Source organism: Actinoplanes auranticolor (genome assembly GCF_018332655.1).
Classification (GTDB): domain Bacteria; phylum Actinomycetota; class Actinomycetes; order Mycobacteriales; family Micromonosporaceae; genus Actinoplanes; species Actinoplanes auranticolor.
In genome coordinates this window covers 55,699-111,813 of the sequence record NZ_BOQL01000030.1, presented here as the reverse complement: position 1 = coordinate 111,813, position 56,115 = coordinate 55,699, and the positions used below count along the sequence as shown (strand labels likewise).

The window sequence follows — 56,115 nt, the reverse complement described above, 5'->3', positions numbered from 1 at the left end:
CGGTATCAACGACCTCGTGGAAACAACCTTCTTGCTCTTCCCGGGCCGCCACCACGTCCTTACCCGCTTCCAGGCCGAGTACCTGCAGCGGTGGCCGGATGTGACCATTGTCTGGGCGGTGACGTCGGCGAACCACGAGAACACGAAACGTAATCCGGTGCCGTACCACCGCCGCGAGGCGGCCATCGAGCGTTTCAGCGTGCTGACCGGCCTGCGCTCGGTGGTCGTGCCGGTGTTCGACACCGCGCCGACCGAGCGCTTCGCCGAGGTGACGCTGAAGAACATCACGGTGGCGACCGGCCTGGAGCTGACCCCGGCGAACACGGTGGTGGCGTGCTCCACGCCGGCCGTCGCAGCGCTCTACACGGCGCTGGGTTTCGCCATCGCCGGCGTGGAGGCGGAGAGCACACCGGAACCGGCCCGCCCGTGGGACGTCCTGCTGCGGCTGGCCGCCGGCGACGAGAGCTGGCAGGACCTGGCCCATCCGGCCACCGTCGACGTCTTCGACCGCTACCAGCTGGTGGAGAGCGTGCGCACGGTGGTCAACGACCCGGTGGTGGGCGCGGAGGGCGGGCTCACCGCGACCCGCAACTACCGCACCTACGTCGAGGCGTTCGCCGACAGCGCGGCCCGCAAGTGGCAGCAGGTCCACCGGCACGTACGGCCGGGCCGGATCGTCGACATCGGCTGCGGCGCGGGCGCGGTGCTGGAGCTGGCCGACCGCGACCCGGCGCTGCGCGAGAGCGACCTGATCGGCGTGGAGATCGCCCGGCACCTGTTCGAGGAGTGCGTGCACAAGAAGGCCCAGGGGGTCTTCGACAACGCCAACGTGTTCTTCTACCGCCGCAACGTGCTGGGCGGCGCGATCTTCCCGGAGCGTTCGATCGACACGACGCTCACGTTCGCGCTGACCCACGAGATCTGGTCCTACGGCGACCGCTGGGAGTCGCTGCGGCGGTTCGCCCAGGCCATCTACGACCACACCGCGCCGGGCGGCGTGTGGATCAACAGCGACGTCTGCGGCCCGGACGGCCGCGACCGCCGGGTCCGCCTGACCCTGGACGCCACCGACGGCGCCAACCCGGCGGCCGCCCGCGAGGACCTGGCCGGGCTGTCCCCCGAGGAGGTCGCGGCGTACGTGGGCGGCCTGTCGACCCGGGCCCGCCTGGACCAGTTCGCCGTCGACTTCCGCTTCCCGTTCACGTACGCCCCGGCCGGCGACGCGGTCGAGCTCACCCTGGGCGCCGCGATGGACTACCTGACCCGCAAGGACTACGCCGACAACTGGCTGTCGGAGACCCACGAGCAGTTCTGCGGACTGGAGTACGCGGACTGGAAGTCGCTGCTGGCCGACGTCGGCTTCGAGGTCGACCCGGCCTCGGGCACCTCCCGCAACGACTGGATCATCGACAACCGCATCGCCCCGGTGGCGTCGCTGGCCGCACCCGACGGTACGCCGCTGGACTGGCCGGTCACCCACGTCCTGCTGGTCGCCCGGCGACCGCTCAACACCTGATCAGTGGTGAGACACCTGATCAGTCGGTGAGGATCGGGCGCAGGGTGTCGAGGACGGCCGGGTCCTCGATGGTCGAGGGGACCGGCTCCGGGGTGCCGTCGGCCACCACCCGCCAGAACGCGCCCGCGTCCGGGGTGCCGACCGGCTTGCCCTCGTACAGCACGGTGGTGGCGCCGGTGAGCAGGGGTGCGTACACGATGTACGAGTGGCCGACGACCCAGCCCACGTCGGACGCGGCCCAGAAGACGTCGCCCGGGCCGGCCACGATCACCTTGGGCCGGGCGTCTTGATGCGCGCCGCGAGCTCCGGCGCGCCGGAGCCGCCGAAGACGACGGAGTGGATCGCGCCGAGACGGGCGCAGGCCAGCATGGCGATGACCGCCTCCGGGACCATGGCCATGTAGACGACCACGCGGTCGACCGGGCCGACGCCGAGCCGCCGCAGGGCGCCCGCGAACAGCGCCACCTCGTCGCGCAGCTCCCGGTACGTGTACGTGCGCAGTGTCCTGGTCACCGGGCTGTCGTGGATCAGGGCGGCCTGATCGCCCCGCCCGCCGGCCACGTGCCGGTCCAGGGCGTTGTGGCAGGTGTTGAGCCGAGCGCCGGGGAACCACCGAGTGTCGAAGATCCGGTCCGGTGGGGTGTCCCAGTCGATGGCCCGGGCGGCGTCGCGCCTGAAGCCCTCGGGGTCGCGGAGACTGCGCTCGTACGCCTGCCGGTAGTCACCCATGCAGCCAGGGTGACCACCGGCAGGCGGTCAGTCCGGAGCGGATCAGCGCTGCACGAACACCGCCGTGGTGCGGGCCGGCACCGTGAAGGTGCCGGTGGCCCGGTCGAACGACGCCGCCTCGCGCTGCAGCGGGTGCAGGCCGACGGCTGCGCCCTCGAGCGCCGGGACGGTCTGGGTCGCCGCCGCCGGGGTGGCGTTGAAGATCACCGTGACCGACTTCCAGCGGCGGTCCAGGCCGCGCCCGTCGAGCTGCATGGTGATCACGCCGGGTGTCTCGGCGGTGCCGGAGAGCGGGAACGACAGGCGCTTCTGGACCTCGGCCGCCGTCGGCAGCCCGAAGACCGGCGACGACTTGCGGATCGCGAGCAGCTCCCGGTAGCGGGCGTCGGCCAGGTTCACCGCGTCGCAGCCGGGGACCAGCTTCGGGTCGGCCAGCAGCGGCTTCGCGTACGGCCACTTGGCCTCGTTGTCGGCCGCCGAGGGCAGGCCGCGGCCGAAGCCGTTGCCCTTCGCGCAGTCCCAGCTGATCTGGTTGAACCAGTCGCCGGAGTTGAACGAGTTACGGTCCAGCGACTTCGAGCGCAGCCGTTCGCTGCCCGCGGTGACGAAGCCGGGGCCCTGGCCGAGGGCGGTCGTGGCCAGCGCCACCGACTGCGATCTGGCCCGGTCCAGCGCCGAGGTCCGCTGCGGCAGCTTGTACGCCAGCGCGTCGAACAGGATCTCGTTGTCGTGCGCGTCCACGTAGGTGATCGCCTCGCCCGGCGCCGCGGTGTAGCCGGCCGGCGAGCCGTTGTAGTCGACCTGCGCGCCGGTCACCGGCGTACCGGCCGAGGAGGTGAATCGGTAGCCGGCCAGGTTGCCGCTGAGCCCGACCTTGATCAGATCCTGGTAGTGCAGCAGCCGGGCCTTCTGCTCGGCGGCGGTGCCGTTGGCCGGGTCGCCGTTCGGGTCGGTGAACAGCCCGGAGCCGAAGCCCTGGATGCGCGGGTTCTCGTCGAACGGGCCGCCACCACGGACGCCGTCGCGGAGCCGGTCGTTGAACGTGGCCACGCCCGTACCGGCCATGTTCTTCTGGGTGGCCTGCACGAAGCGGGCGTCGCCCGCCACCTCGCCGAAGTCCCAGCCCTCGCCGTACAGGTAGATGCTCTTGCCGTCGACGCCGTCGCGGGCGACGGTCAGCTTGTCGAGGGCGGCCCGCACGGCCAGGATGTTGGCCTTCGGGTGGTGGCCCATCAGGTCGAAGCGGAAACCGTCGACCTTGTACGCCCGGGCCCAGGTCACCAGCGAGTCGACGACGAGCTTGCCCATCATGGTGTGCTCGGGCGCGGTGTTGGCGCAGCAGGTGGAGTCGGCCACCGTGCCGTCCTCCAGCAGCCGCTGGTAGTAGCCGGGCACGATCTGGTCGAGCACCGAGTGCGGGTCGGTACCGGCCGCCGAGGTGTGGTTGTAGACCACGTCCAGGACCACCCGCAGGCCGCCGCGGTTGAGCCCGGCGACCATCTCGCGGAACTCCCGGGTGCGCGCGTCCGGGTCGACGGCGTAGCCGCCCTCGGGGGTCGTGTAGTGCAGCGGGTCGTAACCCCAGTTGTAGCCGTCCTTCGCCGCCACCGCGGCCACGCACTTCTGCTGCTCGGCGGAGTCCGGCGGCAGCGCGGCCAGGTCGCAGGCGGGCTGCTGCTGGTCGGCGCGCTTCTCCGGGATGGTGGCGAAGTCGAAGGCCGGCAGCAGGTGCACGTGCGTGGTGCCGGCCGCGGCGAGTGCCCGCAGCTGCTTCATCCCGGCGGTGCCCGGGTCGGTGAAGGCCCGGTAGGTGCCGCGCGCGGCGGCCGGGACGGTGGTGTCGGCGATGGAGAAGTCCCGGACGGACAGCTCGGAGATCTGCACCTTGCCCGGGGTGGCGGCGGGCTTGCGCAGCCCGGCCCAGCCGGCCGGGGTCTGCGCCGGGTCGCCGAGGTCGGCGATCCGGGTGTGCGTGGAGTCCGGCGACAGGGCCACGGAGTACGGGTCGGTGACCGAGGCGGTGACGACCTTGTCGGCCGCGGGCTGCCAGGCGGTGACCCGGTACCGGTAGTACTTGCCCTTCCAGTCCTTCGCGCCCCGGACCGACCACACGCCGGTGCCGGCGTCCCGGGTCATCGCGACCGTCCGCGCGGTCGCCGCCGGGGTGTCGAAGAGCTCCAGCGACACCGTCCGGGCGGTCGGGGCCCAGACGGCGAGGCTGGGCCGCCCGCCGGAGAACGTCGCGCCGAGCTCGGCCCGCGCCGCCTGGGCGTACACGTCGTCGAGGGCGCCGGCGGTCTGCACGCCGGTCGCGGAGAGCAGCTTGCCCTCGGCGTCGCGTTCGGTCACCGCGACCTGGCCGCGCAGCACGTCCCGGATCTTCGAGACGTCACTGAGCCGGAACGCCGGGTACTGCCACAGGTGCGGGTCAGCGACGCGCTGGGCCTCGGTGAGCCCGTTGCGGCGCGCGTCGAGCCGGATGGTGCCGTGGGCGCCGGTGAGCTCGCCGTCCACGATGCTCATACCGCCCTCGGCGGCGTGAACCAGGTCGTACACGCGGCCGTCGGTGCCGGCCCCGACCGGCTCCAGCGAGGAGCCGGTGCCGGTCTTCCAGGCGATCGTCCGCTGGTCGATCCAGACGGCGTTCGACTCGGTCAGGTCCGCGACGCCGCCGCCGGCTCGGCGGACCACGGGCAGCAGCCGATCCGGTACGCCGGACAGCAGCCACACCTCCCGCCCGGCCTCGGCGAGGTCGAGCCGCTGGTCGCCGGGCAGGTCCTTGGTGTCGCCCTTGTGGATGATGTAGTTCAGCCCGGTCGCCCCGGCGGCCAGCGGCACCCGGAACGTCACGCCGAACGCGTCGGTCGCGGCGGGCGGCAGCGGCGCGGACCACTCGGTCGGGTTCGCGGCGCCGTCCCACACGTGCAGACCCCAGCCGGAGTAGTCGCCGTCGGCGCGCCGGTAGTGCACGACCGCGGTGTTCTGGTCCTGCTCGACGGCCGGGCCGGTGGTGGTGACCGTGGGATCCCCCTGTTTCAGCCAGACCTCGGGTGTCTTCGTCGGGTCCAGGAAACGGTCGGCGCCGACGTCCTTGACGCCGTTCTTGTCGACCACGATGAAGCCGACGTTCTTGGCGCCCGGCTTGAGCTTGACCCAGGCGAACCGGCCGTACGCGTCCACCCCGTCGAAGGGCTGCCCGGCGGGCCAGGTGGTCGGCGTCTCGACGTCGCCGAAGGCGTACAGGCTCCAGTCGTCGTAGTCGCCGGCCGGCCGCTGGTAGTGCACGATCGCGTAGTCCGGTCCGGCCGTCACGGGCGGCGTGCCGACCTTGATCCGGGTGTTCGTCACCGCGAGACGCCCGCGGCTGTCACGGACCACCGCCTTGTACTTCACCGGGGTGCCGCCGGCCAGTCCGGTCAGATCGTGGAAGACCCGGTACGGCGCCCGGTCAGCGGTGCCGAGCAACTTCCACGGACCGGAGCCGACCTGCGCGGCGAAGGTGACCGTGGACAGCGGGTCGCCGGTGGTCGTGGCGGTCAGCTCGGTGCGGGTCGGCACCAGGGCGTCGGCCTTGGGCGCCGTGAACGTCACGGTGGGAGCGGCGGACGCCTGGGCGATCGGCTTCGCGGCCCGGTAGACGACCGAGGACAGCGCCGGGACGGTGACGGTCAGCTTGCCGTCGGCGCCGGTGACCGCCGTACCGGTGGCGCCGTAGATGCCGGCGAACGAGCCGGCGGGGGTCCAGGTGTCGAGGGTGACGGTCTGCGCGGTGGTGGCGTTGTTGACCGCGACCACGTACTCGGTGCGCGACTTGCGGTCGATGCGGGAGCTGGCGAAGACGCCGGGGCCGTCGGCCGCGTACCGGGTGACCTGTAGACCGTCCCGCAGGGCGGGGTGGGCCTTCCGCAGCGCGGCGAGCGAGCCGATGGCCCGGTACAGCGGGTGGCCGGTCTCGTAGTTGGCGACCGCGTGGGTGCGGTCGGTGCCGATCAGGTCGTCGTCGAGATAGTCCGCCGACCGGTTGGCGAACATGTCCTGCCGGGCGTCCTTGTCGCCGCCCGGGCCGGTGAAGCCCTGCTCGTCGCCGGAGTAGACGACCGGCTGGCCGCGGCCGAGGAACATCAGCTCGTGGGCGAGCCGGTCGCGGCGCAGCTGGACGGCGGGGTCCTTCTCGGCGGCGGCGACGAACGAGCCGATCCGGCCCATGTCGTGGTTGCCGAGGAAGGTCGGCAGCCGGTCGGCGCCGGTGTCGCGGGCGGTGTAGAGGTCGTCGGCGGCGTACAGGTCGGACAGAGCTCTGGCCGAGCCACCGTCGGCGGCGAACGACTTCGCCGCGGCCTGGAAGGAGAAGTCCAGGGTCGCGGGCAGGCCGCCGCGGCGCACGTACGTCGACTGGACCTCCTGGTCGGCGCTGTAGACCTCGCCGAACATGAAGAAGTCGCGCTTGCCGGCCTGGCGGGCGGCCCGGTCGATGCCCTGGCTGAACTGCGGCCAGAAGTCCAGGCCGGTGTGCTTGACGGTGTCCAGGCGGTACCCGTCGATGCCGGTCCTGGCGATCCAGTCGCCGTAGATCTTCGTCATGCCCCGGACCACCTCGGGGCGCTCGGTGAACAGGTCGTCGAGGCCGAAGAAGTCGCCGTACTCGCTGTTCTCGCCGACGAAGGTGGAGTCGCCGCGGTTGTGGTACATCGTCGGGTCGTTGAGCCAGGCCGGCTTCTTGACGGTCACGTCCTGGCCGTCGAGCACGGGCGTGTACGGGAACGATTCCTTGTCGAGCTTCGGGAAGGCGCGGCTGCCGTCGGCGTAGTTGCGGTCCTCGAACTCGCGTCCCTGCGCGTCGGCGTACGGGGACGTGGCCTTGTCGATGTAGTCGTACTTGTTCTCGGCGTACTTGATGACGTCGGCGGTGTGGTTGACGATGATGTCCAGGTAGATCTTCATGCCCCGCCGGTGCGCGAGGTCGACCAGCCGCTGCAGGTCGGCGTTCGTGCCGAAGTGCGGGTCCACCTGGGTGAAATCGGTGATCCAGTAGCCGTGGTAGCCGGCCGAGATGTCGTCGCCACTGCCCTGCACCGGCCGGTTCTTGAAGACCGGGGCGAGCCAGATGGCGGTGGTGCCCAGGCCCTGGATGTAGTCCAGCCGGTCGATGATCCCCTGCAGGTCACCACCGTGGTAGAAGCCCTTGTCGGCCGGGTCGAAGCCGGTCGCGAGCCGGTCACCGGGCAGCCTGCCGGTGTCGTTGGACTTGTTCCCGTTGGCGAAGCGGTCCGGCAGCACGAAGTAGAACTGCTCGGCGGGCTCCGGCTCGGTGTCGAAACCCCAGCTTGCCAGGGCGGCGGCCGACGGCTCGGCGGGACGGGCGGCGGAAGCGGGGACGACTGCGGCAATACTCAGCAGCACGCCCAGGATGAGGGACCCGACGAACGTCAGACGCCGTCCGGGCTGGAGGGTTTCCACATTGAGGCCTTCCGATGGCGGGGCGACGACGCACGCTAACCCCCGGCGCACGGACCTTGCAAGACTTTGCAGAAGTTGTCAGGCAATTACAGCGTCTCGGCGGGGAAACATTGTGGACATGAACGACGTCGTCTATCAAATCTACCCGCGCTCCTACGCCGACGCCGGCGGCGACGGCGTCGGTGACCTGCCCGGCATCACCGCACGGCTGGACCACGTCGCCGGACTCGGCGCCGGGGCGGTCTGGCTGACGCCCTTTCAGCGCTCACCGCAGGCCGACCACGGCTACGACGTCAGCGACTACACCGACGTCGACCCCCTCTTCGGCGACCTCGCCGCGTTCGACGCCCTGCTGGCGCGCGCCCACGAGCTCGGCCTGCGCGTGATCATCGACGTAGTGCCCAACCACTGCTCTGCCGCGCATCCTCTGTTCCGAGCCGCGCTGGCCGCCACGCCCGGCAGCCCGGCCCGCGCACGGTTCCACTTCGCCGACGGCCGCGGACCGGGCGGCACCGAGCCCCCGAACAACTGGCCCAGCGTCTTCGGCGGACCGGCCTGGACCCGCATCACCGAACCCGACGGCCGCCCCGGGCAGTGGTACCTGCACCTGTACGCGCCGGAGCAGCCCGACTGGAACTGGCGCGACCCACGGACCGCGCCGTTCTTCGCCGACGTGCTGCGCTTCTGGTTCGACCGCGGCGTCGACGGCCTGCGCATCGACGTGGCCCACGGCCTGTTCAAGGCCCCGGGCCTGCCCGACCTGCCCGCCGGCGTGATCCCCGAACCGGGGCGGCTGCGCGGCAACCCCCTCGCCTGTGATCAGGAGGAGGTGCACCACGTCTACCGGCAGTGGCGGCGCCTGGCCGACTCGTACGACCCACCCCGGCAACTGATCGGCGAGGTCAACCTGACCCCGGACCGCGCGGCCCGGTACGTCCGTCCGGATGAGCTACACCAGGCGTTCGCGTTCGCCTTCGTGACGGCGCCGTGGGACCCGCATGCCTGGCTGGCCGCCGGCACCGACCTGCTGGCGCACGCGGCGGGCACGGCCCCGGTGACCTGGGTGGCCGAGAACCACGACGTGGTGCGCGCCCCGACGCGCTACGGCACCACGGCCCGCGCCCGCGCCGCGATCCTCGCTGTGCTGGCCCTGCCCGGCTCCGCCTATCTCTACCAGGGGCAGGAGTTGGGGCTGCCCGAGGTCGACGTGCCGGTGGCGGCAAGGCAGGACCCGGCCTGGATCCGGGCCGGCTTCTCCCGTGACGGCTGCCGCGTGCCCGTGCCGTGGTCGCTCGACCCGGCGGGTGCGTACGGCTTCTCCCCGGCCGGCGCTCAGCCGCCGTGGCTGCCGGTCCCGGTGGGGTGGGGTGATCTGTCGGTCGAGGCTCAAGAGGCCGATCCGGGGTCCACTCTGCAGCTGACGCGGCGGGCGGTGGAGTTGCGGCGCTTCCTGCCGGCCGAGGACACCGTCCGGTGGTCGGTGCGGGAGGACGGGCTGCTGCTGGCCCGGCGCGGGTGCGGGGTCACGCTCGCCGTGGCCATGGGGGAGGGTGATGCGCGGCTGCCGGAGGGGGACGTGCTGCTGGCCAGTGGCCCGATCGCGGGGGACGGCCTGCTCCCCCGCGACACCGCGGCCTGGCTTCGCACCTCGCGGTAAGACGAGTCAGGACTGCGGATTTCGCGGTCTCTGCAGCATGTCGATGTAGAGATTCTGGTACCTGTCCAGGACAGGCTCGATGTCAGTGGCGCTTTCTTCGAGGATGTCGAGGACCCGGCGGTAGCTCTCCACATCCCTGCGGCTTCGAGAGGTCAGACCGGTGTTGTAGAGGTCGACAACGACGAGCTTGTCGTCGATCACCGTGAATCCGTGCTGGAGTGGCAGCCCGGCCGGCGCGCCGTCGAGGATGACGGCGATCTTCACATTCGAATGCCGGGCGGCCGTTTCGCGCAGGTGGGCGATCTGGGCCAGCATCTCGACAGGCGAAAAGATCCGGCGCTTCAGCGCGGCTTCACCCAGCAGGAACTGGAACGACTTGGAGTGGTCGGCGAGGACCTCCTGCCGTTTGACCCGAGCCGAGACCGCAGCCAGTACCGCCGACTCGGTGAGGTCGTCTCCGACGTGCGGGATGCTCCGAAACGACTCGAAGACCGCCTTGGCATAGCCACTGGTCTGGAGTGGACCGGGCACCAGAGCCGGTTCGAAGGACCGCACAGTGGTCGCTGCGGATTCCCAGTCGGCCAACGTCTTCTGTTGGGCGACTCGCCCCATCGAAGCTGGGCGCCAATCGGTCATCTTGTCGTGTGAACGTTCGGCGCGATCCATCAGCGCCCGGGCCTGCTGCTCATCCAACCCGAGGGCACGGGCGATGATGCCTACGTCCCGCGGGTCAGGCACACTCTGTCCGCGCTCGATGCGCGAGATCTTGGGTTGACTCATCTTGACCTGCGCGGCCAACTGAGCACCGGTCAACCCCTTGGCCCGGCGCATGCGCGCCAAGGCTGCGCCCACTGCCTCACCCTCAGCCTCGGGGGTGCCGGACGTCGTTGGCATCCTGGGCACCCCCTCCGCTGCGGGTCGTGGATGTGATTGGTTCAAGAAAGATTACGAGCGGCCTCGGTCAGAAGAGCGAGCGGGATCTCTACCAAGATCTCCCCGTCGGGCAGTTCGACGCCGGCGCGTTCGGCCGATACGGCGTAACCCTGCACCACCAAGGTGCCGGACTCACTCGCATAGACCGTCGGACAAGAACCTGCGGTACACAGGTTCGCTACGGGCCGTAGCGGAGCGAACGTCGACTGCCGAGCATCGGGCTGGTCGCCGCCAGCGTCCAGGAAGGTTTTATTCACCAGCGGATAGTAATCGAGTTAACGGGTTTCAGAAGCAGAACGACACACTCAAGTGGACGACCAGCAGTTTTACTCACTAAAGTCTTGCAAGTTGTCCACAAGAGTCATAGCAGGGAGCCGCCTGCCAGCCTGCTACCTAGCAAATTATACAGATGGATTTCGCGTTTGGTGAATGAAAGTGGAAATTCACCCGCCTTGAATAGATGCTAAGAGTAGTCGCTTCGACACTCTTGGTGGTTGCCATGATCGACAGGTCTGCACCGATTCCCCCGCTCCCGTCCGGGCCACCGGCTTCTCCCCACCGGCCGAGCGTGCCGCGCTGGGTATGGGTGGTGCTCATGCTGCTCACCGCGGGGATCATCGGGGGCGTCGCCGGACTGCTGTCGCACGCGGCCGGAAACAACATCCCCGCCGCCATACTCACCGGCGGCGGGGCCTTCGCCGGCACCGTTGCCCTCCTCCTGGCGATCGCCCACTACGCCGGCGCGGAGTGACAGCGGATCAGCTCGCCGCGGGTTCCTGCTCGCGTTCGACCTGCTGGTTCCATTCGCGCTTGGTCGACTGCCAGCCGTCCTCGTTCAGGCCGCGCCGCCAGTAGCCCGAGATGGACAGCTGCGTCATCGGCAGGCCGCGCTCCACCCGCAGCAGGGCGCGCAGATCCTTGACGAACGTCGCCTCGCCGTGGACGAACGCGTGCACCTCACCCGGCGGGAAGGTGAGAGCACGGACCGCCTCGACCAGCGCCTCGCCCACCGGCCGGCCGTCGCGGTGCAGCCAGGTGATCTCGGCGTCCGCCGGGGTCTCCAGCTTCTGCTCCTCGGCCGCGTCCGCCACCTCGATGAACGCCCGCACCGGCGCCCCGGACGGCATGCCCTCCAGCGCCGCCGAGATCGCCGGCAGGGCGCTCTCGTCGCCGGCCAGCAGGTGCCAGCCGGCGGCCGGGTTCGGCGTGTAGCCGCCGCCCGGGCCCATGAAGCGGACCGGGTCGCCGACCTGCGCCGCGACGGCCCACGGGCCGGCGACGCCCTCGTCGCCGTGCACGACGAAGTCGAGCCACAGCTCGGGGACTTCGGGACGCCAGCGGCGCACCGTGTACGTGCGGACCAGCGGCTGCTGCTCGCGGGGCAGCGTCTCGCGGATCACGGCGAGGTCGAACGGTTCCGGGTACGCGACCCCGGGCCGCGGGAACAGGATCTTGACGTAGTGGTCGGTGTACGCGCCGGCGCTGAGCCCGCTCAGGCCGGCCCCGCCCACCACGATGCGGACCATGTGCGGCGTGAGCTGCTCGACCCGGGTGACTTCCCCGATCGTGGCCGCCCGGACAGGCCTGTTCGCCATGACAACACTTCCCCACTGAGGTCTCGGTCCGGGTAAGGCTACCCTTACGAACCGACCGGCCGGTGCTGTCCGGTGGTGAGACGCTCGTCGCGCGACAGCGCCAGCGGCAGCAGCGCCACCAGGACCAGCACCGCGCCGAGCGGCAGCAGGTCCAGGTTGACGCCGATCGCGGCGAAGCCCACCAGCACCAGCACCGGGCTCCAGACCGGCAGGCGGCGGGCCAGGACCAGCCGGACCAGCAGGATCAGCAGCCCGATCTGGAACAGCGCCGGACCGATCAGCTCCAGCGCGTCCGGCAGCGGCGCGGCCGAGCGGAAGTCCGCCGAGAGGTCCCCGGTGATGACCCAGAGGAAGCAGACGGCGCCGAACAGGGTGGCGACCGTGGCCGCCTCGACCAGCACCCGTGGCGCCGTCGCGGCGGGACGGTCCAGGCCGCGCAGCGCGACGGCCAGTACGGCGAACAGCACGATGGCGGCGAAGAAGGCGACGTGGCCGACGTCCCAGGCCGGGCCGTTGTGCCGGTCGCCGTCGAGGCCGTCGACCACCCGCAGCAGCCCGTAGACGACCATGAGCGCCGGCGCGCCGAGGGCACAGATCCTGACGAGTCTCGGCATGGGTTTCAGCCTGCCGCCGGGCGCCCCGGGCTCACATCGGGGAATGACCCCGACACGACCCGGAGAGTCGTGGGAAGGTGTCCGCAAAGGAGGGTGCTGATGCCCGGGGACCGTACGTTCGTCATCGCCGGCGCCGGACTGGCCGGTGCGAGAGCCGCCGAGACCCTGCGCGCGGAAGGCTTCACCGGCCGGGTCGCGCTCATCGGCAGCGAGCCCGAGATCCCGTACGAGCGGCCGCCGTTGTCCAAGGGCCTGCTGCTCGGCACGGCCCAGCGGGACGACGCCTACGTGCACGACCGGGACTGGTACGCCGGGCACGACGTGGACCTGCGGACCGCCACCACGATCAGCGCCATCGACGCGGAGAAGCACCGGGTCCGCCTCTCCGACGGTGACGACCTCGCGTACGACAAACTGCTGCTGGCCACCGGCGCCTCGCCGCGGACCCTGAGTGTGCCCGGCACCGGCCTCGGCAACGTGTTCTCGCTGCGTACCCTGGCCGACTCGGACCGGATCGCCGGGGCCGTGAACGGCGCCACCCACCTCGTGGTCGTCGGATCCGGCTGGATCGGCCTGGAGGTCGCCGCGGCGGCGCGCCTGCGCGGCGCCACCGTGACCGTGGTGACGCCGGCCGAGCTGCCGCTGCGGGCGGTGCTCGGCGACCGCCTGGCGGAAGTCTTCCTCGGCCTGCACCGCGAGCACGGTGTCGACTTCCGATTCGGCGCGCGGGTGCAGGAGCTGCGCGGCGGGCCGGACGTGGCCCAGGTCGTGCTGGCCGGCGGTGCGACCGTCAACGCCGATGTCGTGCTGGTGGCCATCGGCGTCACGCCGAACACCGGCCTGGCCGACCAGGCCCGGCTTCCGGTCGACAACGGCGTGCTCGTCGACCGGCAGCTACGCACCGCCGATCCGGACATCTTCGCGGCCGGAGACGTCGCCAACGTCGACCATCCCCTGCTGCGGTCCCGGATCCGCGTCGAGCACTGGGACACGGCCCGGCACTCCGGGCCGGTCGCCGCCCGGGCGATGCTGGGCCGCGACGCCGAGTGGGACCGGCTGCCGTACTTCTTCACCGACCAGTACGACCTGGGCATGGAGTACGCCGGCTGGGTGCCGCCCGGGACGGAGGCCCAGGTGGTGATCCGCGGTGACGAGCGCGGGCGGGAGTTCATCGCCTTCCGGACCGTCGACGGCCGGGTCGCCGCCGGGATGAACGTCAACGTGTGGGACGTGACCGAGCAGATCCAGGAGCTGGTCCGGGCCGGGCTGCGGGGACGTACCGTCGATCCGGTCCGGCTGGCCGACCCGGACGTCGCGCTGACGGAGGTGTTCGCATGAGTGAGGCCCTGGACCGGCTGCGCCGCTGGGAGGAGTCCGGCGCGACCTGGCGGGTGCTGGTCCGCACCCCGGACTCGGTGGAGATCGCGCTGCTCTCCTGCGACGCGGGTGAGGAGATGGACCGGCTGCGCACCGCCGACCCGGCAGTACTGGAGCACGTCGACGCCCGGCCGCAGCAGGAGTAACGCCCGGGCTGGACGTCGTTTGCGAAGATCGGGCGATGTCGCGTCCGCCGTCCGAGGTGCGGGAGCGCCCGGCGGCGGTTGCCCCCCGTGCGGGCGTTCCGCGGTGGGTGCGTCTCGCCGCGATCGGTGTCGCGGTCGTCGTGCTGGCGGCGATCGGTCTGCGCGGGCGGCTGCCGGACCCGCGTGAGTTCCTGGCCGCCCTGGCCGGTGCGGACTATGGCTGGATCGCGCTCGCGGCTGCCCTGCAGGTCGTCTCGCTCGCGGCGTTCGCGTTCCAGCAGCAGCACCTGCTGGCCAACCTGGGGGTCCGGCTGCGGGTGCGGCGGATCATGGCCATCACGCTGGCCCGGTCGGCGCTGTCGATCAGCCTGCCCGCCGGGGCCGCGGTGTCCACCGCCTACGCGATCCGGGAGTACCAGAAGGCCGGGGTGTCCCGGCGGGTCGGCGCCGCGTCCGCGGTCGTGTCCGGGCTGGCCTCCATCGGCGGCCTCACCCTGCTCTACGTGGCCGGTGGCGCCGGGGTCGTGGCGCGCGACCCGCAGGCGTACCTGAGCTGGCGCCCGCTCGTGGTGGTCGCCGCGATCGCCGCGCTCACCACGGCCGGTGTCGTGCTCGGGCGCCGGTACGCGGCCCGGCCGGAGCGCGCTCCCGCCGGCGCGGGCCCGCTGCGGGGCAGCCGGGCCGGGCGGCGCGTCGCCCGGCTGCTGAGCTCGGCCCGCGGCGCCTGGCGGGCCGGCGCCGGGCTGCGGGTGCGCGACTGGGCGACGGCCCTGCTGTACGCGGCGGTGAACTGGCTGACCGATCTGCTCTGCCTGGCCGCGGCGGCCCGGGCGCTGGGCCTGCCGGTGGGCGTGACCACGCTGGCCGGAATCTACCTCGGTGTGCAGATCGTGCGGCAGGTGCCGCTGACCCCGGGCGGGGTCGGCGTGGTCGAGACCGCGCTCGTCGCCGGGCTCACCGCGACCGGGGCGACCGCGATCAGCGCGGCCGCCGCCGTGCTGGTCTACCGGCTGCTCTCCTGCTGGCTGATCATCCCGGCCGGGGGTGCCGCGGCCCTCGCGCTGCGCCGGGCGACCACGGTGCCGGTGCGATAGGCCCGGCGATCGCCACGGAAACAGTGATCGCGGGTCTTGTCTGCTGCGGATTCGGTGAAAAGATGTCTCCGCGAGGCGTGATATCTCTGCGGGAGGCCCGATGAGCACCACCAAGCGCGTGCTGAGCAACTTCATCGACGGGGCGGCGGCCGAACCGGCCGACGGCCGGTACGAGGACCTGATCGACCCGTCCACGGGTGAGGTCTTCGCGGCCGCGCCGGTGTCCGGGCCGGCCGACGTCGACCGGGCGATGCGGGCGGCGGCGACCGCGTTCGACAAGTGGCGCGACACCACACCGAGCGACCGGCAGCGGGCGTTGCTGCGGTTCGCCGACGCGGTGGAGGCCCGGGCCGACGAGCTGGTGGCCGCCGAGTCGCAGAACACCGGCAAGCCGCTCGGACTGACCGCCAGCGAGGAGCTGCCGCCGGCCGTCGACCAGATCCGCTTCTTCGCCGGCGCCGCCCGGCTGCTCGAGGGCCGCTCCGCCGGGGAGTATCTGACCGGCTACGAAAGCTATGTGCGGCGCGAGCCGGTGGGCGTGTGCGCCCAGGTCACGCCGTGGAACTACCCGCTGATGATGGCGGTGTGGAAGTTCGCCCCGGCTCTCGCCGCGGGCAACACGGTGGTGCTCAAGCCCGCGGACACCACGCCGGTCACCACGGTCATGCTGGCCGAGATCGCCGCCGAGTTCCTGCCGCCGGGCGTGTTCAACGTCGTGGTCGGTGACCGTGACACCGGGCGGGCGCTGGTCGCGCATCCGACGCCGCGGATGGTGTCGATCACCGGATCGGTGCGGGCCGGCATGGAGGTGGCCTCGGCCGCCTCGGCCGACCTCAAGCGCACCCACCTCGAGCTGGGCGGCAAGGCGCCGGTGGTGATCTTCGACGACGCCGACATCGAGGCGGCGGCCGCAGCCATCGCCGAGGCGGGCTACTTCAACGCCGGTCAGGACTGCACCGCCGCGACCCGGGTGCTGGCCGCGCCCGGCGTCTACACCGACTTCGTGGCCGCCCTGGCCGAGCAGGCCCGCGGCACCCGCACCGGCGCGCCGGACGACGAGGACGTGCTCTACGGCCCGCTGAACAACGCCCGGCAGCTGGACCGGGTGGGCGGCTTCATCGACCGGCTGCCCGACCATGCCGGACTGGAGGCCGGCGGCGCCCGGGTCGGCGAGCGCGGCTACTTCTACTCCCCCACGGTCGTCTCCGGCCTGAAGCAGACCGACGAGATCATCCAGGACGAGGTGTTCGGGCCGGTCATCTCCGTGCAGCGCTTCACCGACGAGGACGAGGCGGTGGCCTGGGCCAACGGCGTCGAGTACGGCCTGGCCTCGTCGGTGTGGACCCGCGACCACGGCCGGGCGATGCGGATGACCCGGCGGCTGGACTTCGGCTGCGTCTGGGTCAACTGCCACATCCCGCTGGTCGCGGAGATGCCGCACGGCGGCTTCAAGCACTCCGGGCACGGCAAGGACCTCTCCGTGTACGGCCTGGAGGACTACACCAGGATCAAGCACGTGATGCACAGTCTCGAGGGCTGAGCCATGGGTTCGGAGGAGCTACACAAGCGCCGCCACGCCGCCGTCGCGCGGGGTGTCACCTCGATGGTGTCGTCCTACGTGGACCATGCGGCCGGTGGGAGCCTGCACGACGTCGACGGCCGGGAGTGGATCGACTTCGGCTCCGGCATCGCGGTGACCAGCGTCGGCAACGCGGCGCCGCGGGTGGTCGCCGCCGTCCGCGAGCAGGTCGAGCGGTTCACCCACACCTGCTTCATGGTGACGCCGTACGAGTCGTACGTGGCGGTGTGCGAGCAGCTGGCCGCTTTGACCCCGGGACGGTTCGACAAGCGGGCGGCGCTGTTCAACTCCGGCGCCGAGGCGGTGGAGAACGCGGTCAAGGTGGCCCGGCACGCGACCGGCCGGCAGGCGGTGGTGGTGTTCGACCACGCGTATCACGGGCGGACCAACCTGACGATGGCGCTGACCGCGAAGTCGATGCCGTACAAGCACCGGTTCGGGCCGTTCGCGCCGGAGGTCTACCGGGCCCCGATGTCGTACCCGTTGCGCGACTGCGGCCTGTCCGGGCCGGACGCGGCGGCCCGGGCCATCGACGTGATCTCCAAGCAGGTCGGGGCGGCCAACGTGGCCGCGGTGCTGATCGAGCCGATCCAGGGTGAGGGCGGTTTCGTGGTGCCCGCACCGGGCTTCCTGCCGGCTCTGGCCGCCTGGCCCCGCGAGGCCGGGGCGGTGTTCATCGCCGACGAGGTGCAGACCGGCTTCTGCCGCACCGGCTCCTGGTTCGCCTGCGCCGACGAGGGGGTGGAGCCGGACCTGGTGACCACGGCCAAGGGCATGGCCGGCGGGCTGCCGCTGGCCGGCGTGGTCGGGCGGGCCGAGCTGATGGACGCGGTGCACCCGGGCGGGCTGGGCGGCACGTACGGCGGCAACCCGATCGCCTGCGCCGCCGCGCTGGCCACCGTCGAGACCATGCAGGAGCTCGATCTCAACGCCGCCGCCAAGCGGATCGAGGCGCAGTTCATGCTGCGCCTGACCGCCCTCGCGATGAGCGACCCGGGCATCGCCGAGGTGCGCGGGCGGGGCGCGATGCTGGCGATCGAGCTGGTCAAGCCGGGCTCGCTGGAACCGGACCCGCTGCGCACGGCGGCGGTGGCGCGGGCCTGTCACGGTGCCGGGCTGCTGGTGCTGACCTGCGGCACCTACGCCAACGTGCTGCGTTTCCTGCCGCCGCTGGTCATCTCCGAGGAGCAGATCGCGCGGGGCCTGGACATCCTGGCGGAGTCACTGCTCGCGCAGCTGCCAGGGTGAGCCGTAGGCGGTGAGCAGGTCGAGGAAGGGGACGGCGTCGAAGGCCTCCGGGCCCAGGACGCCGGTCCCCTGCCAGGCGCCGGTGGCGAGCAGTTCGAGGGCGACGATCGGGTTGACGGCGGTCTGCCAGACGACGGCCTGGGAGCCGTACTCGCGCATGGACCAGGCGTTGTCGACGACGTGGTAGAGGTACACCGAGCGGGGCCGGCCGTCCAGGCCCGTGCCGGTGACCAGGGTGCCCGCGCAGGTGCTGCCGGTCATCCGGTCGCCGAGCCCGGCCGGGTCGGGCAGGCAGGCCGCCACCACGTCGCGCGGTGACACCGAGACGCCGCCGACGCGCACCGGCGCCGTACGGTCCAGGCCCAGCTTGTGCAGGGTCTTGAGCACGTCGATGAACTCCTTGCCCAGCCCGTACTTGAAGGTCACCCGCTGGGCGTCGACCCAGCGCGGGATGAGCAGCACCTCCTCGTGCTCGACGTGCACGCATTCCACCTCGCCGATGCCGCCGGGGAAGTCGAAGATCTCCGGCTCGCTCAGCGGCTCGGTAGTGAACCAGCCGCGGCCGGCCTCCCAGATCACCGGCGGGTTGAGGCACTCCTCGATGGTCGTCCAGACCGAGAACGAGGGGGCGAAGTCGTAGCCGGCCACGACGAGGTTGCCGCCGTCGCGGATGCCGATCTCGTCGATGCGGGAGAAGAGGTGGTCGGCCGCGTACCGGGCGAAGACGTCGGACAGGCCGGGCTCCACGCCCATGCCGACCAGCGCCAGCCGCCCGGCGTCGAGCCAGCGGCCGGCCGCGGCGAATTGCTCGTCGCCGAGCTTGACACCGGTCCGGCTGAACGGCTCCTCGGCGTGCGGGCGTGACAGCGACATCGCCATGTCGAGGTAGTGGGCGCCGGCCTGGTACGCACCGTCGAAGATCGGCATGACGAACCGCGGGTCGACCGCGTTCAGCACGTGGGTGATGGCGTGCTCGCGGCAGAGCTCGGCCACCGCCGCGGCCGAGGAGGCGTCTACCTGGGCGGCGAGGAACCCTTCGTGCCCGGCCACCGCGGCGCGGGCCCGTTGCGGGTCGTAGTCGGCGACCACGAAGGCTTCGTAGAAGTCGCGGCGGGCAGCGATCCCGACGGCGGCCGCGCCGACCCCTCCGGCCCCGACGAGCAGTACGCGCATGGCATGCCTCTCCACAAAAGGTGCGCTCGTCACATGAAAACGTGTGCCGATCACGGTATCGCGACGGAAACACTTGTCAATGGGCCGAGATTCTGCGATAAACGCAGCAGCAGGGTTCGTCCCCCACCCCCGGGAAGCCACCTCATGACAGTCACCGCACCGCCCCGGCGGCCGCTCCACAGAGCACGGTCCGCCCCGCCACGGATTCGCGGGAGTGTCCGGAATGCGCCGACGGATTCCGTTGCCATCCGCCGCACTGCACGCCAGAATCGCTGCGTGACGGACCTGGCGCTGGACGACGTGAACAAGCAGATCATCGAGCACCTGCAGCGGGACGGACGGATGTCCTACGCCGGGCTGGCGAAGATCATCGGGCTGTCCGAGGCAGCCGTGCGCCAGCGCGTGCAGCGCCTGCTGGACGGCGGGATGATGCAGATCGTCGCGGTGACCGACCCGCTGATGCTGGGCTTCGCCCGGCAGGCCATGGTCGGCGTCAAGTGCGTCGGTGACATGCGCGCCATCGCCGAGCAGCTGGCCGCCATCCCCGAGGTCGACTACGTGGTGATCTGCGCCGGCGGCTACGACCTGCTGGTCGAGCTCGTCTGCACCGACGACGAGCACCTGCTGACGCTGCTCAACGAAGCCATCCGCGCGGTGCCCGGCGTCACCGGCACCGAGACGTTCATGTACCTGAAGCTGGCCAAACAGACCTACGCATGGGGGACACGATGACCGAGGATCTGTCCGGGTCCGCCCGGGACCACCTGTGGATGCACTTCACCCGGATGTCGTCGTACACCGGGGCGCAGGCCAGCGAGGTGCCGGTGATCGTGCGCGGCTCCGGGCCGTACATCTGGGACCAGAACGGCAAGCGCTACCTGGACGGGCTCTCCGGGCTGTTCGTGGTGCAGGCCGGGCACGGCCGCGGCGAGCTGGCCGACGCCGCCGCGAAGCAGGCGTCCGAGCTGGCCTACTTCCCGCTGTGGTCCTACGCGCACCCGACCGCCGTCGAGCTGTCCGAACGGCTGGCCGGGCTGGCCCCCGGCGACCTCAACCGGGTCTTCTTCACCACCGGCGGATCCGAGGCGGTGGAGAGCGCGTGGAAACTGGCCCGCAGCTACTTCAAGCTGACCGGCAAGCCGATGAAGACCAAGGCCATCTCGCGGTCCATCGCCTACCACGGCACCACCATGGGCGCGCTGTCGCTGACCGGGCTGCCGCTGATCAAGCAGGAGTTCGAGCCGCTGGTGCCGGGCGCGATCAAGGTGCCCAACACCAACTACTACCGCCGCCCGGACGAGTCGATGAGCGAGGAGCAGTTCGGCATCTGGGCCGCCGACCGCATCGCCGAGGCCATCGAGTTCGAGGGCCCGGACACCGTGGCCTGCGTGTTCCTCGAACCGGTGCAGAACGCCGGCGGCTGTTTCCCGCCGCCGGCCGGCTACTTCCAGCGGGTCCGCGAGATCTGCGACCGCTACGACGTGCTGCTCGTCTCCGACGAGGTGATCTGCGCGTTCGGCCGGCTCGGTGAGTACTTCGGCGCGAACCGGTTCGGCTACACCCCCGACATCATCACCTGTGCCAAGGGCCTGACCTCCGGGTACGTGCCGCTGGGGGCGATGATCGCGTCCGAGCGCCTGGTCGCGCCGTTCCTGCAGGGCGCGAACTCGTTCTCGCACGGCGTCACCTTCGGCGGGCACCCGGTCGCCTCCGCGGTCGCGCTGGCCAACCTCGACATCTTCGAGCGCGAGGACCTCAACGGCCACGTCCGGGCCAATTCGGCGCTGTTCCGGTCCTATCTGGAGCGGCTCAACGACCTGCCGATCGTCGGTGACGTCCGCGGCGACGGCTATTTCTTCGGCATCGAGCTGGTCAAGGACAAGGCGACCAAGGAGACGTTCGACGCCGACGAGTCCGAGCGGCTGCTGCGCGGCTTCCTGTCCCGGGCACTGTTCGAGGCCGGCCTGTACTGCCGCGCCGACGACCGGGGCGATCCGGTCATCCAGCTCGCTCCTCCGCTGATCTGCGAGGAGGAGCACTTCGCCGAGATCGAGCACGCCCTGCGCGGAGTGCTGACCGAGGCGTGGGCCCGGCTCTGAGTCCACCCGCGGCGGAAAACCCATGCAAGGACGTTCCATGAGCGCCTCATACTGGCTGGCCGCCCTAGGGGAGCCCGCGGCGGCGCGGCCCTCGTTGCCGGGCGACCGAGAGGTGGACGTCGCCATCGTCGGCGCCGGGTATACGGGGTTGTGGACGGCGTACTACCTGGCCCGGGCCGACCCGTCGCTGCGGATCGCGGTCATCGAGGCGCAGTACGCGGGCTTCGGCGCCTCCGGCCGTAACGGTGGCTGGTGTTCCGGGCTGTTCCCCGTCGGCGTGGGTGCGCTGGCCCGGCAGCACGGCCGGGAGCAGGCGGTGGCCATGCACCGGGCGCTGGCCGAGACGGTGGACGAGGTGGGCCGCACCGCCGCGGCCGAGGGCATCGACTGCTCCTACGCCAAGGGCGGCACGGTCGCGCTCGCCCGGTCCGCCGCCCAGCTGCGCCGGGCCGAAGCCGAGGCGGCCGAGGCGCAGGAGTACGGCCTGGACGTGACCCTCCTTGACGCCGCCGCGGCGCGGGAGAAGTGCGGCGCCTCCGGCGTGCTCGGCGGCACGTTCAGCCCGGACTGCGCCTCGGTGCAGCCGGCGGCCCTGGTCCGCGGGCTGGCCGCGGCGGTCGAACGCCACGGCGTCGCGATCTACGAGGGCACCAGGGCGCTGCGGCTGTCGCGCGGCGCGGTGCTGACCGACCACGGCACGGTACGCGCGGACGTGGTGGTCCGGGCATTGGAGGGCTACACGGCCGCGCTGGCCGGGCACCGCCGCACCCTGGCCCCGGTGTACTCGCTGATGATCGCCACCGAGCCGCTGCCCGCCGCGGCCTGGGAACGCATCGGCCTGGCCCGGCGCGAGACGTTCACCGACCACCGGCACCTCATCGTCTACGGCCAGCGGACCGCCGACGACCGGCTGGCGTTCGGCGGACGGGGGGCGCCGTACCACTTCGGCTCGCGGGTGCGCCCGGCGTACGACCGGGAGCCCGGCGTCTTCGCGGCGCTGCGCAAGGCCCTGACCGAGCTGTTCGGCATCGACCCGCCGATCGCGTACCGCTGGGGCGGGCCGCTCGCCATCCCCCGCGACTGGATGCCGTCGGTCGGTCTCGCCGACGGCCTGGCCTGGGCCGGCGGCTACGTCGGCGACGGCGTCGCCGCGGCCAACCTGGCCGGGCGCACCCTGGCCGACCTGATCACCGGTACGGACACCGAGCGCACCCGGCTGCCGTGGACCGGGCACCGCTCCCGCGCCTGGGAGCCGGAGCCCCTGCGCTGGCTCGGCATCAACGCCGCCCTGCGCGGGACAGCCCTGCGCGACGCCTGGGAAATCGCCCGGAGATAAGGGTCCCGATCGCCGCGACCCGGCCGATGGGCTGGCCCGACAGTCAGCGACGACGACAGGGGTTCACCATGGCAGTGGAGGCCATCGGCTCGACGGGGTCCAGCACGCCCAGCGCCCGCACCGAGTTCCAGCGCATCCAGCTGAAGCTGGCCGAGGACCTGGCGGCGAAGGCGGCCGAGAAGGTCGCGGCCAAGGACAAGGCGGTCCTCACCCGGACCGAGGAGGAGTCCCTGCAGGAACGTCAGACGACCAGCAAGACCCTGGACATCGGGCAGCTCGGCAGCGCGCTCAACCTGATCATCTGACGCCGCGGCGGCGACCCTTGTATTGACACAACTGAGGCCGCCTGGCACGCTCCCCCTTGTATCAAGTGCATGACACAAAGGGGGACGGGTGCACGTCATCGCCACGGTGGTCCTGGTGTTGCTGCTGCTCGGCACCGCCGCCCTCGCGCTGGCCCGGGTCCACTGGCCCCTCACCGCGCCGGCCCCGGCCGCCCGCCGCCCCGACCCCGCCGCGAAGTGGCGCCTGGCCGGCATCCTCGCCGGGGCCACCGGGGCTGCCATCGCCGTCGCCGCCCAGACTCCGGAGCTGGGCCGCGGCATCCTGCTGGCGGCGCCGGTCTTCAGCATCGGCGTGTTCGCCGGGGCGCTGACCGGCGAGGCGACCCGCGGCCTGCCGGCGGGCCAGGTGCGCCGGGCCGGGCTCCGAGTGCGCCGCACGCTCGACTACGTCCCGCGCCTGCTGGGCGCAGGCGTCGCGGCGTCCATCGTGGCGCTGTTCGCGGTGGCCACCCTCACGACCGTGACCGCCTCGGCGGACTCCGGAGGCCGGCAGCTGGTCTGCCCGGGCAATGTGCGGGAGCCGTGGCCGGGCTCGTACTACACCGTTCCGGCCCTGTCAGCCGTCGTGGCCGGGCTCGTGCTGGCGGCGTTCACGCTGCACCGGGTGGTCCGCCGCCCGCAGGCCGCCGAGCTCGCCGCCACCGACGACGCGCTGCGACGGCGTTCCGCCGAGGTCGTCACCGCCGCGACCGGCGTGCTGGTGCTCATACCCCTGACCGGCATCGCCCTGACCGCGGCGCTCGCGCTGCGAACCAGGTCGGAGTGCTCCGCCCAGTGGTGGGACGGCGCGGGTCAGGGCCTGTCCGCGCTGGGCCTGGTCGCGTTCGCGGCGGCGGCCTGGTGCGGCGCCTGCCTGCTGCTGCCGGCGAAGCGGTCCCGGGCATGAGCGAGCCGCCCGTCCTGAGTGTCACGACGACGGATCCCACCCCGCCGTACGAGCAGGTGCGCCGGCAGCTCGCCGCCCTGATCGGCAGCGGCGCCCTGGCCCGGGGCGAGCGCCTGCCCCCGCTGCGGCAGCTCGCCGGTGACCTCGGGCTGGCCGTCGGCACGGTGGCCCGGGCGTACCGGGAGCTCGAGGCGGCCGGCCTGGTCGTCTCCCGGCGCGGCGGCGGCACCCGGGTGGCCGACCACCCGGCCCGCCCGGCCGATCAGGCCGACGACGATTCGGTGCTCCGGCGGGCCGCGGAGGACTACGTCTGGCGCGCCCGCGCGGCCGGCGCGGACCGCGGCTCCATCCTGGACGCGCTGCACCGGGCCCTGGACGCCACTCCCTGATCACTGACATCGACGTCCTTGACGATCTACGAGACCGGGGCATACCGTCGGCGAAACCGTCCCGGGCCCCAGCGAAGTCTCCGAGGTCGATGAAACGATTCATGACCGCCGCAGTCCTGATCCTCGCCACCGCCCTCGCGGGCTCCCCCGCGGTGGCAGCGGCTCCCACGGTGACGCAGAGCTCCGTCACGGTGCTCACCACCACCGGCCGCACCGCTCTGACCTACACCGGCTACATGAACAGCGAGTCGTTCCAGCAGGACGGCATCACCACCGTCGCCGGCTGGCAGTACACGGCATTCTGGGACCAGAGCGGCTACGTGAACCTGTCCCGGCGCCAGCTGCCCGGCGGCGCGTGGCAGAACCTGCGGCTCACCGACTACGCGACGACCTCCACCGACTCGCACAACACCATCAGCATCGGCATCTCGCGCCAGGACGGCACCCTGCACCTGGCCTTCGACATGCACTCCTCGGTGCTGCGCTACCGCCGGTCAGTGGCCGGACTGATCACGTCCCCGGGCACGGCGGCGTGGTCCGCAGCCAGCTTCGGACCGATGGTGTCCACGCTGACCGGGGCCGGCATGCCGACCATGACCTATCCGCAGTTCCTCACCACGCCGGCCGGCAAGCTGCAGCTCGCCCTGCGCACCGGCACCAGCGGCGCCGGCGACGAGGTGCTCTACGAGTACGCGGCCGGCACGTGGACCGCCCTCGGACGGTTCATCGACGGCACCACGGCCGGCAACAACGCGTACCTGTTCGGGCTGGAGTACGACAGCACCGGCCTGCTGCACGTGACGTGGACGGTCCGGGAGACGTCGAACGCCAGCACCAACCACGACCTGTTCTACGCGTACAGCCGGGACGAGGGCCGTACCTGGCGCAACAACGCCGGGAGCGTCATCGCGACCACCGGCAGCTCCCCGCTGATCTCCGACGCGGCCGGGCTGCGGGTCTGGGCCATCGGCCAGAACCGCGGCCTGATCAACCAGGAATCGCAGGTGGTCGACAAGGCCGGGATCGTGCACGTGCTGGCCTCACACCTGCCCGCCGCGGCGCCGAGCACCAGCGACTTCACCGCGGCCCGGGAGCGAGCCGTGCTGGTGCACTACTGGCGGGACAAGGCGTCGAAGGTCTGGCACCAGACGTACACGCCGTTCCTGGAGCGCTCGAGCCGCGGTGACATCGGGGTCGACGCGGCGGACAACCTCTACGTGGCCAGCGGCGACTCCAGCACCCGCAAGCTGCACATCCAGACGGCCTCGAAGGCCTCCGGCTGGAAGGACTGGACGCTGCGCTACACCTCGGCCGCGATCTACTACTCCGACCCGCTGGTCGATCACGAGCGGCTGCGCACGCTCGGGGTGCTGAGCATCTTCGCGCCGCGCTACGGCGGAAGTCAGATCGACGTCCAGGACTGGACGGTACGCCCGTGACAGCCATCGAACGCCTACGATCCCTGCATGGAGCAGACGCAGCCGCCCGTGGACCTGCAGACCGACCGCCCGCACCCGGCCCGGGTCTATGACTATCTGCTCGGCGGCAAGGACAACTTCGCCGCCGACCGCGCCGCCGCCGAGCAGGGCATCAAGGCCAATCCGGCCAGCCGCACGCCGCCGCGGGAGAACCGGGCGTTCCTGCGCCGGGCGGTCCGCTTCCTGGCCGCGGAGCGCGGCATCGACCAGTTCCTCGACATCGGTACGGGCATCCCGAGCGCCCCGAACGTGCACCACGTCGCCCAGGAGGTGAACCCGGCCGCCCGCATCGTCTACGTCGACAACGACCCGATCGTGCTGGCCCACGCCCGTGCGCTGCTGACCAGCACCCCCGAGGGCCGCACCGAGTATCTGGACGCGGACCTGCGCGACGTGGATTCCATCCTGAAGGCGCCGCAGCTGCGCGACACCCTGGACCTCGACCGCCCGGTGGGCCTGCTGCTGATCGCGATCCTGCACTTCATCGGCGACGAGGACGACCCGGACGGCATCGTCGCGCGCCTGCTGGCGGCCCTGCCCCCGGGCAGCCACCTCGTGCTGTCCCACCTGACCGGCGACTTCGACCCGGTGGCGTGGGAGCACGTGGCGGCGATCTACCGGCGTACCGGGGTGACTATGCAGGTCCGCCCGCGCGAGCGGATCGCGGGCTTCTTCACCGGCCTGGAGCTGGTCGAGCCGGGCGTCGAACTCGTCAACCGCTGGCGCCCGGACGGCCCCGGTCCGGACGGCGAACCGACCGACGCCCAGGTCTCCGTGTACGGCGGGGTCGCCCGTAAGCCCTGACGCTGCCCGGCCTCACCACTTGAAGCGGCCCGGATAGGTCACGTCGGCCAGCTTGTTCTGCCCCTCCACGTCGGGGTGGAAGTAGTCGATCTCGTTGACCAGGTCCAGGGAGAACCGGACCCGGTGCGCGGCGCCGCCGTCCCAGCGGCACTTGCGGCCGTACTTCTCGCAGGCCGCCTCCAGCTCCCGGTTGTACGCGTCCACCCGGTCCCCGACCTGCCGGCGGCGCTCGTCGTCGGCCTTCGCGGTCGAGGTGGGCCGGGCCAGCAGGGACTGGCACACGCCGCGGCGCCAGGCGCGGACGGCGCGCTCGTTCTCGTGGCCCAGCTGCCACAGCCGGTACAGGTTCGGGATGCTCACGACCAGCACGCGCGTCTTCGGCAGCCCCTTCTTGAGCCGGGCGAGGGCCGTGTCGACCTGCTTGCGGAAGGTCCGGGTCTTCGTCATGTCCGCGACCCGGTCGACGCAGGCGTCGTTGGCACCGATGAGGACGGTGACGTACTGGACCTTGTCGTCGACCGCCCGGTCCGCCTGCCCGGCGAGGTCACGCGCGCGGGCCCCCGGTACGGCGTAGTTCTCCGCGTTGCCCCTGATCGCGCCGTTGTCCTCCCGGATCCGCCGGTAGTGACTGTCCACCGCGGCACTGCTGCCGGTGGACCACGAGTTGCGGCTGCACGCGACCAGCGTGAAACAGGAGCCGTAGCCCGCGGTGATGGAGTCGCCCAGCGCTCCCATCGACGCGGGCAGGCCCTTGGCGGTGCCGGTGGGCTCGGGAGCGGCGGTCCCGGCCCCCTCGCAGGCCAGGGCCAGGGCGGCGAGCACGACCAGGACGGCAAGGTGCCAGCGGCGAAGCACGAGTAATCCCCCATCACCGAAAGCAACGACTGCATCACCGTAAGGCATTGGCGTCTCGGCCGTCACCCCGGTCACCCACGGTCACACCGGACATCGCAAGCTGATCACCATGACCTTCTCCGCCCTCAGCCACCTGGAGTGCTCCCGGACCGGCGTCCGCTACGACGCGGACGTCGTGCAAGGAGTCAGCGACGCCGGCGTACCGCTGCTGGCCCGTTACGACATCGAGCGGGCGGGCCGGACCCTGACCCGCGAGGCGCTGGCCGCGCGCCCGGCGACACTGTGGCGGTACCACGAGATGCTGCCCGTGCGTGACCCCGACCGGCTGGTCACCCTGGGCGAGGGTATGACGCCGTTGCTGCCGCTGCCGCGCTACGGCGCGCGGATCGGCGTAGCCGGGCTGCTCCTGAAGGACGAAGGCACGGTGCCGACCGGATCCTTCAAGGCGCGCGGCGCCGCGGTGGGGGTCTCCCGGGCCGCCGAGCTGGGCGTCACCGGCGTGGCCATGCCGACCAACGGTAACGCGGGCGCGGCCTGGGCCACCTACGCCGCCCGGGCCGGCCTGACCTGCCTGATCGCGATGCCGGTCGACGCGCCGGCCATCACCCGTACGGAATGCGTGGCCACCGGCGCGGAGCTGTACCTCGTCGACGGGCTGATCGGCGACGCGGGCAGACTCATCAACGCGGCGGTCCGCGAGCGCACCGGCTACCAGGAGGTCTCCACGCTCAAGGAGCCGTACCGGCTCGAGGGCAAGAAGACCATGGGGTACGAGATCGTCGAGCAGCTCGGCTGGCGGGTGCCGGACGTCATCCTGTATCCGACCGGCGGCGGGGTCGGGATCATCGGCATCTACCAGGCCCTGCGCGAGATGCAGGAGCTGGGCTGGATCGGCGCCGACCTGCCGCGGCTGGTGGCGGTGCAGGCCGAGGGGTGCGCACCGATCGTCGAGGCGTTCGCGGAGGGTGCCGACGTGAGCCGGCCGTACCCGGACGCGAAGACCATCGCCTTCGGCATCACCGTGCCCAAGGCGCTCGGCGACTTCCTCGTCCTGGAGGCCGTCCGCGCCACCGAGGGCACAGCGGTGGCGGTCAGCGACGAGGCGCTGCTGGCCGAGCAGCTGCTCGTCGCCCGCGACGAGGGCGCCTTCATCTGCCCGGAAGGAGCGGCCTGCCTGGCCGCCGCCCGGCAGCTGCGCGACAGCGGCTTCATCGGCGCCGCCGACAGCGTGGTCATTCTCAACACGGGTACGGGCCTGAAGTACCCCGGGACGATCACGGTCGACGTGCCGACGCTGCCCGTGGACGGCAGGATTCCGGCCCGGCGCTGAGTCAGCCGGCGGACGGAACTCCACCCGAACAGGTGACAGTGATCCGCGCCAGCCGGTTGCCGTGCTTGAACTCCACCGAAGCGCTCGACCCCGGTCCCTCGTCGACCTCGTTCACCTTGTACGGCTTGGTCGCGGACCAGGACAGCAGCTCCGCGGTCGAAGCGCTCGGACACGTCGCCCGGACCGAACCACCGGCCGAGGTGAAGGTCCGCTCCTCCGCCGGGGCGTCGGTCGTGGGTGCGGCGGTGGTGGGCGTGGGCTCCTCCGGGTCGGGCCCGCCGCCCGGGGCCGCCGTCGTCGTGACCGGGACGCCGCCGCCGTCCGCCGGCGGCGGGAAGTCCCCATTGGCCGGCGGGCCGCCCGGCTCACCGGCGGCGGCCGCTCCGGTCCGGCCGGCGCGACCGGGTATCGGCGCCCCGTCGGGAGCGCTGGGCTTCCCGGCGGTCGAGGGCGTGCCCGCCGAGGGAGCGGCCGACACGACATCGGCGCCGCTGAAGAGCGGACCGGCGGCCGACGGCCCGGCGTTGTCGCCGCCGGGGTTGATCAGCCACCAGAGCAGGCCGACGACCCCGAGCAGCGCCACCGCGACGATGAGCGGGAGGACGCGTCGGCGTCGGCGTCGGGCCGTGGCCCGTGCTCCGGCGGCCGACGAGGCGGCTGGCGGCGCTCCGGCGGCCGGCGTGGTGGTGGGTGGCGCGGCGGCGTGGCTGTGCGCGGGGCGGACGGTCGGGGCGGCGGAAGCCGAGCCGGCGGCGAAGACGGGGTCCGATGACGCGGCGGTTGCGGCCGCGCCTGAGGCCGCGGCGTCCGGCCAGCCCGGCCCGGACGCAGCCCGTTGGTCGGGCAAAGTCCGCTGGTCGGGCGCAGTCCGCTGGTCGGGCGCAGTCCACTGGTCGGGCGGAGCACCCGACCCGGCCGCAGCCCGGGGATCGGCCGCAGCCCGCGGATCGGCCGCAGCCCGCGGATCGGCCGCAGCCCGCGGATCGGCCGCAGCACCCGGCCCAGCAGCCGCACCGGCGCCCGAGGGCGGGGAGGTCGCGGCCGGTCGGCCGAACTCAGCCGCACCAGACCCGCCGAGGCCAGCAGCACCAGCGCCGCCGAGGCCGGCAGCACCAGCGCCGCCGAAGCCAGCAGCACCAGCGCCGCCGAAGCCGGCAGCACCAGCGCCGCCGAACTCGGCAGCGTTTGCTCCAGCGGAGCCGGCCGCGGAATCAGGCCCACCGCCTTCGACGGCTTGGTGCCGCCCGCCGAAGCCGGCGTCCGCAGCCGCTGCCGCGCCCGAACCTGCCGCCGCATTCGACCCACCGAAGCCACCTGCGCCGCCCGAGGCGGCAGCGCCACCCGAGGCGGCAGCGCCACCCAAGGCGGCAGCGCCACCCAAGGCGGCCGGACCAAATCCACCGAAACCGCCCGCGCCCGGCCCGCCGAAGCCACGACCAGCATCCGGCCCACCAGCATCCGGCCCACCGGCATCCGGGAAGGCCGGCCGCGGCGGGTGGAACATCTCCGGCGGGACCCGATCCGGATCACCGAGCGCAGCCACCGCCACCCCCGGCCCGGCCCCGGCCGCCCCGGAGGAACGCCGCCGGATCAGCACCGAAGGCTCGTCGTCGAACGACGGCCCCTCCGGACCGGCGGGCGCCGCGTCCTCCACCACCCGCAGCCCCGCACCCTGGGCGAGCAGCGCAGCCGCCTCCCGGGCGCTGGGCCGCTGCGTGGTGTCCTTGCTCAGGCAGCGGTTGCACAGCGCGGTGATGTAGTCCGGCACGCCCGGGCGGGTCGGCAGCGGTTCCGGGTCGATGTAGACGTGGGCGTTGAGCATCTGGGTGGTGGTGTCGGCGCTCCAGGGTGAGTGCCCGGAGAGCATCCGGTAGAGCAGGACGCCGAGGGCGTACACGTCCGAGGCCGGCTCGACACCGTCGCCGGTGAGACGTTCCGGGGCCAGGTAGGCCGGGGTGCCGAGGACCTCGAACTCCTCGTCGCCGGTGCCGGCCGGGTTGATCGCCGCGGCGATGCCGAAGTCGACGACCTTGGCGCCGGTCTCGGTCACCATCACGTTGGCCGGCTTGATGTCACGGTGCACGAGGCCGTCGGCGTGGGCCGCGGCCAGCGCCGCCGCCACCTCGGCGGCCATCCGCATCGCGAAGCGTGGTGACATCGGCCCGGCGTCCATCCGGTCCTGCAACGTGCCGCCGCGGACGAGCTCCATCACGACGTACGGCACCGACGCCCCGTTCTCGCGGGCCTCGCCGTAGTCGTACACCTGGGCGATGTTGGGGTGCGACAGCGCCGCCGCCGCCCGGGCCTCGGCCCGGATCCGGTCGCGGGCGTCCGGCTCGCCGGCGTGTTTGCCGGCCAGCAACTTCACCGCGACCGGCCGGCCGAGCACCTCGTCGCGGGCGCGCCAGACCACGGCCATGCCGCCGACACCGATCTCGTCGAGCAGCGCGTAGCGGCCGCCGAGCAATTGAGCCCCCTCCATCCGGGGCAGTCTGCCCGGATCCGCGCCGCGGCGCATCCCCGGGGTCCCCCACATCTTGACGGGGATCTATGTATTGCGCTGAGATGAACGACGTCATCGCTTGTTAACGGTCACATCATCCCAGCCGCCGGGAGGACCCGCCATGCCCATCCCCAGACGCCTGCTGACGGCGGCGGTGACCGGCCTGCTGGCCGCCGCGGCACTGACGGCGGTCACCACCCGACCCGCGGCCGCCGCCGGACCCGCGCCGCACTACCTGATGACAGCCTTCACCAACTCCAGCGAGTCGAACATGTACGTCTACGACTCGTCGAACGCCACGAACTACGACCTGATCAGGGCGAACGCGTTCACGCCACCGTCCGGGCTGATCCGCGACCCGAGCATCATGCGGCACACCGACGGGTACTACTACGTCGTCTACACGACCAACTGGACCGGGAACACGATCGGCTTCGCCCGCAGCGCCGACCACGTGACCTGGACGTTCCTGCGCAACGTGACGGTCGGGCTGAACGGCGCGACCGGCAGCACCTGGGCGCCGGAGTGGTTCAAGGACACCGACGGCAGCGTCCACGTCATCTTCTCGGCGTCGACGACCGGGACGGCGGGACAGTTCCAGCCGTACAAGATCACCGCGACCAACGGTGATCTCTCCGCCTGGAGCGCGCGCACCCCGATCGGCATCCCGGCCAACCACATCGACACCTTCGTGGTGAAATCCGGCAGCACGTACCACGCGTTCGTGAAGAACGAGACGACCAAGTACATCGAGCACGCCACGGCCGGCTCGCTGACCGGACCCTGGACCTTCACCGGTACGGGCAACTGGGCGGGCTGGGGCTCCGGGCTGGAGGGTCCGGCCCTGGTGCAGCTGCCCAACGGCTCCTGGCGGCTCTACTTCGACCAGTACGGCGCCGGGCGCTACTACTACGCCGACAGCAGCGACCTGAACACCTGGTCGGCCAAGACCGAGCTGCCCGGCCTGTCCGGCACCGCGCGGCACTTCACCGTGCTGCGGGAGAACGTCGGCGACAGCACCGCGGTCCCGACCGGCAACCGGTCCCTGCGCTCGGTCAACTTCCCCGACCGGTACGTGCGCCACCGCAACAGCCTCGGCTATCTGGAGCCGGCCGGCACCGCCACCGACCGCCTGGACGCGACGTTCACGATCGGCGCCGGCCTGGCCAACGGCAACTGCTACTCGTTCCAGTCGGTCAACCCGGCCGGCCGCTACCTGCGGCACGCCAACAACCGCCTGGTCCTCGCGGCGAACGACGGCAGCGCGACGTTCCGCAACGACGCCACGTTCTGCGGGCGGGCCGGGCTGTCAGGCAGCGGGATCTCGTTCGAGTCGTACAACTATCCCGGCTTCTACCTGCGGCACTACGGCTACGAACTGCGCATCGACCGCAATGACGGCAGCGCCGCCCTGAAGCCGGACGCCTCCTTCACGGTGACCGCGCCGCTGGGCTAGGTGTACTGACCACGGACCTCTGACACATAGGCTCGCGCTCATGACCGACGGCGACTGGAGGGATGGTGGCTTCCGGCAGCGCCGGCCCTCCGCGGAGACTCTCGCCTGGGTCGCGGCGTCGATGGGTCGAGGCAGCCGCATCGTCGGCTGTCGCCGATTGACCGGTGGCGTCTGCTCGGCCGTGCATCGGCTGACTGTCGAGCGACGCGGAATGCGAAAGTTCGTCGTACTGCGGCAGTACCCGGGCGGGCTCGGCCTGCAGGGGAGCCTGGAGAAGGAGATCGCCAACCTCGGTGTGGTGGCGGGAAGCGGGCTCCCGGTTCCGAGCGTCCTGGCTGCTGATGGTGCTGGTGCGTCGACGGGCGGCGCGCCGTCGTTGCTGATGACACGGCTGCCGGGGCATGTCGACCTCAATCCGGCGGAACCTGGGTCGTGGATGACGAGGATCGCGGAGATCGCTGTCTTGCTGCATTCCCTCGATCTGCCCGCGAGGACGTTCAGACCGTGGACGGATTCCTGGATCGCTTCGCGGGACGGGTTTCAGGTGCCGGTCGACGCACAGAGACCGGCGGTGTGGAAGGCGGCGTTCGGTGTCATGGCGGCGCCGCCGCCAAAGGACAATGCCGTCTTTCTGCACTGCGATCTTCTGCCCGTCAACATGCTGTGGTCGCGCGGGAGGATCACCGGACTGACCGACTGGAACTCCATCCATCGGGGGTCGCGCGCGATGGACATCGGGCACTGCCGGCGATACTTGGCGGCGCTCTACTCGCCCGAGTGGTCGGAGCAGCTCCGGTCGCTCTACGAGTCGATCGCCGGGGTGACTCTCGATCCGTGGTGGGACCTGTATGCCCTGCTGCACTACGACGACAGCGGGCCGAAGTGGATCCGTGGTCAGGTCGCTGGGCGGCGGCCGGTCGATGTGCCCGGCATGACTTCCCGGGTCGAGGTCGCTGTCGAGACAGCGCTACGGCGCCTCGGATAGGCGTCAGGGCGCGGCGAAGTCCGCGGTGGTGGCGGCGGGGTGGCACTCGGCGAGCCGGGCGCCGATGACCTCGGGCTCGACCGGCAGGGTCGCCGCGCCGGCGCCCGCGATCGGCCGGGGGCGGCGCGGCTGCACGCGGCCCGAGCTGCCGCCGCGGCCCGGGTAGACCATCAGGCCGTTGACCGGGTCGGGCACCGCGTCCAGGGCCGCGCGCACACCCGGCAGCTCGCGGAACACCGGCCACTGCCCGTCACCACGGAACGCGATCTCGAACAGCACGCCCCACGAATGCGGGTGCCAGTGCCACTCGTACGCGCCGTGCGTCAGCGCCGCCTCGGTCAGGGCGTCGCCGTGCGCGTCCTGCCAGCGCGCCGCCGAGAGCGTCGCGCCGTCGAGGACCTCGACCGACCACCAGTGCAGTTCCATAGTGCGATCGACCGTACGCCCGCCGCGCCAGTCCCGGGACGGTCAGCGGCGAGCTCCGCAGATGGTGCGAGGCGGCGTCAGTGGCGTCCGGCGGCCATCCCCATCAGGTGGCCGAGGATGTGCTCACCGGCGACGCGCAGCCCGTTGTGCTCGTAGGTGTTGGTGACCCAGACCCGGGTGTTGCCGACCGCGCGGGCCGTCTCCAGCTGGAGCTGCGCGTCCACGTACATGTCGTCGAAGTAGACCGCGGCGTGGACCGGGACCTCGTTGGCGGCCAGCCGGTCCAGGTCGTACAGCGGTGGCCAGTCGTCGTAGCCGGCCAGCAGGTCGGCGGCCGCGGCGAACGGCCGGAGCGCGGCGATCTCCCGGAACATCCAGGGATACATCATCTCGCCGGTGAACAGCAGCGGGTCGGCGTCGGCGGCGAACTCCGGGTGCCGGGCCAGGGCCCGTTCGGCCGCCCAGCCGGTGGCCGAGCCGTCCGGGTTACAGGTGAACTCCTGCAGCGCGAAGATCGGGATGTCGATGAACCCGGTGGCGGCCATCACCGCGTACCGGAAGCCGTCGGCCGGCTGGTCGCCGTGCCAGGCCTCGTCGAGCAGCCAGTGCAGGTTGGCGTAGCCGTCGCTCATGCCGAACGAGTTGCCGAGGAACCGCAGGCGGCGGGCGGTGAGCCGGTCACCGTCGGGCAGCCGGATCTCGTTGTCGTCGAGGTGGTCGGCCAGCCGGCGCACGGCCGCGACATCCCCGGGGTACGCGCGGTAGTACTCGGCGTTGCGGGCGGCCACCCGCGGGTAGGTGCGCGCGTACCAGTCGTCGACGGTCGCCTTGATGCCCGGCAGGCCGCCCGTCACATAGCAGGAGCGCAGCCCCTCGGGGGCCCGCGAGAGGTACGCGAGGGTGATGAAACCGCCGTAGCTCTGCCCCAGGGTGTCCCACCGCGCGCCGCCGGCGATCCGGGCCCGGGCGACTTCCGCGTCCGCCACGATGCTGTCCGCGCGGAAGAGCCGGAGGTGGGCTGCCAGCTGCTCGGGCGTCATGCCGGCCACGGTCCGGGCGGTGACCGGCGAGCTGCGCCCGGTCCCCCGCTGGTCGAGCAGCAGCACCCGGTGGGTGCGCAGGGCCCGGCCGAGCCAGCCGTCCGCGGCCGTCGGCCGGGGCGCCTTGCCACCCGGGCCACCCTGCAGGAAGAGCAACCACGGCAGGTCGTCCCCGGCGCGCTCGGGGGCCACCACCTCCCGGGCGAACAGCTCGATGGTCGCCCCGGCGGGATCGTCATGATCGAGCGGTACGGCGAGGAGATGGTCGCGGAAGCTCAGGCCCGGAGTGGCGATCATGCGGCCACGGTATCCGCCACCCCCGGCCCGTCAGTCGCGCGGCAGGGCGGCGATCAGACCCGGATTCGCCAGCACCGCCTGGGCCACGTCGGTGAGCTTGCGGTTGGTGCGGCGCGAGTAGCCGCGCAACGCCGTGAAGGCGGCATCGATGGAGATGTCGTGCGCCTGGGAGATCGCCCCTTTGGCCTGCTCGATGATGACCCGGCTGTTGAGCGCGCCCTGCAACTGCTCGGTGAGGACCTCGCCGCGGCGCACCGCGCGTTCCTGCAGCAGGGCGATCGCGGCCACGTCGGTGAGCGCCTGCACGATCAGCACGTCCGCCTCGTCGAAGTTGCCGCCGACCGTGCTGCCGAAGACGTTGAGCGCACCGATGACCTCCTGGCGTACCCGCATCGGGAAGGCGTGCACCGACCGGAACCCCGCGCCGAGCGCGTGCCGGGTGAACTCCGGCCAGCGGACGTCCTGCGCCAGGTCCGCGTTGAGCACCGGCTGAGCGGTGCGGTACGCATCGAAGCACGGCCCCTCGCTCACCTGCACCTGGAAGATCTCCAGGATCCGGGCCTGCTCGTCCGAGGCGGCCATGAACCGCAACTGGCCCCTCTGGTCCGCCAGCAGGATGCCGACCGCGGAGGCGCCGACCAGGTCCGCCGTGCGCACGGTCAGCATGTGCAGGAAGTCGTGCAGGTCGAAATCGTCCACGAGCGTGTCCGCCACCTCGACGAAGATCCGCGAGAGACGCTCGGCCGATACGGTCGTCATGTCTTCCTCCGGTGCGTGGACTGCTTGCTTGAAGTGTTCACCCATCACGCTCGAACCGCAGTTCGCGCGCCACTATCGCGCGGGCGACGTCGGCGAGGCGGCGGTCGCGGGCGTACGCGTACGCCCGGATCCGGGCCATCGCCTCCGGCAGCGTGCCGCCGATCTGGACCATGACCATGCCCTGGGCCTGGAACAACTCAGTCGTCGCGCCCAGCGGCTCGTCCCCGTCCGGCCCGTCGGTCAGCAGGACCGTGACCGCCCGGTCGGCCAGGGTCAGCGCCCGCTCCAGCTCGGCACCGGTGAGCGAACCGGCCCCGGCGCGGAACAGGTCGAGGACGCCGAGCTGGGCGGCGCCGATCTGGAGCGGGAACGCGAAGACGGCGCACATGCCGGCCTCCAGCACCGCCGAGGCGTAGGCCGGCCACCGCTGGAGCCCCTCGCCGGCCAGATCCGCCACCAGCACCGGGCTGCGGTCGGCGGAAGCATCGACGCAAGGGCCTTCGCCGAGGACGAACTGCAACTCCTCGAGGCGCTGGCTCACCGGGTCCGCCGCGGCCAGCAGGCTGACCTGACTGTCCCGGGCGACCACGGAGAGCCCGGCGCCCGAGGCGGGCAACATCCGCATCGCTAGACGGCAGAGGTGGCGCAACCGATCGACGCGGTCACCGGCTCCGAGGTCCATGGTCATCGCCGCTCACCCGCCGGTGCGGAGAGTGTGGTGCCACAGCGGCGCGGAGCGGGACATGGCCGGACCTTTCGGCTGAGGTGCTGCCGGGTCCGGGGCAGCCGAGCATCGACGTGCTGGTCGACGGCTAACCGTACCGCAGGCCGGCCGTCCGGCTGGTGTCTCAGAGCACGATGTGGCCGCGTACGACGGCAGCACGGGGTCCGACACCGCAGTCGGCGGTACGGTGACGAAGCCGTCAGCCGGCGCCCGACCGGCTGCGCGTAGGCTGGCGGCGCCCGCCCTCGACGACGACCTCCACCCCCGGGTGGCTCCAGCACGGCTCGTCAGCGGGCTTCCACGACCGGCACCAGCGGCGTCGACGACGCCCGGCCGGAGTGCGCCGCGCAGCTCGCACCACAGTTCTCCGATTCACCGCCCGGACCCGGCCTTCCGCCGGCGCTGCCGGGCGCGCTCCGGCGCATCCCCCCGAACCGGAAGGCAGGCCCTGTGGCCACCAGATACGGCTTCCTCAGCACCCACCCGCCGACCCGCTGCGGTCTGGCCACCTTCAACGCGGCCCTGGCCGCCGCCCTCACCGCCGGTCCCGCCTCCGGCGGTGTGGTCCGGGTGACCACCGGCGCCGGCGACGGACCGCCGGGCCCCGACGTGGCGCACACCTGGCCGGGGCACGACGCCGACGGCTGGCGGTCCGCCGCCGACGCCCTCAACGGCTACGACATCGCGATCATCCAGCACGAGTACGGCATCTACCCCGGCGCCGACGGTGCGGACGTGCTGCGGCTGATGCGCCGGCTGCGGGTGCCGAGCATCGTCGTCCTGCACACCGTGCTGAGCCGTCCCACGCCCCGGCAGAAGTCGGTGCTGGAGCAGGTCGTCGGGGCCGCGGGCGCCGTCGTCACCATGACCGGCACCGCGCACGACCGGCTGATCGTCGGCTACGACGTGGACCCGGCCAAGGTGTCGGCCATCCCGCACGGCGCGGCCGACCACACCGGCACGCCGGTGGTCCGCGGGCCCCGCCCGCACCTGCTCACCTGGGGCCTGCTCGGCCCCGGCAAGGGCATCGAGTGGGCCATCCAGGCGCTGCCGCACCTGCGCCGCCTCGATCCCGTCTACACCGTCGCCGGGCGGACCCATCCCAAGGTGCTCGAGCGGCACGGCGAGGCGTACCGGGCGAGCCTGCACCAGCTCGGCGCCGAGCTCGGAGTGGCGCAGTCCGTCGATTACCGGTCGCAGTATCTCGACGACGCGGCGCTGGGCGCATTGATCCGGTCCGCCGACGTCGTGGTGCTGCCGTACGACTCCGTCGAGCAGGTGACCTCCGGGGTGCTGATCGAAGCGGTGGCCGCCGGGGTGCCGGTCGTCGCCACCGCGTTCCCGCACGCTGTGGAGCTGCTCACCGACGGGCCGGGGCTGCTCGTACCGCACCGCAATCCCCGGGCGCTGGCCACCGCGATCCGCAAGGTGCTCACCCAGCCGGCCCTGGTCCGGACCACCGGCGACGCCGCTACCCTGCGCTGGCCGGCGGTGGCCAGCCGCTACGAGGCGCTGGCCGAGGGACTGCTGACGAGCGCGGCGCAGCCGGCCCCGGCGTGACCGCGGTCCTCGGTGTCCCGGCCCGGCGCCGACAGGCTCCGGCCCCCAGCTTCGCGCACCTCGCGCGGCTGAGCGACGACACCGGCCTGCTGGAGCACGCCCGGCACGCCGTGCCCCGGCGCGAGCACGGCTACTGCACCGATGACGTCGCCCGCGGGCTGGTCGTGGTCAGCCGGGAGCCGGAACCGGCGCCGGCGGTGCTGCGGCTGGCCGAGGTGTACCTGAGTTTCCTCACCCACGCGCAGGACGACAGCGGCGCGTTCCGCAACCGGCTCTCGTACGACCGGCGCTGGACCGACGACCCCGCCCTGGGTGACTGGTGGGGTCGCGCCCTCTGGGGTCTGGGCACCGCGGCCGCCCGCAGCACGGCACCGTGGATCCAGCAGGAGGCGCTGTACGCCTTCGAGCTGGGTGCCGGGCGCCGTTCGCCGGCGCCGCACGCCATGGCCTTCGCCGGGCTGGGGGCGGCCGAGGTGCTGCGCCGGCATCCGGAGCATCCCGGGGCGGCGGCGTTGCTGGCCGACGCCGCGGCGGCCGTCGGCTGGCCCGACTCCGACCCGCTGTGGTCCTGGCCCCGGCGGCACCTGGCCTACGCCAGCGCCGCCCTGGCCGAGGTCGTGATCCTGGCCGGCACGGCCCAGCAGGACATCGCCCTGCGGGCCGCCGGGCTGCGGATGCTGAGCTGGCTGCGCGGCCTGCAGCTCGTCGACGGCCGGCTGTCGGTGCTGCCGGCGGCCGGCTGGCGCCACGGCAGCCCACGACAGCAGTACGACCAGCAGCCGATCGAGGTGGCGGCGCTGGCCGACGCCTGTGCGACCGCGGCCGCAGCCACCGGGGACCCCGCCTGGCACGACGGGGTGCGGCAGTCGATCGGGTGGTTCCTCGGCGACAACGACACCGGGGCGGTCATGTGGGACCGGGCCACCGGCGGCGGCTACGACGGGCTGACCCCGTACGGGCCCAACCTCAACCAGGGCGCGGAGTCGACGCTCGCGCTCATCGCCACCCTGCAGCACGGTCGCGGGGTGGCCGGTTTCCGCGCCACCGGCCGATGATCATCCGAGGGCTCAGGAGGTGGCGATCCGGCTCTCCGGCACGTCCCAGTCCTCCTCGAGCACCCCGGCCCAGGGCACGACCCGCACCGCGATCGAGCCGCCGGCCGCGCAGCTCGCGGTCAGCAGGCCGGTGGACTGGCCGGAGAAGTAGCCCACACTGACCATGCGGCCGTCCACCTCGACGTCGTGCGGGCGGCGGCTCCAGCCGGCCGCGCTGAGCCGGAGCCGGACGATCGGGCCGAACCGGTCGTCCAGGGCCAGCACCAGGCCGGGCAGTTCGGCGGCCGGGTCGGTGGACCGGGGCCACCAGCAACCGTGCACCACCGGGCGGGAGCCGGTGGAGGATTCGAGCCACAGCCGGGGCGCGGTGGCGGGCGAGCGGGTGTCGGTCGAGCGTGCCATCGGACTTCCTGTCATCGATGAGCGTCGTCGGGCACGGGTCCAGACCAGGAACGAGAGTTGCGGCAGGGACGAGGTCCACCGAAGCCGGTGAAGGGGGAGACACTGTGAACAGTACGCCTGGACAACCAGCGGGAGGCGCCATGACCGCCACGGTGGTGTTCCTGACCGAGTACCGCGACCGTCCTTCCCGGCTGCTGACGCTGCTCCGGCGGGTCAGTGCCGCCGACCAGATCGCCTTCGGCCGGCTCTATCTCGCGCTAGAGCCGGAGGTCACCGCCGTCGTACGGGAGCAGGTGGGCGACCCTCGGGAAGCCGAGGAGATCACCGCGGCCACCTTCCTGGAGGCGTGGCAGTCCGCGGACCTGCACACCGCACCGGGCACCGACGTGACCGGCTGGATCACCGGCATCGCGGCGCGCCGGGCCGGGGAACAGCACGACCCCCGGACCCGGTCGCACCCGTCCCGCCACGACTACTCCCCGGGCGTGACGCTGGCGGCGCTGCTGAGGCACCCGCCCGCCCGGCGCAGCCCGTTCCGCCGCGGCTGAGACGCCGGCCGGCTACGCCGCGAGGGTTCTTTCCGCGACGATGGCCGCGATGCACTCGTAGGCGTCGGGATGCCCCGACCGGCCCGGGTCCACGCAGGCCAGGGAGGCCGCGCGCTGCTCGTCGAAGGCCGGCATCGGCACCCCGGCCGGGTCGCCGGACGCCACGAACGGGAACGGCCGGCTGCCGGCGGGCGCCGAGATGTCGCGCCGCCTGCCGTGGGGTCGGGTGGAGGCGCCCGGGCCGCGCCCGGCACCGCCCGGCAGCAGCGTCGCCGCTTCCTCGTCCATGCCGCCGTCGCCGGTCGCCAGGGACAGCTGGGTCTCCTCGCTGTCCGGCTGTAACGGCCAGCAGCCGCTGCGGACGATCAGTCTGCCCGCGCTGCGCTCGCGGTGAGGCAGTTCCGTGCCGTCGTAGGTATCGATGGTCTTCATCACGGCCTCCCTGCGGGACGGCGGCCGAGGGTCCGGAGCCACCCTTCACGGTACGCCGGATCCGGCCGGGCGAACCCGCCGAGATGTGCCGATTTCGTCAGGGTGCCGCCCGGACCGCGCCGCCGTCGAGCCAGCCGCCGGCGTCCCCGAGGTCCCAGTCGGCGAGGATCTCGCGGGTGTGCGCGCCGGGCAGCGCCGGGGCGCCGACCGGTCCGGGTGGCGTCGCGGAGAAGCGGGGGGCCGCCGCGGGCTGCACCACGCCGCCGGGGCGTTCGAAGGTGCCCCGGCTCGCCAGGTGCGGGTGCTCCGGGGCCTCGGTCAGCGACAGCACCGGCGCGACGCACGCCTCGGTGCCCTCGAACACCTGCACCCACTCCTGCCGGGTGCGGGTGGCGAACGCGGCGGCGATCCGGGCCCGCAGCTCCGGCCAGCGGGCGCGGTCGTACTGGGCCGGCAGGTCGTCGCCGGGATCGAGCAGGCGGATGAACTCGGCGTAGAACTGCGGCTCCAGCGCGCCGACGGCCAGGTGGTGACCGTCCGCCGCCGGGTAGACGTCGTAGAAGGGTGCGCCGGTGTCGATCAGGTTCACGCCGCGCTCGTCGCGCCACTGGCCGGCCGCGCTGAGGCCGTACAGCAGGGTCGTGAGATGGGCCGCGCCGTCGGTGATCGCCGCGTCCACCACCTGGCCGCGACCTGTGCGCGCGGCCTCGCGCAGCGCGGCCAGCAGGCCGACGACCAGGTAGAGCGAGCCGCCGGCGAAGTCGCCGAGCAGATTGACCGGCACCTGCGGCGGGCCGCCGGCCCGGCCGATGGCGTGCAGGGCGCCGGTGACCGCCAGGTAGGTGATGTCGTGCCCGGCGCCGGCGGCGAGCGGCCCGTCCTGGCCCCAGCCGGTCATCCGCCCGTAGACCAGCCGCGGGTTGCGGGCCAGCGCCGCGTCCGGACCGACGCCGAGCCGCTCGGCGACCCCGGGGCGGTAGCCCTCGATGATCGCGTCGGCCCGCCCGGCCAGGGCGAGCACCAGCTCGCGGCCACGGTCCTGCTTGAGGTCCACCGCGATGGAGCGTTTGCCCCGGGTCAGCAGGTCGAAGCGCGGGTCCACGGACAGCGGCGAGCCGGGGCCGATGCGGTCCACCCGGACCACGTCGGCGCCGAGATCGGCCAGCAGCATCGCGGCGAACGGGCCCGGTCCGATCCCGGCCAGCTCGACCACCTTGAGACCGCGCAGCGGTCCCCGATCATCCGGCATGCGTACCTCCGGGCACAGGACCCCCTACGATGAATGTCGTCGATCCCCCTCGACCGGGAGGCAGGCGATCATGTATCCGCCCCAGCCGTGGGATCTGCGCGGTCAGCTCCATCTTTCGGTCTTCGCGGTGCCGCGGCCGGCGCTTGCGCCACTTCCCGGACCGCTCGCGTCTGCCGTGCAGCCGATCCCGTTCGGCCGCCACGTGCTCGTCGGCGCGGCCTGGGTCCGCTACGAGCCCGGCGGGGTGCTGCACTACCGGGAGCTGCTGTCGGCCGTGCTGGTCCACGAGCGGTGGCGGCCCCGAATCAGCATCACCGAGATCTGGGTGGACAGTGTCGAGTCCCGCGACGGCGGCCGGGCGCTGTGGGGCATCCCCAAGGATCTGGCCGACCTCGAACTGCGCGACTCGCCGGGCGGCGACCTGGTCGCCGCGGCCGGCACCGGGCCGGAGCCCGGCGACCCGCGCGCCCCGATCGGCTCGGCCTCCGTGCGGCGCGGCCCGCGGCTGCCCGGCCGCTGGCCGACGCCGCTGTCGGTGGTGCAGGCTCTGGGTGACAAGGTCGTGCGCACACCGGTACGCGGCAGCGCCGGGTTGCGCCTCGGCACGGCCACCTGGCGGATGGAGGCCGGCGGGCCCCTGGGCTACCTCGCCGGGCGGCGGCCGCTGCTGACCCTGACGCTCACCGACTTCCGGCTGCGCTTCGGCGCCGCGGCCCCGGCCCCGGCCGCCACCTGGCCCTGATCGCATCACGACTGCCCGGCCCGGCCGGCCACGCGGAAGTCACCGAGGCTCAGGCGGGCCGTGCGGCGGCGGTACTCCCCCGCCATCCCGGGCCAGTTGGTGACGACCCGGCCGCTGGGCGTGCGGTACCAGCTGCTGCAGGCGGTCCAGACGCTCCCGGCCAGGCGGGACTGCAGCTCCGCGTCGTAGGCGGCGGCCACCTCCGGGCGTACGTCCAGCGGCTGCGCGCCGGCCGCGAGGGCCCGTACGGCCTGCACGATGTAGCGCGCCTGGGCCTCGTGGAAGTAGACCACCGAGGTGTTGCCGGTGTTCGTGTTGGGCCCGTACACCAGGAACATGTTGGGGAAGCCGGGCACGGCCATCCCCAGGTACGCGTGCGCGCCGTCGCGCCACACCTCGTCGAGCCGGGCGCCGCCGCGGCCGGTCACCCGCATCGGGGTGAGGAACTCGGTGGCCGCGAAGCCGGTGCCGTACACCAGCACGTCGCAGGGGTGCTCGACGCCGTCGGCGGTGCGGATCCCGTCCGGGGTCACCGCCTCGATCGGCGCGGTCACCAGGTCCACGTCCGGGCGGGCCAGGGTGGGCAGCCAGACGCTGGTGAACAGCACCCGCTTGCAGCCCATCGGCTCGTCCGGGGTGACCCGGGCCCGCAGCTGCCGGTCGCGGACCTGCCACCGGCGCTGGGCCCGTGAGGCGGTACGCAGGAACGCACCGGCGGCCCGGTTGCCGAGCACCGCCGCGCCGGTGAACACGGTCATCGCCCAGGTGCCGGCGCGCGGTGGTCGCATCAGTGCGGGCACCCGCCGGTACAGGGCCCGGCGCAACGCGCTGTAGCGGCGGTCGGGCTTGGGCAGCGTCCACGGTGCACTGCGCTGGAAGACGACGACCCGTCCGGCCGTACCGGCGATCGCGGGAACGAGCTGGACGGAGCTGGCGCCGGTCCCGACGACCGCGACCCGCTTGCCGTCGATCCGCAGCGCCGGATCCCAGCGGGCGGTGTGCACCGCCGGGCCGCGGAACCGCTCTGCGCCGGGCAGCAGCGGGATGACCGGCCGGGACAGCTGACCGACCGCCGGAACGAGGACGTCGGCGACGACCTCGGTGCCGTCCGCGATCGCCAGCCGCCAGCAGGACCGCTGCCCGTCCCACTGCGCGCCGGTGACCTCGGTGCCCAGTCTCAGGTGCGGGGTCAGCCCCAGGTCGGTGACGCAGCGCTGCAGGTAGGCCAGGATCTCCGAGTGCGGCGGGAAACGCCGCGACCAGTCCGGGTTCGGGGCGAAGGAGAACGAGTACAGCGGGGCGGGGACGTCACAGGCGCAGCCCGGGTACGCGTTGTCGCGCCACACCCCGCCCAGCCGGTCCGCCTTCTCCAGCAGCACGAAGTCGGAGAAACCGGCCCTGCGCAACGCCGCGGCGACGGCCACTCCACCGAAGCCGGCGCCGATGATCGCGATCCGGGGCGGCACTCACTTCTCCGCGTACAGGGCGTCGATGCGGTCGGCGTAGGCGCGCAGCACCGGGCGCCGCCGTACCTTCATGGTCAGGGTGACCAGCTCGCCACCCGGCGGCCAGGCGTCGTTCAGAATCTCGAAGGCCCGGACCTGCTCGGCCCGCGACAGGGTCGCGTTGGCCGCCCGCATCCCGGCCGCGACCGCGGCCGGCACGTCGCCCCCGGCCTCCGGATCCAGGACCAGCAGAGCCACGAGGTACGGCCGGGAGTCCCCCACGACCACGGCCTGCGCGACCTGCGGGCAGTGCGCCTCGATCGCGAGCTCGCAGGCGGCACACGTGGTGGAGGGAACGGGCGGGGAGGTGGCCGTGCCACCCGCGGTGGCCGTCATGGTGCGGAACGTTAGCAAGCTGTTGGCACGTTGCCAATAGCCTCAGCGCGCGGGCGTGACGACCGTCGGAATGACCTGCTCCACGATGGCCAGCAACGTCGTCGCGAGCAGCAGATGCACCTGCGCGCGGGTCAGGGCGTCGCGGTTCAGCCACTCCTTGGCGGTGGCGGTGGCCATGCCGACGTACGCCCGGATCATGCCGCGCAGCTCCTCGCGATGCTCGGCCACCTCGGCCAGCCCGACGGCGATCAGCACGTACTCGGCCGCGGTGTCCTCGGCCTCGGCGAGCACCCGCTCCACATCGACGTCCCGGCCCGTCCCGGCGGCGGTCGCGGCGGCGAGCCAGGAGGTGCTGTGCCGGGAGACCACATCGAGGAACCACGACACGCTGGCATCGACCCGGGTGCGCAGGTCACCGGCGGGCAGGCTCTGCACCGCCACCTCGGGGATGGTCAGCATGACCCGGATGACCTCGAGATACAGATCCTTCTTGGTGCCGAAGTAGTGGTTGATCAGCCCCCGGGCGACACCGGCGGCCCGGGCGATGTCGGTGGTGGAGACCTCGGCGTAGGGGCGCTCACCGAAAAGCCGGACCGCACAGGCGAGAATCTGCCCGCGGCGGACGTCCGGCTCCAGGCGTCTTCGGGTCTGCGCTGCGTCGACACTCACCGAGCGACCTTATCCGCCGGCTGCGTGCATTGCCGCAGGCACGAGGCTGGCACGACGGGCGGGGACGCGCGGCGCGACCTTCAAAGCGCTGCGCCCGCCACGCCCGGCGAGACCGCGACACGCCCGGCGGCGCCAACCGCCGGCATCGGCGATCAGCTCACAGGCGCAGGGCAGCCGGAGCCCGAGCCGGCACCGCCGGATGGCGTGGCGCGACCGGAGCCACCCGCGCGTACGGCGCACCCGGCGCCGGGCGCGGATCCGGCTCCCCCGCGTTGGGCCACAGCGCGACCGCCCGCTCAGCCAGCGCAGTGATGGTCAACGACGGATTCACCCCCAGATTCGCCGCGACCACCGACCCGTCGATCACGTGCAGGCCCGGGTACCCGTACAGGCGTTGATAGGGATCGACCACCCCCGTGGCCGGGCCGGCGCCGATCGCGCAGCCGCCGATGAAGTGGCCGGTCACCGGCCGGCCGGCCAGCTCGGTCACCGCGCCCAACGGGACCCCGTCGATCTTCTCGGCGACCCGGCGGGCGACGTCGTGCGCGGCCGGCACCCAGGCCGGGTTGGGCTCGCCGATGCCGGGCCGGGTGGTGAGCCGGCGGCGGCCGAGGAGCGAGCGGGTGGTGTGCACGGTGACCGAGTTGTCCAGCGGCTGCATCGCGAGCAGCACGATCGTCTGCTGCGACCAGCGCCGGGGTACGGCGAGCAGCCGCAGGTCCCGCCAGCCGCGGGCGAGCTCGCGCAGGCCGGCCACCCAGCGCCGGCCGCCGCCGGTGTCGTCCACCAGGACGGTGGCGAGCAGGGCGAGCAGGTTGCTGCCCGGGCCGTAGCGCACCGGTTCGACATGGGTGACCGGATCCGGGTGGATCGAGGAGGTGATCGCGACGCCGTGGCTGACGTCGAGGTCGCGGCGGCGGGTGCGGGCGCCCAGGATGGATTCGGAGTTGGTGCGGCTCAGCTCGCCCAGCCGGGGCGAGATGGCGGGTAGCAGGCCCCGGTCGCGCATCCGGTGCAGCAGGCGCTGGGTGCCGAGCGCGCCGGCGGCGAAGATCACTTGCGCGGCGGTGAAGCGGCGGGGGCGGGGGCGCAGGCTGCCGGTGGCGTGCGCGTCGACGTCGTACCCGCCGCCGGGCCGCGGCCGGACCGCGGCCACCGTGGTCAGCGGGTGCACCACCGCGCCGGCCGCCTCGGCCAGGTGTAGATAGTTCTTGACCAGCGTGTTCTTCGCGCCGATCCGGCAGCCGGTCATGCAGGCGCCGCACGAGGTGCAGGCCCGGCGGGCCGGTCCGGCCCCGCCGAAGAAAGGGTCGGGCACGGCGGCGCCGGGCCGCTCACCGAAGAGCACACCCACGGGGGTACGCCGGTACGTGTGCGCGACCCCGAGATCCTCCGCGACCGAGCGCAACGTGACGTCGGCGAACGTCTCGACCGGATTGGTGACCACGCCCAGCATCCGTTTCGCCTGGTCGTAGTAGGGCGCGAGCTCGGCCTGCCAGTCGGTGATCGACGCCCACTGCGGATCGGCGAAGAACGCGCCGGGCGGCTCGTATAGCGTGTTGGCGTACCCCAGCGAACCGCCACCGACCCCGGCGCCGGACATGACCAGCACGTCGCGCAGCAGGGTGAGCCGCAGGAGGCCGTAGCAGCCGAGCGCGGGCGCGTAGACGTAGTCCCGCAGCCGCCACGAGGTCTTGGCGAACTGCTCGTCGGCGAAGCGCCGGCCGGCCTCGAGAACGCCGACCCGGTACCCCTTCTCGGTGAGCCGCAGCGCAGCGACACCCCCACCGAATCCGGAGCCGATGACCAGGACGTCGAAGTCGTACGCCATGAGTTACCGTGGCACCGCTATTGTCGGGCTGTCAATAAAGGGGTGCGGCGATGCTGGCCCACGAGCGCAGCGGCAACGGTCCCCCACTGGTCCTGATCCACGGCATCGGCAGCCGCCGTCAGGTCTGGGATCCGCTGATCGCCGAACTCGCCCGCCACCGCGAGGTGATCGCGATCGACCTCCCCGGCTTCGGCGACTCCGCGCTCTGGCCACCCCTCGCCGACCCGCACTCATCCCGCGCCGCCACAACGCCGGACCCTGCCACGCCCGGCCCCACCATGTCCGGCACCGCAACACCCGACCCGGCGACGCCTCGCTTGACCAGCGGTCCGGCAGCAATCGACGGCCGAATGGCCGTCGAAGGCGTCCCCGGGTCCGTCGGCCACCTCGCCGACCTGGTCGCCGCATTCCTCGACGACCTCGGCCTGGACCGGCCCGAGCTGGCCGGCAACTCCCTGGGCGGCGGCATCGCCCTGGAGCTGGGCCGGCGCGGCCGGGCGTCGGCCGTCACCGCGTTCGCCCCGATCGGTTTCTGGAGCCCGGCCGGCCGCCGCTGGTGCCAGACCGTGGTCGGCGGCGCCCGTATCTTGAGCGCCGCCCTCGCACCCGCCCTCCCCCGCATCTTCGCCACCCGCGCCGGCCGCGCCGTCCTCGGCGGAATCTTCTACGGCCACCCCACCCGACTGTCCCCGCAGGACTGCCTCGCCTCGGCCCGCGCCCTGTCGCGCGCGCCGGGCTTCGCCGCCGCGCGCCGGGCTTCGCCGCCGCGCGCCGGGCTTTCGGCGTCTGGCGGCTGCCGGTCGGCGCCGATCCCGGCGCTCTCTCCGGCATCCCGGTCACGATCGCCTGGGGTACGCGCGACCTGGTCCTGCCGCACCGCCGTCAGGCCGCCCGGGCCCGGTACGAGCTCCCGGCCGCCCGGCACGTCCTGCTGTGGGGCTGCGGGCACCTGCCGTTCCCCGACGACCCCTTCCGCTGCGCCGAGATATTGACAGTGCGCCAATAGCTCGCCAGGGTGAGGCCATGGGAGCCTCACCGTGGCACGAGCCGGAGCACGACGAACTCGCCGACCTGGTCCGCGCCTTCTTCGCCAAGGAGGTCCTGCCGCACGCCGACCGGGTGCAGGCGCAGGGCCATCCCGACCGCGAGCACTACCGCAAGGCCGGTGACCTGGGCCTGCTCGGCCTCTCGGTGCCGGTCGAGTACGGCGGCGGAGGCGGCAGCTTCACCCACGAGGCCGTCCTGCTCGACGAGCAGATGCGCTCGGGCGACAGCAGCCTCGGGCTGGCGGTGCACAGTGGCATCGTCACCGGCTACCTGGTCGCCTACGGCACCGAGGAGCAGAAGCGGCGCTGGCTGCCCGGACTCTGCGCCGGCACCCTGATCGGCGCGATCGCGATGACCGAACCGGACGGCGGCTCGGACCTGCAGGCCATGCGCACCCGAGCGATCCGTGACGGCGACGACTACGTGGTCACCGGCGCGAAGACGTTCATCACCAACGGCGGCCTGGCCGACATCGTCATCCTGGCCGCCAAGACCGACCCGTCCCAGCGCGCCGCCGGCGTCTCCCTCCTGATCTGCGAAGTCAGCGCCCCGGACGAGGCCGGCGAGGCGGCGGCCGGGAGGGCGGACGCCGGCGAATCCGGCGAGGCACATCGTGACCCGGCCGGCTTCCGGCGGGGCCGGCTGCTCTCCAAGATCGGCCTCAAGGGCAACGACACCGCCGAGCTCTTCTTCGACGAGTTCCGGGTGCCGGCCGCCAATCTCCTCGGCGGCACCGAGGGCCTCGGCTTCGCCCAGCTCATGGGCCAGCTCCCCCAGGAGCGCCTGGTCATCGGCATCGGCGCGGTCGCCGCCATGGAACGCGCGATCGACCTGACCGTCGCCTACTGCAAGCAGCGCACCGCCTTCGGCAAGCCGTTGATCGGTCATCAGAACACCCGGATGGTGCTGGCCGAGTGCGCCACCCGTACCCGGGCGAGCCGGGTTTTCCTGGACGACTGCATCGCCAGGCATGTGCGCGGGGAGCTGGACGTCGCCACCGCGGCGATGGCCAAGTACTGGCTCACCGAGGGGCAGTGTGAGGTCGTGGACCGCTGCCTGCAGCTGTTCGGCGGGTACGGCTACACGACCGAATACCCCATCGCCCAGATGTACGCCGACGCCCGCGCCCAGAAGATCTACGGCGGTACCAACGAGATCATGAAGGAGCTGATCGCCCGTGCGCTCTGACGGTCAGGCGTACGTCTTCGACGCGGTGCGGACGCCGCGCGGGCGGCGGCGGGCCACCGGGTCGCTGCACGGCGTCAAGCCGATCTCGTTGACCGTCGGGCTCATCGACGCGCTGCGGGACCGGCTGCCCGGCCTCGACACCGACCGGCTGGACGACCTCGTCATGGGCATCGTCACTCCGGTCGGTGAGCAGGGCGGTGACCTGCCCCGGGCGGCGGCTCTGCTGGCCGGCCTGCCCGACCACGTCGGCGGGGTCCAGCTCAACCGTTTCTGCGCCTCCGGGCTGGAGGCGGTGAACATCGCGGCGGCGAAGGTGCGGTCGGGGTGGGACCACTTGCTGCTGGCCGGCGGCGTGGAGTCGATGTCGCGGGTGCCGATGGGCTCCGACGGCGGCGCCTGGGCGATGGATCCGGAGACCGCGCTGGCCACCTCGTTCGTGCCGCAGGGGATCAGCGCCGACCTGATCGCCACCCTGGAGGGTTTCAGCCGCGACGATGTGGACGCGTACGCGCTGCGGTCGCAGGAGCGGGCGGCGAAGGCGTGGGCCGGTGGGCACTTCGCCCGTTCGGTCGTGCCGGTGCGTGACCGTACCGGTGGGGTGATCCTCGCCGTGGACGAGCAGCTACGGCCGGACACCAGCCGGGAGGGTCTCGCCGAGCTCAGCCCGTCCTTCGCCGGCATCGGCGCGGCGGGCGGCTTCGACGCGGTGGCGCTGCAGAAGTTCCACTGGCTGGAACAGATCGCGCACGTCCACCACGCCGGCAACTCCTCCGGCATCGTGGACGGCGCGGCCCTGGTGCTGGTCGGCTCGGACACGGTCGGGCGGGAGCTCGGGCTGACGCCCCGCGGGCGGATCGTCGCCGCGGCGGTCAGCGGGGCCGATCCGACGCTCATGCTGACCGGGCCGATCCCCGCCACCCGCAAGGCGCTGGCCACCGCCGGGCTCGGCGTCGCGGACATCGACCTCTTCGAGATCAACGAGGCGTTCGCGGCCGTGGTGCTCAAGTACACGCGCGATCTGGGCCTCGATCCGAACAAGGTCAACGTGAACGGCGGCGCGATCGCGCTGGGTCATCCGCTCGGAGCCACCGGCGCCATGCTGCTCGGCACCGCCCTGGACGAGCTGGAACGCCGGGACCAGCACCGCGCCCTGGTCACCCTGTGCATCGGCGGCGGCATGGGCGTGGCCACGATCATCGAGAGGGTCTCATGACCGGCACCATCGGCTATGACTGCGGGCCCGGCGGCGTCGTGACGCTCACCCTGGACGATCCCGGCCAGGCGGCGAACACGATGAGCCGGGCGTACGCGGCGTCGATGACCGCGGCCGTCGACCGGCTCGAGGCCGAGCGCGACGAGATCACCGGGGTCATCGTCACCAGCGCCAAGCGGACGTTCTTCGCCGGCGGTGACCTGCCCGAGATGATCAAGGCGACCCCGGCGGACGCACCGGCCCTCACCGCGCTGCTCACCACGATCAAGGCGGACCTGCGCCGGCTGGAGCAGCTCGGCCGGCCGGTGGTCGCGGCGATCAACGGCTCCGCGCTGGGTGGCGGGCTGGAGATCGCGCTGGCCTGTCACCACCGGATCGCGCTGGACGCGCCCGGATCCCGGATCGGCTTCCCGGAGGTCACGCTCGGCCTGCTGCCGGGCGCGGGCGGCGTGACCCGCACAGTACGCATGCTGGGCCTGGCCGACGCACTGACGAACATCCTGCTGACCGGACGGCAGTTGCGGCCCGCCGCCGCGCGTGACGCCGGCCTGGTGGACGAGGTCGTGGACACCGCCGAGGAGATGCTGGCCGGTGCGCGGGCCTGGATCGCCGCGCACCCCGGCGCGGCACAGCCCTGGGACCGGCCCGGATACCGGATCCCCGGGGCCGGCCGGGAGCTGGCCGCCCAGCTGCCGGCGTACCCGGCGAACCTGCGCAAGCAGCTGAAGGGCCGTCTGCCGGCGCCGGAGGCGATCCTGGCCGCCGCGGTCGAGGGCACGCAGGTCGATCTGGACACTGCATTGACCGTCGAGACGCGGTACCTGGTCTCGTTGCTGACCGGCCAGATCGCCAAGAACATGATCGGGGCGTTCTTCTTCGACCTGAAGGCGGTCAACGACGGCGCGAGCCGGCCGGATGTCGAGGTGGCCCCGGTGACCCGGGTGGCGGTGCTGGGTGCGGGCATGATGGGCGCCGGGATCGCGTACGCGTGCGCCCGCGCCGGCCTGCAAGTGGTCCTCAAGGACGTCACCGCCGAGGCCGCCGAGCGGGGTCGCGCGCACGCCGAGAAGCTGCTGGGCCGCGAGGTCGGGAAGGGCCGCCTGGACCCGGACGGGGCCGCCGCCGTGCTGCGGCGAATCACTCCCACCGCCGACGTGGGCGCCCTGGCCGGATGCGACGCCGTCATCGAGGCCGTCTTCGAGGACCCCGCCCTCAAGCACGCGGTCTTCGCCGAGGTGGAACCGGTGCTGGCGCCGGGCGCGCTGCTCGCCTCGAACACCTCGACGCTGCCCATCACCGGGCTGGCCACCGGGGTGAGCCGCCCGGCGGACTTCATCGGCATGCACTTCTTCTCGCCGGTGGACCGGATGCCGCTGCTGGAGATCGTGGTCGGGGCGCGGACCGGCGACGCCGCCCTGGCCCGGGCCTTCGACCTGGGCCGGCGGATCGGCAAGACCCCGATCGTGGTCAACGACGGCCGGGGCTTCTTCACCAGCCGGGTCATCGGGCGCTTCCTGGACGAGGCGATCAGCATGCTGGCCGAGGGTGTGCCGGCGCCGTCGATCGAGCAGGCGGCGCTGCAGGCGGGCTACCCTACCGGACCGCTGGCCCTGGCCGACGAGGTGTCGCTGACCCTGATCCGGCGCATCCGCCGCCAGTTCGAGGCGGCCGGGGACGGCGACTTCCCGGTGCTGCCGGCGCACGCGGTCGTCGACCGGATGCTCGACGAGCACGACCGTCCGGGACGGGCCGCCGGCCGTGGCTTCTACGACTACGGCGGCGGGAGCCGGGGCCGGCTGTGGCCCGGCCTGGCCGCCCTGGCCACCGCGCCGGGCCGGGCCATCCCGCTCATCGACCTGCAGGAACGGATGATGTTCGCGGAGTCGCTGGACGCGCTGCGCTGCCGGGACGAGGGTGTGCTGCGCTCGGCGGCCGACGGCGACATCGGCTCGCTGCTCGGCATCGGCTTCCCGGCCTGGACCGGCGGGGTGTTGCGCTACGTGCAGCAGTACGCGGGCGGGCCGGCGGGTTTCGCGGCACGCGCCACCGAACTGGCGAAGACCTACGGTGATCGTTTCACCCCTCCCCCGGCGTCGGCCGGCCGCTGACCCCGGCCCGCCAGGTGGCGCGGACGCAGATCAGCGACTCGGACCGGCTCTTCGTCGTGGTCCGGAAACCGTGGCTCTTCAAGACGTCGGCGACCGTCCGGTCGGCCGGGCGGCCCGGCGGCGCCTCGTAGCAGAGGAGCAGCGTGGCTCCGCTGCGCAGGAGGCCCTTGAGCACCTCGATCTCGGCGCTGGGCTCGCGGGTCCAGAAGAGGTTGACGTTGACCGCGAAGACCTTGTCGAAGCGCTGCCCGAGCCCGCCGGCCGCCGCGAGCTCGAGGCAGGCGAATCGCGCCCGGCCGGCGGCGACGTGCTCGGCGTTGCGGGCCGAGGCGCGCTCGATCGCCGTACGGGACCGGTCGATCGCGGTGACGCTGCCACGACCGAGCCGCTGACACACCAGCCCGACGGCCACGCCCGGACCGCAGCCCACCTCGAGGATCTGGTCGTCGGGTCGCACGTCCAGCAACTCCACCGCCCACTCCAGCCGCTGCGGCATCAGCCGGGCCGGACGTCGAGGCCCAGTGCCATGGCCACCACCACCGCCTGGTCCGCCGTGATGATCGCGTGGCGCATCTCGGTCGTCGCCGGGTCCAGCGCGGACAGGTCGGTGCCGCGCAGGTCGGCGCGGGTGAAGTCGGCCCGTTGCAGCGACGCGCCGGACAGGTCGACGCCGCGGAAGGTCGCGCCCTGGCAGCGGGCCCCGGTCAGGTCGGCCTCGCGCATCCGTACCCCGGTGAAGGTGGCCGTGCCCAGCGCCGCGCCGCGCAGCCCGACGAAGGACCAGTCGCCGTCCTCGACCGTCATGATGTCGTAGGTGCAGCGGTCGAACATGCTGCCCACCAGCTTGCACCGGGTGAACGTGGCGTCGAAGAACGAGCAGTTCACGAAGGTGCAGTTGACGTACGCGACGTCGGTCTGGGCCGAGCAGTTGAACCGCACGTCGCGGAACGTGCACTCCTGGAACTCGACGGCCTGCAACGTCGTCTCGCACAGGTCGAGATCGACGAAGGCGACGCGCTCGTGCCGCTTCTCCTCGCCGGCCCCCTCGTCCCACTCCTCGGTGCGCACGACGCTGTGCGTTTCCGGTGCCGCGGTGCCCCTGCGTTCGACCATGCCGGAGACCCTAGAAGGGACCTCCGACATTTTCCGCGTCGCCGCAGGGTTACCAGGTGAACTCGCGGCCCTCCGCGCTGCCGCCCGGCAGCAGGCTGCGGCCGGTGTACTCCCAGGACTCCACCACCACGTAGCGGCGCCCGCGCGGGGCCTTGAGGTCGACCGGCCCGCAGGTGTGGGCCGGGGCGAAGTCGGTGAACAGCATCCCCTTGCAGGTGTACGGCCCGGCGGCGACCTCGCCCGTCTTCACGTCCCGGACCGACAGGGAGACGTCGGCCTGGACCCCCGGGCCCGCCTGCATGTGGCCGACCACCCTGATCGCACCGCCGACGGCGTGGCAGGGCTGGGCCAGCACCGGGTGGCCGATGTCCCAGTCCAGTTGGTCGCCGCACTGCCACGGCCCGAAGCTCGCCTCGGCCTTGCCCCCACCGGGGCCCACGGTTGCCCCGATCGCGGCGGGACCCGCGGAGGCACCGGCCGAAGCGCCGCCCCGCCGGTCCCGGGAGGGCGGAGACGTGCCCTCGACCACGCGGGACGGTTGCGCGCCGCCGGCGCCGGGCACACTGCCGCCGTACGCCGGGTTCCGCGAGGTCCGCACCGCCGGTGGCGCGGGCGGAACCGCGGCGCTCGGCCCCGCGCCCAGGCCCGTCTGCGGCGCGGCACCGGCGCTCGTCCGGGCCGCGGCGGTGTTGCTGTTCTTCCAGACCGTGTAGCCACCGACCCCGGAGACCGCCAGGGCCCCGGCGGTCAGGGCGCCGATCGCCGCGGAACGGCCCCAGACCCAGCTGCGCGGACGGTTCGGCGGGCGGCGGCGGGGACCGGCTGCCCGGCGCGGTGGTGTGGCCCGCACGACCGGGCTCGGGACGGGCGGCCCGGGAGCGTCCAGGGGCGCCGGCAGGGCGGGATCGCGAGCGGTGATCCGGGCCAGGTCCCGCAGGATCGGGGCCAGTTCGTCGCCGGGCGGGCGGCGCTCGGGGTCCTTGTCGAGGCAGGACTCGATCACCGCCCAGGCCGCGTCGGACACCCCGGGCGGACGGGCCACCACGTTGTCCAGGTGGTGGCGGAGCACGGCGAGCGGCTCCCCCGTGTACGGCGTGTGCCCGGTGAGCAGCTCGTAGAGGACCACGCCGACCGCGTACACGTCGGCGGCCGGGCCCGCGTCGGCGCCGCTGATCACCTCGGGGGCCATGTAGTGCGGCGTACCGATGATCGCGTGCGGGGTGGTCAGGCCGGCCGCGTCCACGACGCGGGCGATGCCGAAGTCGGTCAGCCGCGCGTCGGCGCGCCCGTCCACCGTGTGCAGCAGGATGTTGTCCGGTTTGACGTCGCGGTGCACCACCCCGAGGGCGTGCGCCTCGGCCAGCGCCGACGCCACCTGGGCGAGCAGGCGGGCCGCCTCGGCGGGCGCGAGCGTGCCGGCCGAGCGCAGTCGCTCGCGCAGGCTGCCGCCGGCGACGAAATCCATCACCAGGCCGAGCGACTCACCCGCACTGAACAGGTCACGCACGCCGACGATGTGCTCGTGGCGCACCATCATCAGGATCGTGCGCTCCTGCACGAAGCGGGTGACCAGCTTCGGCTGGCGCAGCAGGCCCTGGTGCAGCAGCTTGACCGCGACCTGCTCGCCCGAGGTCCGCTCGATGCCGCGCCAGACCGTGCCGGTCGCGCCCTGCCCGACGGGGCAGATCAGGATGTACGAGTTGCCGACGCACCGGCCACTGAGGTCGACGGTGGCGGGCTCGTCCAGGCCCGCTCCGTTCGCGGTGGAGTCTGGCTGCACGTCTGGTGGTGTCCTTCCCCGGGGCTGCTTCGCTGGCGACGACGATCGTGGTGGTCGATGCGCCGACCGGCAATGGCACAACGCCCGAAGTGTCGTAGAGAGTCAGCTCATCGCCGTCGCCGTCACCATTCGCCCCGATGCTCGTTGCGCAGTGGCAAGATTTCCGGGGAATGAGCCCGCCGTTGCGGGGCATACGGCGCCCATGACCATGACCGACACGACGGCTGCCGTGGCGACCAGGGACGTCGCTGCCGACAACGCACTACGGCAACTCGGAACCATTCTCAAGGACAGCGGCTACACCTTCACCACCGTCACGCCGGCCACTCACCAGCGGATCAACGACCGCCCGGAGAACGCCCGGGCCCGCAGCGCGCGCGACGTGTTCGGGTGGAGCCGCCCGTTCGGCCCCGGCGTGCTGCCGCCGGAGACGGTCGAGCTGATGGACGCGGCCGGCGTGCTGGCCCGCGACGGTGATACCTGGCGGAGCCTGGTCCGGTTCTCCTCC

52 protein-coding genes (1 of these 52 only partly in view) are annotated in these 56,115 nt (G+C 72.7%); 28 read left to right on the top strand and 24 right to left on the bottom strand.

Features of this window, described 5'->3' with window-relative positions; all coding sequences use genetic code 11:
• Positions 1-16 precede the first annotated feature (16 nt).
• Positions 17-1,516, top strand: a complete 1,500-nt coding sequence (locus tag Aau02nite_RS20110; protein WP_246595290.1) for a class I SAM-dependent methyltransferase — start codon at positions 17-19, stop codon at positions 1,514-1,516.
• 19 nt (positions 1,517-1,535) lie between these two features.
• Here Aau02nite_RS20110 and Aau02nite_RS48070 read toward each other — a convergent pair whose 3' ends face one another.
• The 3 genes from Aau02nite_RS48070 to pulA are packed head-to-tail and all read right to left on the bottom strand — an operon-like array spanning position 1,536 to position 7,702.
• Positions 1,536-1,781 carry a hypothetical protein gene (locus Aau02nite_RS48070; protein WP_438841153.1) on the bottom strand — a complete coding sequence of 82 codons (246 nt, stop codon included), beginning with the start codon at positions 1,779-1,781 and terminating at the stop codon, positions 1,536-1,538.
• Positions 1,782-1,783: 2 nt separating this feature from the next.
• On the bottom strand, positions 1,784-2,245 hold the full coding sequence (locus Aau02nite_RS20105) for an AMP-binding protein (protein ID WP_438841152.1): 462 nt from the start codon (positions 2,243-2,245) through the stop codon (positions 1,784-1,786).
• A gap of 42 nt (positions 2,246-2,287) precedes the next feature.
• On the bottom strand, positions 2,288-7,702 hold the full coding sequence (pulA, locus tag Aau02nite_RS20100; RefSeq protein ID WP_212990052.1) for a pullulanase-type alpha-1,6-glucosidase: 5,415 nt from the start codon (positions 7,700-7,702) through the stop codon (positions 2,288-2,290).
• A gap of 118 nt (positions 7,703-7,820) precedes the next feature.
• Between pulA and Aau02nite_RS20095 the strand changes: the two genes are divergently transcribed.
• The gene (locus tag Aau02nite_RS20095; RefSeq protein ID WP_212990051.1) at positions 7,821-9,359 is read left to right on the top strand and encodes a glycoside hydrolase family 13 protein; all 1,539 of its coding nucleotides are present in this window, start codon (positions 7,821-7,823) and stop codon (positions 9,357-9,359) included.
• Positions 9,360-9,365: 6 nt separating this feature from the next.
• On the opposite strand, the gene Aau02nite_RS20090 is transcribed toward Aau02nite_RS20095, so the two are convergent.
• Both Aau02nite_RS20090 and Aau02nite_RS20085 read right to left on the bottom strand, forming a co-directional pair.
• Entirely contained in the window at positions 9,366-10,211 is an 846-nt protein-coding gene (locus Aau02nite_RS20090; protein WP_212990050.1) for a helix-turn-helix domain-containing protein, read from the bottom strand.
• A gap of 83 nt (positions 10,212-10,294) precedes the next feature.
• Positions 10,295-10,549, bottom strand: a complete 255-nt coding sequence (locus Aau02nite_RS20085) for a hypothetical protein (protein WP_212990088.1) — start codon at positions 10,547-10,549, stop codon at positions 10,295-10,297.
• Positions 10,550-10,860: 311 nt separating this feature from the next.
• Here Aau02nite_RS20085 and Aau02nite_RS20080 point away from each other — a divergent pair, with 311 nt between their 5' ends.
• Positions 10,861-11,043 (top strand): hypothetical protein, encoded by a 183-nt coding sequence (locus Aau02nite_RS20080; RefSeq protein WP_212990049.1) that lies wholly within the window; start codon positions 10,861-10,863, stop codon positions 11,041-11,043.
• A 7-nt stretch (positions 11,044-11,050) separates the two neighbouring features.
• Here Aau02nite_RS20080 and Aau02nite_RS20075 read toward each other — a convergent pair whose 3' ends face one another.
• On the bottom strand, positions 11,051-11,887 hold the full coding sequence (locus Aau02nite_RS20075; protein ID WP_212990048.1) for a siderophore-interacting protein: 837 nt from the start codon (positions 11,885-11,887) through the stop codon (positions 11,051-11,053).
• Positions 11,888-11,931: 44 nt separating this feature from the next.
• Positions 11,932-12,501, bottom strand: coding sequence for a hypothetical protein (locus Aau02nite_RS20070; protein ID WP_212990047.1), 570 nt, complete (start codon positions 12,499-12,501; stop codon positions 11,932-11,934).
• Positions 12,502-12,600: 99 nt separating this feature from the next.
• Here Aau02nite_RS20070 and Aau02nite_RS20065 point away from each other — a divergent pair, with 99 nt between their 5' ends.
• The 5 genes from Aau02nite_RS20065 (at position 12,601) to gabT (ending at position 17,945) form a co-directional block, all read left to right on the top strand.
• Positions 12,601-13,839, top strand: coding sequence for an NAD(P)/FAD-dependent oxidoreductase (locus Aau02nite_RS20065; protein WP_212990046.1), 1,239 nt, complete (start codon positions 12,601-12,603; stop codon positions 13,837-13,839).
• Complete coding sequence (locus Aau02nite_RS20060) at positions 13,836-14,024, top strand: hypothetical protein (RefSeq protein ID WP_212990045.1); 189 nt, start codon at positions 13,836-13,838, stop codon at positions 14,022-14,024. The genes Aau02nite_RS20065 and Aau02nite_RS20060 overlap by 4 nt, the downstream gene beginning before the upstream one ends.
• A 35-nt stretch (positions 14,025-14,059) precedes the next feature.
• A complete protein-coding gene (locus Aau02nite_RS20055) occupies positions 14,060-15,118 on the top strand; it encodes a lysylphosphatidylglycerol synthase transmembrane domain-containing protein (RefSeq protein ID WP_212990044.1) in 1,059 nt (352 codons plus the stop codon).
• A 100-nt stretch (positions 15,119-15,218) separates the two neighbouring features.
• Positions 15,219-16,658 (top strand): gamma-aminobutyraldehyde dehydrogenase, encoded by a 1,440-nt coding sequence (locus Aau02nite_RS20050; protein ID WP_212990043.1) that lies wholly within the window; start codon positions 15,219-15,221, stop codon positions 16,656-16,658.
• A 3-nt stretch (positions 16,659-16,661) separates the two neighbouring features.
• Positions 16,662-17,945 (top strand): 4-aminobutyrate--2-oxoglutarate transaminase, encoded by a 1,284-nt coding sequence (gabT, locus tag Aau02nite_RS20045; protein WP_212990042.1) that lies wholly within the window; start codon positions 16,662-16,664, stop codon positions 17,943-17,945.
• Here the strand turns inward: gabT and Aau02nite_RS20040 are convergent.
• The gene (locus Aau02nite_RS20040; RefSeq protein WP_212990041.1) at positions 17,919-19,118 is read right to left on the bottom strand and encodes a saccharopine dehydrogenase family protein; all 1,200 of its coding nucleotides are present in this window, start codon (positions 19,116-19,118) and stop codon (positions 17,919-17,921) included. The genes gabT and Aau02nite_RS20040 overlap by 27 nt on opposite strands.
• Positions 19,119-19,394: 276 nt before the next feature.
• Between Aau02nite_RS20040 and Aau02nite_RS20035 the strand changes: the two genes are divergently transcribed.
• The 8 genes from Aau02nite_RS20035 (at position 19,395) to Aau02nite_RS20000 (ending at position 26,454) form a co-directional block, all read left to right on the top strand.
• Positions 19,395-19,850, top strand: a complete 456-nt coding sequence (locus Aau02nite_RS20035) for an Lrp/AsnC family transcriptional regulator (protein WP_246595289.1) — start codon at positions 19,395-19,397, stop codon at positions 19,848-19,850.
• On the top strand, positions 19,847-21,217 hold the full coding sequence (locus tag Aau02nite_RS20030; RefSeq protein WP_212990039.1) for an aspartate aminotransferase family protein: 1,371 nt from the start codon (positions 19,847-19,849) through the stop codon (positions 21,215-21,217). Before Aau02nite_RS20035 ends, Aau02nite_RS20030 begins: the two co-directional genes overlap by 4 nt.
• Positions 21,218-21,254: 37 nt before the next feature.
• Positions 21,255-22,553: an NAD(P)/FAD-dependent oxidoreductase gene (locus Aau02nite_RS20025; RefSeq protein WP_212990038.1), complete on the top strand. Its 1,299-nt coding sequence runs from the start codon at positions 21,255-21,257 to the stop codon at positions 22,551-22,553.
• A 68-nt stretch (positions 22,554-22,621) separates the two neighbouring features.
• The gene (locus tag Aau02nite_RS20020; protein ID WP_212990037.1) at positions 22,622-22,858 is read left to right on the top strand and encodes a hypothetical protein; all 237 of its coding nucleotides are present in this window, start codon (positions 22,622-22,624) and stop codon (positions 22,856-22,858) included.
• Positions 22,859-22,946: 88 nt separating this feature from the next.
• Complete coding sequence (locus Aau02nite_RS20015; RefSeq protein ID WP_212990036.1) at positions 22,947-23,783, top strand: hypothetical protein; 837 nt, start codon at positions 22,947-22,949, stop codon at positions 23,781-23,783.
• The gene (locus Aau02nite_RS20010; protein WP_212990035.1) at positions 23,780-24,172 is read left to right on the top strand and encodes a GntR family transcriptional regulator; all 393 of its coding nucleotides are present in this window, start codon (positions 23,780-23,782) and stop codon (positions 24,170-24,172) included. The genes Aau02nite_RS20015 and Aau02nite_RS20010 overlap by 4 nt, the downstream gene beginning before the upstream one ends.
• A gap of 101 nt (positions 24,173-24,273) precedes the next feature.
• Positions 24,274-25,611, top strand: a complete 1,338-nt coding sequence (locus Aau02nite_RS20005; protein ID WP_212990034.1) for a BNR repeat-containing protein — start codon at positions 24,274-24,276, stop codon at positions 25,609-25,611.
• A gap of 27 nt (positions 25,612-25,638) precedes the next feature.
• The gene (locus Aau02nite_RS20000; protein ID WP_212990032.1) at positions 25,639-26,454 is read left to right on the top strand and encodes an SAM-dependent methyltransferase; all 816 of its coding nucleotides are present in this window, start codon (positions 25,639-25,641) and stop codon (positions 26,452-26,454) included.
• Positions 26,455-26,466: 12 nt separating this feature from the next.
• Here Aau02nite_RS20000 and Aau02nite_RS19995 read toward each other — a convergent pair whose 3' ends face one another.
• Complete coding sequence (locus Aau02nite_RS19995; RefSeq protein ID WP_212990030.1) at positions 26,467-27,309, bottom strand: SGNH/GDSL hydrolase family protein; 843 nt, start codon at positions 27,307-27,309, stop codon at positions 26,467-26,469.
• Between the two features lie 109 nt (positions 27,310-27,418).
• On the opposite strand from Aau02nite_RS19995, the gene Aau02nite_RS19990 reads away from it, so the two are divergent.
• Positions 27,419-28,639 (top strand): threonine synthase, encoded by a 1,221-nt coding sequence (locus tag Aau02nite_RS19990; RefSeq protein WP_212990028.1) that lies wholly within the window; start codon positions 27,419-27,421, stop codon positions 28,637-28,639.
• A 1-nt stretch (position 28,640) separates the two neighbouring features.
• Here Aau02nite_RS19990 and Aau02nite_RS46535 read toward each other — a convergent pair whose 3' ends face one another.
• On the bottom strand, positions 28,641-31,121 hold the full coding sequence (locus Aau02nite_RS46535) for a serine/threonine-protein kinase (RefSeq protein ID WP_246595288.1): 2,481 nt from the start codon (positions 31,119-31,121) through the stop codon (positions 28,641-28,643).
• A gap of 142 nt (positions 31,122-31,263) precedes the next feature.
• Between Aau02nite_RS46535 and Aau02nite_RS19980 the strand changes: the two genes are divergently transcribed.
• The gene (locus Aau02nite_RS19980) at positions 31,264-32,598 is read left to right on the top strand and encodes a glycoside hydrolase family 43 protein (protein ID WP_212990026.1); all 1,335 of its coding nucleotides are present in this window, start codon (positions 31,264-31,266) and stop codon (positions 32,596-32,598) included.
• Between the two features lie 40 nt (positions 32,599-32,638).
• Complete coding sequence (locus Aau02nite_RS19975) at positions 32,639-33,583, top strand: phosphotransferase family protein (RefSeq protein WP_212990024.1); 945 nt, start codon at positions 32,639-32,641, stop codon at positions 33,581-33,583.
• Between the two features lie 3 nt (positions 33,584-33,586).
• On the opposite strand, the gene Aau02nite_RS19970 is transcribed toward Aau02nite_RS19975, so the two are convergent.
• The 4 genes from Aau02nite_RS19970 to Aau02nite_RS19955 all read right to left on the bottom strand — a co-directional run bounded on the left by Aau02nite_RS19970 (position 33,587) and on the right by Aau02nite_RS19955 (position 36,787).
• Complete coding sequence (locus Aau02nite_RS19970) at positions 33,587-34,009, bottom strand: hypothetical protein (protein ID WP_246595287.1); 423 nt, start codon at positions 34,007-34,009, stop codon at positions 33,587-33,589.
• A 77-nt stretch (positions 34,010-34,086) separates the two neighbouring features.
• Positions 34,087-35,346 (bottom strand): alpha/beta fold hydrolase, encoded by a 1,260-nt coding sequence (locus Aau02nite_RS19965; RefSeq protein WP_212990022.1) that lies wholly within the window; start codon positions 35,344-35,346, stop codon positions 34,087-34,089.
• 30 nt (positions 35,347-35,376) lie between these two features.
• The gene (locus tag Aau02nite_RS19960; protein WP_212990020.1) at positions 35,377-36,105 is read right to left on the bottom strand and encodes a GAF and ANTAR domain-containing protein; all 729 of its coding nucleotides are present in this window, start codon (positions 36,103-36,105) and stop codon (positions 35,377-35,379) included.
• Between the two features lie 37 nt (positions 36,106-36,142).
• A complete protein-coding gene (locus Aau02nite_RS19955) occupies positions 36,143-36,787 on the bottom strand; it encodes a GAF and ANTAR domain-containing protein (RefSeq protein WP_281421001.1) in 645 nt (214 codons plus the stop codon).
• Positions 36,788-37,279: 492 nt separating this feature from the next.
• On the opposite strand from Aau02nite_RS19955, the gene Aau02nite_RS19950 reads away from it, so the two are divergent.
• Complete coding sequence (locus tag Aau02nite_RS19950) at positions 37,280-38,389, top strand: glycosyltransferase (RefSeq protein ID WP_212990016.1); 1,110 nt, start codon at positions 37,280-37,282, stop codon at positions 38,387-38,389.
• A complete protein-coding gene (locus Aau02nite_RS19945; protein WP_212990015.1) occupies positions 38,386-39,444 on the top strand; it encodes a glycosyltransferase in 1,059 nt (352 codons plus the stop codon). Before Aau02nite_RS19950 ends, Aau02nite_RS19945 begins: the two co-directional genes overlap by 4 nt.
• Positions 39,445-39,456: 12 nt before the next feature.
• On the opposite strand, the gene Aau02nite_RS19940 is transcribed toward Aau02nite_RS19945, so the two are convergent.
• Complete coding sequence (locus Aau02nite_RS19940; RefSeq protein WP_212990014.1) at positions 39,457-39,846, bottom strand: DUF5994 family protein; 390 nt, start codon at positions 39,844-39,846, stop codon at positions 39,457-39,459.
• A 140-nt stretch (positions 39,847-39,986) separates the two neighbouring features.
• Between Aau02nite_RS19940 and Aau02nite_RS19935 the strand changes: the two genes are divergently transcribed.
• Positions 39,987-40,394: a sigma factor gene (locus tag Aau02nite_RS19935; protein ID WP_212990013.1), complete on the top strand. Its 408-nt coding sequence runs from the start codon at positions 39,987-39,989 to the stop codon at positions 40,392-40,394.
• A gap of 12 nt (positions 40,395-40,406) precedes the next feature.
• On the opposite strand, the gene Aau02nite_RS19930 is transcribed toward Aau02nite_RS19935, so the two are convergent.
• On the bottom strand, positions 40,407-40,826 hold the full coding sequence (locus Aau02nite_RS19930) for a hypothetical protein (protein WP_212990012.1): 420 nt from the start codon (positions 40,824-40,826) through the stop codon (positions 40,407-40,409).
• Between the two features lie 97 nt (positions 40,827-40,923).
• On the bottom strand, positions 40,924-42,075 hold the full coding sequence (locus tag Aau02nite_RS19925; RefSeq protein WP_212990011.1) for a CaiB/BaiF CoA transferase family protein: 1,152 nt from the start codon (positions 42,073-42,075) through the stop codon (positions 40,924-40,926).
• A gap of 70 nt (positions 42,076-42,145) precedes the next feature.
• Between Aau02nite_RS19925 and Aau02nite_RS19920 the strand changes: the two genes are divergently transcribed.
• A complete protein-coding gene (locus tag Aau02nite_RS19920) occupies positions 42,146-42,817 on the top strand; it encodes an acetoacetate decarboxylase family protein (RefSeq protein WP_212990010.1) in 672 nt (223 codons plus the stop codon).
• Between the two features lie 5 nt (positions 42,818-42,822).
• On the opposite strand, the gene Aau02nite_RS19915 is transcribed toward Aau02nite_RS19920, so the two are convergent.
• From Aau02nite_RS19915 to Aau02nite_RS19900, 4 genes are all read right to left on the bottom strand, one after another.
• Positions 42,823-44,283, bottom strand: a complete 1,461-nt coding sequence (locus Aau02nite_RS19915; protein WP_212990009.1) for a flavin-containing monooxygenase — start codon at positions 44,281-44,283, stop codon at positions 42,823-42,825.
• Positions 44,284-44,658, bottom strand: coding sequence for a hypothetical protein (locus Aau02nite_RS19910; RefSeq protein ID WP_212990008.1), 375 nt, complete (start codon positions 44,656-44,658; stop codon positions 44,284-44,286). It lies immediately after the preceding gene.
• A gap of 42 nt (positions 44,659-44,700) precedes the next feature.
• A complete protein-coding gene (locus Aau02nite_RS19905; protein WP_212990007.1) occupies positions 44,701-45,327 on the bottom strand; it encodes a TetR/AcrR family transcriptional regulator in 627 nt (208 codons plus the stop codon).
• Between the two features lie 157 nt (positions 45,328-45,484).
• On the bottom strand, positions 45,485-47,158 hold the full coding sequence (locus tag Aau02nite_RS19900) for a GMC family oxidoreductase (protein ID WP_212990006.1): 1,674 nt from the start codon (positions 47,156-47,158) through the stop codon (positions 45,485-45,487).
• Between the two features lie 50 nt (positions 47,159-47,208).
• On the opposite strand from Aau02nite_RS19900, the gene Aau02nite_RS19895 reads away from it, so the two are divergent.
• The 4 genes from Aau02nite_RS19895 to Aau02nite_RS19880 are packed head-to-tail and all read left to right on the top strand — an operon-like array spanning position 47,209 to position 52,714.
• Positions 47,209-48,150, top strand: a complete 942-nt coding sequence (locus Aau02nite_RS19895; RefSeq protein WP_246595285.1) for an alpha/beta fold hydrolase — start codon at positions 47,209-47,211, stop codon at positions 48,148-48,150.
• A gap of 31 nt (positions 48,151-48,181) precedes the next feature.
• Complete coding sequence (locus Aau02nite_RS19890; protein WP_212990005.1) at positions 48,182-49,393, top strand: acyl-CoA dehydrogenase family protein; 1,212 nt, start codon at positions 48,182-48,184, stop codon at positions 49,391-49,393.
• Positions 49,383-50,606 (top strand): acetyl-CoA C-acetyltransferase, encoded by a 1,224-nt coding sequence (locus tag Aau02nite_RS19885; RefSeq protein WP_212990004.1) that lies wholly within the window; start codon positions 49,383-49,385, stop codon positions 50,604-50,606. Before Aau02nite_RS19890 ends, Aau02nite_RS19885 begins: the two co-directional genes overlap by 11 nt.
• Positions 50,603-52,714 carry a 3-hydroxyacyl-CoA dehydrogenase NAD-binding domain-containing protein gene (locus Aau02nite_RS19880; protein WP_212990003.1) on the top strand — a complete coding sequence of 704 codons (2,112 nt, stop codon included), beginning with the start codon at positions 50,603-50,605 and terminating at the stop codon, positions 52,712-52,714. Before Aau02nite_RS19885 ends, Aau02nite_RS19880 begins: the two co-directional genes overlap by 4 nt.
• Here Aau02nite_RS19880 and Aau02nite_RS19875 read toward each other — a convergent pair.
• From Aau02nite_RS19875 to Aau02nite_RS19865, 3 genes are read right to left on the bottom strand one after another with little or no spacing between them, the layout of a single operon-like run.
• Positions 52,683-53,210 carry an SAM-dependent methyltransferase gene (locus tag Aau02nite_RS19875; RefSeq protein ID WP_212990002.1) on the bottom strand — a complete coding sequence of 176 codons (528 nt, stop codon included), beginning with the start codon at positions 53,208-53,210 and terminating at the stop codon, positions 52,683-52,685. The genes Aau02nite_RS19880 and Aau02nite_RS19875 overlap by 32 nt on opposite strands.
• On the bottom strand, positions 53,210-53,827 hold the full coding sequence (locus tag Aau02nite_RS19870; protein ID WP_212990001.1) for a pentapeptide repeat-containing protein: 618 nt from the start codon (positions 53,825-53,827) through the stop codon (positions 53,210-53,212). The genes Aau02nite_RS19875 and Aau02nite_RS19870 overlap by 1 nt, the downstream gene beginning before the upstream one ends.
• A gap of 49 nt (positions 53,828-53,876) precedes the next feature.
• Positions 53,877-55,607: a serine/threonine-protein kinase gene (locus tag Aau02nite_RS19865; RefSeq protein ID WP_246595284.1), complete on the bottom strand. Its 1,731-nt coding sequence runs from the start codon at positions 55,605-55,607 to the stop codon at positions 53,877-53,879.
• Between the two features lie 202 nt (positions 55,608-55,809).
• On the opposite strand from Aau02nite_RS19865, the gene Aau02nite_RS19860 reads away from it, so the two are divergent.
• Positions 55,810-56,115, top strand: partial view of a methyltransferase gene (locus Aau02nite_RS19860; RefSeq protein ID WP_246595283.1) — the start only. Its footprint extends 669 nt past the window's final position; 306 of the gene's 975 nt are visible here — the first part of the coding sequence; its start codon is at positions 55,810-55,812; the stop codon falls past the right edge of the window.

Excerpts from the sequence above, each read along its gene's own strand:
- Aau02nite_RS19970 (WP_246595287.1), bottom strand. The coding sequence starts at position 34,009 with ATGGAACTGCACTGGTGGTCGGTCGAGGTCCTCGACGGCGCGACGCTC.
- Aau02nite_RS19955 (WP_281421001.1), bottom strand. The coding sequence starts at position 36,787 with ATGGACCTCGGAGCCGGTGACCGCGTCGATCGGTTGCGCCACCTCTGC.
- Aau02nite_RS19895 (WP_246595285.1), top strand. The coding sequence starts at position 47,209 with ATGCTGGCCCACGAGCGCAGCGGCAACGGTCCCCCACTGGTCCTGATC.
- Aau02nite_RS19975 (WP_212990024.1), top strand. The coding sequence starts at position 32,639 with ATGACCGACGGCGACTGGAGGGATGGTGGCTTCCGGCAGCGCCGGCCC.
- Aau02nite_RS20010 (WP_212990035.1), top strand. The coding sequence starts at position 23,780 with ATGAGCGAGCCGCCCGTCCTGAGTGTCACGACGACGGATCCCACCCCG.
- Aau02nite_RS19920 (WP_212990010.1), top strand. The coding sequence starts at position 42,146 with ATGTATCCGCCCCAGCCGTGGGATCTGCGCGGTCAGCTCCATCTTTCG.
- Aau02nite_RS20050 (WP_212990043.1), top strand. The coding sequence starts at position 15,219 with ATGAGCACCACCAAGCGCGTGCTGAGCAACTTCATCGACGGGGCGGCG.
- Aau02nite_RS19980 (WP_212990026.1), top strand. The coding sequence starts at position 31,264 with ATGCCCATCCCCAGACGCCTGCTGACGGCGGCGGTGACCGGCCTGCTG.
- Aau02nite_RS19870 (WP_212990001.1), bottom strand. The coding sequence starts at position 53,827 with ATGGTCGAACGCAGGGGCACCGCGGCACCGGAAACGCACAGCGTCGTG.
- Aau02nite_RS19925 (WP_212990011.1), bottom strand. The coding sequence starts at position 42,075 with ATGCCGGATGATCGGGGACCGCTGCGCGGTCTCAAGGTGGTCGAGCTG.
- Aau02nite_RS19890 (WP_212990005.1), top strand. The coding sequence starts at position 48,182 with ATGGGAGCCTCACCGTGGCACGAGCCGGAGCACGACGAACTCGCCGAC.
- Aau02nite_RS20005 (WP_212990034.1), top strand. The coding sequence starts at position 24,274 with ATGACCGCCGCAGTCCTGATCCTCGCCACCGCCCTCGCGGGCTCCCCC.
- Aau02nite_RS19930 (WP_212990012.1), bottom strand. The coding sequence starts at position 40,826 with ATGAAGACCATCGATACCTACGACGGCACGGAACTGCCTCACCGCGAG.
- Aau02nite_RS19990 (WP_212990028.1), top strand. The coding sequence starts at position 27,419 with ATGACCTTCTCCGCCCTCAGCCACCTGGAGTGCTCCCGGACCGGCGTC.
- Aau02nite_RS20055 (WP_212990044.1), top strand. The coding sequence starts at position 14,060 with ATGTCGCGTCCGCCGTCCGAGGTGCGGGAGCGCCCGGCGGCGGTTGCC.
- Aau02nite_RS20030 (WP_212990039.1), top strand. The coding sequence starts at position 19,847 with ATGACCGAGGATCTGTCCGGGTCCGCCCGGGACCACCTGTGGATGCAC.
- Aau02nite_RS19910 (WP_212990008.1), bottom strand. The coding sequence starts at position 44,658 with ATGACGGCCACCGCGGGTGGCACGGCCACCTCCCCGCCCGTTCCCTCC.
- Aau02nite_RS19900 (WP_212990006.1), bottom strand. The coding sequence starts at position 47,158 with ATGGCGTACGACTTCGACGTCCTGGTCATCGGCTCCGGATTCGGTGGG.
- Aau02nite_RS20060 (WP_212990045.1), top strand. The coding sequence starts at position 13,836 with ATGAGTGAGGCCCTGGACCGGCTGCGCCGCTGGGAGGAGTCCGGCGCG.
- Aau02nite_RS20020 (WP_212990037.1), top strand. The coding sequence starts at position 22,622 with ATGGCAGTGGAGGCCATCGGCTCGACGGGGTCCAGCACGCCCAGCGCC.
- Aau02nite_RS20075 (WP_212990048.1), bottom strand. The coding sequence starts at position 11,887 with ATGGCGAACAGGCCTGTCCGGGCGGCCACGATCGGGGAAGTCACCCGG.
- Aau02nite_RS20070 (WP_212990047.1), bottom strand. The coding sequence starts at position 12,501 with ATGCCGAGACTCGTCAGGATCTGTGCCCTCGGCGCGCCGGCGCTCATG.
- Aau02nite_RS20095 (WP_212990051.1), top strand. The coding sequence starts at position 7,821 with ATGAACGACGTCGTCTATCAAATCTACCCGCGCTCCTACGCCGACGCC.
- Aau02nite_RS19940 (WP_212990014.1), bottom strand. The coding sequence starts at position 39,846 with ATGGCACGCTCGACCGACACCCGCTCGCCCGCCACCGCGCCCCGGCTG.
- Aau02nite_RS20065 (WP_212990046.1), top strand. The coding sequence starts at position 12,601 with ATGCCCGGGGACCGTACGTTCGTCATCGCCGGCGCCGGACTGGCCGGT.
- Aau02nite_RS20105 (WP_438841152.1), bottom strand. The coding sequence starts at position 2,245 with ATGGGTGACTACCGGCAGGCGTACGAGCGCAGTCTCCGCGACCCCGAG.
- Aau02nite_RS20000 (WP_212990032.1), top strand. The coding sequence starts at position 25,639 with ATGGAGCAGACGCAGCCGCCCGTGGACCTGCAGACCGACCGCCCGCAC.
- Aau02nite_RS19880 (WP_212990003.1), top strand. The coding sequence starts at position 50,603 with ATGACCGGCACCATCGGCTATGACTGCGGGCCCGGCGGCGTCGTGACG.
- Aau02nite_RS20025 (WP_212990038.1), top strand. The coding sequence starts at position 21,255 with ATGAGCGCCTCATACTGGCTGGCCGCCCTAGGGGAGCCCGCGGCGGCG.
- Aau02nite_RS20040 (WP_212990041.1), bottom strand. The coding sequence starts at position 19,118 with ATGCGCGTACTGCTCGTCGGGGCCGGAGGGGTCGGCGCGGCCGCCGTC.
- Aau02nite_RS19875 (WP_212990002.1), bottom strand. The coding sequence starts at position 53,210 with ATGCCGCAGCGGCTGGAGTGGGCGGTGGAGTTGCTGGACGTGCGACCC.
- Aau02nite_RS19935 (WP_212990013.1), top strand. The coding sequence starts at position 39,987 with ATGACCGCCACGGTGGTGTTCCTGACCGAGTACCGCGACCGTCCTTCC.
- Aau02nite_RS19965 (WP_212990022.1), bottom strand. The coding sequence starts at position 35,346 with ATGATCGCCACTCCGGGCCTGAGCTTCCGCGACCATCTCCTCGCCGTA.
- gabT (WP_212990042.1), top strand. The coding sequence starts at position 16,662 with ATGGGTTCGGAGGAGCTACACAAGCGCCGCCACGCCGCCGTCGCGCGG.
- Aau02nite_RS46535 (WP_246595288.1), bottom strand. The coding sequence starts at position 31,121 with ATGGAGGGGGCTCAATTGCTCGGCGGCCGCTACGCGCTGCTCGACGAG.
- Aau02nite_RS19960 (WP_212990020.1), bottom strand. The coding sequence starts at position 36,105 with ATGACGACCGTATCGGCCGAGCGTCTCTCGCGGATCTTCGTCGAGGTG.